Here is a 56,497-nt window from a genome sequence, read left to right as displayed (position 1 = left end):
CGCCGTCGGAGACGCTGCGCCGGATCAGGCGCGCGACCAGCGCTTTCATGCTCGAACCCGAGATGCTCGCCTCGCCCTACCTCCTCGGCGGCGTGGACGTGACCGTCGACGCGGTCGGCTCCAAGGAGTCGCTGCAGACCTGCCTGCACGCCACCCGCGCGGGTGGACGCGTGGTGCTCTCCGGGATGCCCGCCTCCGCCGATCTGTCCGCGGCCTGGTTCCGGGAGCTCGAGGTGGTCGGGACGTACGCCTCCTCGCGGGGCTCCGGCGACTTCGCCACCGCGCTGGACCTGGTCGGTCACGACGCCATGTGCCGCCTCGCGAAGACCGTCGCCCCCTACCCGCTCCACCGCTGGCGCGAGGCCCTCGACCATGCCCACTCAGCCGGTCGGCTCGGCACCGTCAAGGTGGCCTTCGACCCACGCCGAACCAGCTGAACACAGCCGTCCTGAAGAAGGAGAGACGATGACACGCCCAGGTTTCGTGCTGGAGGTCGACGACCGTACGCCGCCCCTGCTCGTCCACGAGGGGCTCGGGTTCCGGCTCGAGGAGTTCCCGCAGGGCACGCGGGTGGTCTACCCGCCTGAGTCGCTGCCGACGGTGCCGGATGTGGACGGGGCGATCCGGGAGGCGCTCGAGAACCCGGTCGACTCCGAGCCGCTGCGGGAGCTGATGTTCCCGGGGATGCGGCTGACGATCGCCTTCGACGACCTCTCGCTGCCGCTGCCGACCATGAAGGCGCCCGACATCCGGGGCCGGATCATCGAGCAGGTGCTCACGATCGCGGCCGAGAAGGGTGTCGACGACGTCGAGATCATCGCCGCGCTGGCCCTTCACCGCCGGATGACCGACGCCGAGATGAAGCACATCGTGGGGGAGCGGGTCTTCCGAAGCTTCGCGCCGCAGGGGCTGCTCTACAACCACGACGCCGAGGACCGCGCCAACCTCGAGCACATGGGCACCACCGAGAGGGGCGAGGACGTCGAGATCAACAAGCGGGCGGCCACCTCCGACCTGCTGATCTACGTCAACGTCAACCTCGTCGCGATGGACGGCGGCCACAAGTCGGTCGGCATCGGGCTGGCCTCCTACAAGTCGATCAAGCACCACCACAACGCCAAGACCATGGTGCACTCGCGCAGCTTCATGGACCACAAGCACTCCGAGATGCACTCGTCGGCCTGGCGGATGGGCCGGCTGATCGGCGAGCACGTCAAGGTCTTCCAGATCGAGACGACGCTCGACAACGAGGTGTTCGGAAAGCCGTACGACACACTGCTCAAGCGTGAGTGGGAGTGGTCGATGCGCGACCAGGCCACCGTGCTCGGCCTGCGCCGCGGGCTGGCGGTCGCGCCGCAGAAGATGCGCCACAAGATGTTCCACGACCTGCGCTCCAACTACGGGCTGACCGGGATCACCGCCGGCGCCGTCGAGCCGGTCCACGAGCTCACCGTGCAGCGGGTCCACCAGCAGCAGCGGGTCAAGGTCGAGGGCCAGTCCGACGTGATGGTGATGGGGGTGCCCTATCTCGGCCCCTACAACGTCAACTCGACCATGAACCCGATCCTGGCCGCCTGCATGGGGCTGGGCTACTACTTCAACTCCTACCTGCGGCAGCCGGTCGTGCGTGAGGGCGGCGTCGCGATCCTCTACCACCCGCTCGACGAGGGCTTCAACACCCTCACCCACCCCTCCTACGTCGACTTCTACGAGGAGGTGCTGGCCGACACCACCGACCCGGCGCTGATCGGGCCGAAGTTCGAGGAGCAGTTCGCCACCGACCCCTGGTACGTCCACCTCTACCGCACCTCGAACGCCTACCACGGCGTCCACCCGTTCTACATGTGGTACTGGATCGCGCACGCCCTCGACCACCTCGGCGACGTGATCTGGGTCGGCGGCAACCCCAAGGCCGCAGCCCGGATGGGCTTCCGGTCGGCGACCACCTTGCGTGACGCGCTGGAGATGGCCTCCTCGACGGTCGGTCCGTCCCCGTCGATCACCTACCTGCGCAACCCTCCGCACCTGCTGGCGGACGTCCGATGAGTTTCTGGAAGGACACCGCCCGCGACGTACGGCTCATGAAGCGGGGTTGGCGGTGGGGACACCGGGCGCAGGTGCCGCGGTCGGCGGAGCCGTTCGTGCCGCCGGCAGAGACGACGGTCTTCGACAACGAGTGGTCGCGCAGGCCGGCCGCGCGGGCGGTCAGGGAGGTCGCCCAGGCCGGGCTGGAGGCGGTCTTCCGGTCGCAGGTGAAGACCCAGGTCGAGGGGCTGGACGTGCTCGAGAAGCTCGACGGGCCGGTGATCTTCGTGGCCAACCACGCCTCCCACCTGGACACTCCGCTGATCCTGCTGAGCCTTCCTGACCGGTGGCGGCGGCGTACGGCGGTGGCGGCCGCCGCCGACTACTTCTTCGACACCTGGTGGCGGGCGGTGGGCTCCTCGCTCGTCTTCAACACGCTGCCGATCGACCGTCGCGGGGGAGCGCTCGCTAACGCACCCGGTGAGGTGCTCGCCGACGGCTGGTCGCTGGTCGTCTTCCCGGAAGGCACCCGGTCCAAGGACGGCACCGTCGGCCGGTTCCGGTCCGGCGCCGCCTACCTGGCCGTCGAGTACGGCGTCCCCGTGGTCCCGATCGCCCACCGCGGCACCTACGCGGCGATGCCGCGCGGGGTGAACTGGCCCGGCAAGGACAGGTCCGGGGGCCGCCGCCAGCTGACCGTACGCTTCGGGGAGCCGCTGCGCCCGGCCGAGGGCGAGTCGATGCGCGAGTTCGCGCCCCGGATCCGGACGGCGGTGGCGAGGCTGCTGGATGAGGACGCCACCGACTGGTACTCCTCGATGCGCCGCGCCGCCGAGGATCGCACCCCCGACCCGGCCGGTGAGGAGATCGCCGAGTGGCGCAAGGTCTGGGCGGCCACGGAGTCACCCGACCCCGAGCCGGACCGGATCAAGGCCTGGCGTCGCTGAGCCTGTCCCGCTGAGCCGGGTCAGGCCCAGCGCAGCAGTGCGGCCACCGGGGCGTCGCCGAGCAGGCTGGCGGGCAGCACGCACACCTCCGCGTCGGTGAGGACCGCGGCGGCGATGAGTGCCTCGTCGGCCTCGACCGGACCGGAGACCGGGGCCTCGCCGAAGGCGAGGCCGGGATGCTCCGCCGGGTCGAGCATGCGGCCGACGAGTGCTCCGGGGTCGATCAGCAGGGTCTCGACGCGGCCGGTGACGAACGCGTCGGCGACGTCGCGTACGCCGGTGGCCGCGCGCTCGCCCCTGCCCCAGGCCTCCTCGAGCCGCCCGACCAACGTCGTGCGATGGCGTACGACCCGGTCCAGCAGCGCGCTGCGGATCGCCTCGTCCCGGGCCTGGTCGCCGCCGTCCGCGGCGCGCTGCCCGCTCGCCAGCTCGACGACCTCGGCAGGAAGGCCGGCGAGGCGCTGGCGCAGCCTGCCCACCGTGGTCGGGTCGCCGCCGATGAGCACGAGGTCATGGCCGTGGTCGCGGACCAGCCTGGTCACCTCCTCGGCCACCTTGTCGGCGTTGTGGCGCCAGACGTTGTCGGTGGTCTGCTGCATGCGGAAGGCCGCCCACCCGACGTTGTCGTGGATCTTGTGGACGTGCTCGAGCTCGTCGCCCTCCACGGTGGTCGTGCTCGTGGGCTGCGGCAGTCCGGAGTCCCACAGCGAGATGTCGCCACCGGTGTGGTCGGCCAGGACCAGCACGAACGGCATCGAGGTCTCCCGCGCGGCGATCCAGGAGCCGAGGTCGGGCAGCGCGTCCCAGGTCGCGACCGGGTTCGGGACCTCGGCGACGGCGACCGCGTCGTAGGCGATTCCCTCGGGCGTCGCGACGACGACCCGCGCGAGCGGGGCCGGCTGACGTACGTTCGCCTCCAGCCGGTCGGAGACCTGCGCGACGACGCCCGGGGGAGCGCCCTGGGCGGAGAGCTCCTCGCAGGCGGCGCGCACCCGAAGCTCCTTGGCGTGGGCCGCGTTCTCCGAGTCCTGGCTGACATCGGCCAGCACGGTGGCGTACGGCCCGGGGCGGGTCAACAGGTTGGTGAATCCAGCGGTGTCCATATCGGTGTGGTACCCACCGACGGGCGCTGGCAGACGGGTCGGCTCAACCGGCCGCGCAGGTCACCTCGGTGACCCGCCACTCCTCGTCCTTGCCCTTGCCGGAGCGGTTGACGACGAGGGTGAACACGGACTGACCGCCGTCGGGGGTCAGCTCCACCGTGGCGCCGGTCTCGGTGAGGTCGGTGGAGGTGATGCGTACCTTCTCCAGGTGGCCGCGCGCGTCAGCCGTCTTCTCGGTCGGCGGGGTCTGGACCGAGGGACAGGCCAGCGCCCACTGCGCCACCAGCTCCGGCTTCGCCTCGACCGTGGTCCAGCTCGTGGTCCGCGCGAACCGGCTGGCGGCCGTCTCGGCCTGCTCGGTGGCGTGCTCGCGGAAGCGCGAGCGCGAGTATCCGTAGCCGGCCACCGAGATCAGCACCCCGACCACCAACAGCACTCCGACCTTGAGCGCGATCTCGCGCCGCTCGCTGCTTTGCACGGGACGTTCCTACCACCACCGGCCCCAGGACCCGAACCGGCTCACGGATGAGAGAGCTCTCATGGTCATCTCACGATCACCTCACCGCGGGTCGAGATGGTTCTTCCATGGCGCCGGGAACACCCGGTGCAGAACCTGAAGGGACCAATGATGAAGAAGCTTCCGATGATCCTCGGGACCGGCCTGGTCGGTGTGGTCGCGGCCGGCGTGTTCAGCTACCAGAGCGCTGCCGCTGTCGATGACGACGGCTATGCCAAGCGTGAGGAGAAGTCCAACACCCAGGTGACCACCGTCGACGACGATGACGACAACGACGCCGACGACGTCACCCGCGACGCCGCCGGCAACGACACCGCGACCAACGGCACCGGCGTGACCCGGGCGACCAAGGACAACACCCGCGACAACACCCGCGACAACACCAAGCTCACCCGCGACGACCAGACCAAGGACGACAACACCAAGGACAACACCCGCGACAACACCAAGGACAACACGCGGGACAACACGCGCGACAACACCAACGACCGGACCCAGGGCTGAGTCGAAGATGACCGACACCTGGGGCCTGGTCCAGGGTGACGCGATCACCCCCGAGCTGACCGCGATGCGGCTGCTCGGGGGCGGCTCGTCGTACGAGGCCTTCCTGGCCTTCGACGAGATCACCTACGGGCCGGTCGTCGCCAAGGTCCTGCGACCGAACCTGATCGACAGCGAGACCAGCCGCAACGCGCTGCGGCGCGAGACCGACGCACTGACCCAGCTGCGTCACCCGGTCCTCGTCCGCGGCCTGCGCGAGGACCTCGACGGCGAGCGCCCGTACGTCGTGATGGAGCACGTCGAGGGTCCCCGGCTCTCGACGCTGATCCGCCGCCACGGGCGCCTTCCGGAGCAGCAGTACCTGCCGCTGGCGCTCGACCTCGCCTCGGCGCTGCACTACCTGCGTCGCTCCGGCTGGGTGCACCTCGACCTCAAGCCGAGCAACCTGATCATGGGCTCACCGGCCCGGCTGATCGACCTCTCGGTCGCCCGGTCCACCGAGGCGGCGGCCGCGCTGCGCCACGAGATCGGCACCGACGCCTACATGGCGCCCGAGCAGTGCCTGCCCGGCGAGCGGGGCGAGGTCGGCCCCGCCAGCGACGTGTGGGCCCTGGGCGCGACCCTCTTCCACGCCGTCACCGGCGAGCGGCCGTTCCCCCATGGCGACCCGTCGGCCGCGGACCGCACCGAGCGCTACCCGCAGCTCGTCTCCGGGGTCGGCGACCTCCCCAGACGTACGCCTCCCGAGGTCGTCAAGGTGATCGAGGCGTGCCTCGCGCCGGCTGCCGGTGACCGGCCGGCCCCTGCGGAGATCGCCGAGACCGTCTCGCCCGCGCTGGAGCGGCTTCCGCGAGCCTCGCTGGGCGGCCTGCGGATCCACTGATTCCCCCGGGCCCGGGTCAGGACTGGAAGCGGTAGCCCATGCCGCGGACGGTCTCGACCCGGGCCGAGCCCAGCTTCTTGCGCAGGTAGCCGACGTAGACGTCGACGACGTTGGAGCCCGGGTCGAAGTCCATGCCCCAGGCCAGATCGAGCAGCTGCGCGCGGGAGAGCACCTGCCCCGGATGCCGCAGCAGCACCTCGGCCAGCGCGAACTCCCGCGCGGAGAGGTCGCTCTCGCGTCCGTCGACGCGCAGCCGCCGCGTACGCAGGTCCAGCGCCACCGAGCCCGAGCGGAGCTCGCCCACCTCGGCGGCGGTGTTGTCCTGCTGTCGCAGGCGTACGTTGATCCGGGCCCGCAGCTCGGCGAAGCGGAACGGCTTGGCGAGGTAGTCGTCGGCGCCGCCCTCGAGCGCGGAGACGGTGTCGTGCACCGAGTCGCGGGCGGTCAGCACGACCACCGGCATCCGGGAGCCCTGGGCGCGCAGCTGGTCGAGCACCTCGAAGCCGTCGATGGTCGGCAGGCCGATGTCGAGCACCATCAGGTCGAAGGCGCCGCTCAGCGCCTCCTCGAGTCCCTCCAGCCCGTCGGCGACGGTGCTGACCTGGTGGCCGTCGGCGCTCAGGCCCTTGGCGAGGAAGGCCGCGATGCGGTCCTCGTCCTCGACGATCAGGATGCGGGCCATGCCTCTCCTTCGGTGCGTGCGGGCAGGGTGATCGTGAAGCGGGCGCCGGGAGGCGTCGCGTCCTCGACGCCGACGGTGCCGCCGTGGGCGGTGGCGATCGCCGAGACGATGGCGAGGCCGAGCCCGAGTCCCGGCCGGTCGCCCGAGCCGGTCTCCGCACCGCGGGCGAACCGCTCGAAGATCCGGTCCCGGTCGGCGGCGGGCACCCCCGGTCCGGTGTCGCGCACCCACAGCCGCAGGGTGCCGTCGACGGTCGCCGAGCCGACCGCGATCCGGTCGCCGGGCGCGGTGTGGCCGGCGGCGTTGTCGCACAGCTGCAGCATCGCCTGGGTGACCCGCTGCGGGTCGAGGCGCCAGGTGCCGGGAGTGGCCTCGTCCAGATGCCAGTCGCGGTCGGCGAGCGCGCTGGCCTTGGCCAGGATGTCCTCGGTGAGGGTGTCGACATCGACCTCCTCCAGGGTGAGGAAGTCGGGCCGGTCGTGCTTGGCCAGCAGGATCAGGTCGCCGACCAGACGGCTCATCCGGTCGACCTCGTCGAGCGCCAGCCGCCGGGTCTGCTCGACCTCGGCCGGGTCGGACTCGTCGAGGAGCTCGAGGTGGCCGCCGATGATCGTCAGCGGCGTACGCAGCTCGTGACCGGCGTCATCGAGGAACTGGCGCTGGTCGCTGAACGCCTGTTCCAAGCGGTCCAGCATGCCGTTGAAGTTCCTGGTCAGCGCCGAGATGTCGTCGTTGCCCGACTCGGGCAGGCGGGCGGAGAGGTCGGTCGCGTCGACCGCGCCGGTCGCCTGCCGCAGCCGGGTCAGCGGTGCCAGCAGTCGCCCGGACTGCCAGGCTGCGACCACGGTGACGAGCAGAGCGAGAAGGGCGGCCACGATCGTGTAGGTGCGCATCGTGCTTCGCAGCTCGGCACGGTCCTCGTCGAGGTAGGAGACGACCAGGAGGGCACCCTCGGTGGTGCCCTGGGCGTTGTCCTGCCGCACCGGCTGGCTGGTGATGCGTACCTCGCCGTCGGCGGTGTCGAGGTAGGTCGTCCCACCGTCGCGGACCACGTCGCGTACGGCGCTGCGGAACCGTGGCGACTCGACCAGCGGGTCCTCGGGGAAGTGCGCGCGCGGCCGGCCGTCGACCCAGGCGACCAGGAGCTCGTCGTCGTCGGGCACGTTGCGGCTCAGGAACGTCCGCAGCAGCCCCTCCACGTCGTACGGCGCCCGGGTCTCGGGATCGATGCCCTCGGTGCGCAGCCGGGAGAACTCGTCGAGCTCCTGCTCCATCTCGCGCGTGGTGGCATCGTCGACCCGGTTGAGCTCGACCGCGTAGACGATGAGACCCGCGCCGGCCAGGGCGAGGGTGACCAGGAGAGCGACCGAGGCGGTGATCCGGGCGCGTACGGACACACCCCGGCGGCGTGGGTCAGTCGTCGTCATGTCGGTCGTCGCGGTCATCATCATCGTCGTCATCATCATCGTCGACGGGACCAGGAGTGACGACCGGGACACCCGAGGGATCCGTGCTCGGGGACGACCCGGTGCTCGGTGCGGACGGCGAGGTCGACTGCGAGGGCAGCACGACGGGCTCGCGGGGCGGCGGGTCGTTCTCGGAGGCTCCCGCGAAGGAGGCGGCCAGGTAGACGCCGACCGCCACCAGGACGGCCAGCGGGATGACGAGTTTCAGGGTGCGCGACATGACCCTCCGATAGTGCCTGACCACCTGTCCGATGTGGGGGTCCATGAGAGACCTCTCATCGATACAGTGATCCGGGTCACCACTTGCACCTGGAGGTAACGCCCGTGTTCGTCCCGTTCAGCGTCAACGACTTCATCGACCGTGCCGCATCCGTCTACGGCGAACGGGTGGGCATCGTCGACGAGCCCGACCAGCCGGCAGCCTCCCTGGGGGAGGTGACGTACGCCGAGATGAAGTCGCTCGCGAAGCGGATGGCGGCGAAGCTCGACGAGCTCGGCATCGGCGTGGGGGAGCGGGTCGCGATCGTGTCCCACAACTCGGCGCGGCTGCTGACCGCGTTCTACGGCGTCTCCGGCTACGGCCGCGTCCTGGTGCCCGTCAACTTCCGCCTCCGTCCCGACGAGGTCTCCTACATCGTGGAGCAGTCCGGCGCCTCGGTGCTCTGGGTCGACCCGGAGGTCGACGAGGCGTTGAAGGACGTCACCGCCAAGCACCGTTTCGTGCTCGGCGATGACGCCAACCTCTATGCCGCCGACGGCGTCGAGCCGAAGCCGTGGGCGCCGGACGAGAACGCCACCGCGGCGATCAACTACACCTCGGGCACCACCGCGCGGCCCAAGGGTGTGCAGATCACCCACCGCAACATCTGGACCAACGCGCTGACCTTCGCGCTGCACGCGGGCTGCAACGACCGCGACGTCTACCTGCACACGCTGCCGATGTTCCACGCCAACGGCTGGGGGATGCCGTTCGCGGCGACCGGCCTCGGCATCAAGCACGTGGTGCTGCGCAAGGTCGACGGGATGGAGATCCTGCGCCGCGTACGCGACCAGGGGGTCACCTACATGTGCGCCGCCCCCGCGGTGGCCGCGGCCGTGCTCGATGCGCTTCCGCAGTGGCAGGCCACCGAGGGCGAGATCCCGGGACGGGACAAGGTGCGGATCATCATGGCCGGTGCGCCGCCGCCGACGAAGACGGTCGTGCGCGTCCAGGAGGAGCTGGGCTGGGAGTTCATCCAGATCTACGGCCTCACCGAGACCTCGCCGCTGCTGACCATCAACCGCACCCGCGCCGAGTGGGACGACCTCGACCCGATGGAGCGGGCCGCGAAGCTGACCCGCGCCGGCGCGCCCGCGATCGGGGTCAGCCTCGACATCTCGCCCGACAAGGAGGTCCTGGCCCGGTCCAACGTCGTGCTCGAGGGCTACTGGGAGAAGCCGGAGGAGACCGAGAAGGCCCTGGCCGAGGGCTGGTTCCACACCGGCGACGGCGGCAGCCTCGGCGACGACGGCTACCTCACCATCTCCGACCGCATCAAGGACGTGATCATCACCGGCGGCGAGAACGTCTCGAGCGCCGAGGTCGAGGACGTCCTCTTCCTGCACCCCTCGGTCGCCGAGGTCGCCGTGATCGGCATCCCGAGCGAGAAGTGGGGCGAGACCATCCTCGCCCTCGTCGTCCTCGCCCCCGGGACCGAGGCGACCCAGGAGGAGCTGATCGCCTGGTCCAAGGAGCGCGCCGCCGGCTACAAGGCGCCGACGGTCGTCGAGTTCCGTGAGTCCCTGGCTCGCACGGCCACCGGGAAGCTGCAGAAGTTCAAGCTCCGCGAGCCCTACTGGGGCGACCGCGATCGCAAGGTCAACTGACCAGGAGCTGGTTGACCTCGGCCATGAGTCGCTCCGTCTCGTCGTCCTCGGCCGGCGGCGGGACGTGGGCGGCGAGGCGACGAGGGTCGTCTTCGGGGAGCGAGGAGATCAGGATGCGGCGGGGGTGGGCGGAGCCTCCGGTGACGAGGTACTTCTGCCCGGGACGTACCCGGCTCGCTTCTGCCTCCAGATCGGCAGCCGCCTCAGCCGTCGCCTCCGCCGGGGCCGAGGGCGTCTCGGTGAGCGCGGTGCGGACGATGCGGCGCGGGTCGTACTGGCGTACGTCCAGGGCTTCCAGCTCTTCGCGCGAGATCCCGATCTCGGTCTCCGCCCGGGCCTTGGAGGCGTCCACGAAGCTCCGGAACGAGCGGATCAGCTCGGCGAGGCGGTGGGTGTAGAGCGGGAGCCGCTGGGGGCCGATCACGAGGCCGGCGAGGATCGCGACGAGGAACAGCTTCTCAAAGCTCAGACCGAACATGGTGGTCCTTTCTGGCCAGTTGCCTGTCGTGGAGGTGGGTGATGAGGACGGCGCCGGCGAACAGGGCCGACATCGGCGCGGCGACGAGGAACATCGACAGTACGTCGGCAGCCGGTGTCACCAGCGCGCTGAACAGGACGATGACGACCACGATGGCGCGCCAGCTGCGCCGCAGGGTGCTCGAGGGGAGCAGGCCGAGCAGGTTGAGCACGACCACGAAGACCGGCAGCACGAACGCGACCCCGATGGCGAGGACCATCTTCATCACGAAGTCGACGTAGTAGCCGGCGTTGAGGATGGTGCTGTCCTCGGTGGAGGAGAAGCCGGCGAGCATCTCGACCATGTGCGGGAAGAGCAGGAAGCCGAACGCGCAGCCGGCGCCGAAGAGCGGGAGCGCCGCCGCGAGGAACCCGAAGGTGTATCTCTTCTCGCGCCGGGTCAGACCCGGGGTGACGTACGCGAAGAGCTCGGCCAGCCAGATCGGGCTGGAGAGGATCACGCCGGTGAAGAGCGCGATCTTGAGCTTGAGGTCGAAGGCACCGGTGACGGTGTCGTAGTTGAGGCTGGCGTCCTGGGACTGCGCGATCTGCTCGATCGGTGAGCGCAGGACCTCCAGGATCTGGTCGGAGAGCCAGAAGCCGACGACCACACCGACGAGGAGCGCCACCGCCGCCCGGATCCCACGCCTGCTCGCCTCGCGCAGGTGGCCGGCGACCGGCATGGTTCCCCGTGCGACGGTGGCCGTGGTCATGACGCCCTGCGGTCAGCCACGGCCTCGACCGTGGCGGCCTGCGGCTCGGCGGCGTCGTGGGTCTCGTCCTTGAGGATGCGTACGGACTGGCCGACGCTCCGGGCCAGGGCCGGCAGCTTCGCCGAGCCGAAGACGAGCAGGATGATGGCGAGGATGACGAGGGCGTGCCAGCCCGTGAGGTTCTGCAACATGGTGTTCTCCTAGGTCGGTTGTCGGGTCAGTTGTCGGGTCAGTTGTCGGGTCAGTTGGACGGCATCTCGGGCGGGGTTCCGCCTTCGCCGCCCTGGGGCGGAGCACCGCCCTCGCCGCCACCGCCGCCGGGAGCGGCACCCATGGTGGCCTCGGTGGTCGTGTCGACGGCGACCGCGAGCGAACCGGTGTAACCGGACTCCGCGTCGCCCTCGAACGTGCCCATCTCCAGCTCGTAGCCGTCGCTGAAGACGTTGTCGGTGTCGAGCGAGACCTGCGCCATGTTGTCCGCCGAGCCGTCGTAGGTGTCGAGCTCGTAGATCGGGGCCAGCATGTCCTCGGGGAACGCCACCTGAGAGGTCGCGATCGCGTTCTCGCCGGTGGTCGCCGAGTCGGCGTCGGGATAGACCTCGAAGTGCATGTGCGTCCAACGGCCGGAGTAGCAGCCGGGGACGATGGTCTTGAAGGTCACCTGACCGTTGGCGTCGGCGACCTGGACCCCGCGGAGGTACGTCTCGTCCTCGACGCCCTCGGAGTACATCGAGTACTGGCCCTGGGCGTCGCACTGCCACAGGTAGACCGCGACGCCTTCGAAGGCGGCGTTGTCGTTGGCCATGTCCGTCACGGTGAAGGTGAACTCGAGCGGCACCCCATCGACGGTCGTGCCGCCGTCCAGGCTGGAGGTGATGTCGCTGCGTACGATCCCGGACTCGGTCAGCACGTTGGTGCCGTTGGTCCCGTCGGCCGGGTAGGGGCCGTTGGTCTCCTGCGGGATCTCACCGTCGGAGGTCGTCGACGTCGTCGACCCCTCCGCGCCGGACCCCGAGGAGGTCGACCCCGAGCTCGACGAGCTCGTGGACCCACAAGCGGCCAGGGCAGCGGCCCCGACGCCGACCCCGACGAGTCCGAGGACCCTGCGCCGGGTCAGCAGCGTCGAGATGTCGAAGCCGGCACCCTGGTCGACCACCTCCTCCTCGGGGCGGGCCAGCAGGCGACCTTCATAGGCAGGGCCTTCAGGGGTGTTCTCGGGTTCGGGTACGCGGCTCATGTCATCTCCTTGACGTTGGGCTTTGCTGCGATGACCCTGACTCTGGCTTGCTGGTTGGTGAGGAGCATCTGACTCGGCTGTGAGGTTGCTTTGAGATTTCGCCGGGGGCGTGCGCGGGGTGACTGAGCGGCTTGGGTGCCTGTCTGGGTGGCGTAGGGCGGGTGGGGCCGAGTGCCTGTTCGGGTTGGGAGATTTGAAAGACCAGGGTGTTTGGGCTGGGTGCCGTTCGGGTGTCTTGCGGGCTTCCAGCAGCGGTCTTGGTTTCGTCGGGATACCTGTCCCTGCCTGGGTTTGGAGAGGTACGTCGGGGTGTTCTCAAACGGGATCGTATTGGTTCTCATAAAAAGCAGAGGATCGTGGGTTCTTGGGATTCGATCATTGCTCAGAAATGCGCTCTGAACTGCCTGAATGTGGTCTGAGTGGGCTATGCATAAGCATGCTTTGAATGGTAGGTTCAATGCATGAAATCAGTCGCTGAAACCGGGTCTTCGCCTGGATTGTTAGCCGGGGTGCGGGCGGCGCGTGTGGCTGAGGATCAGGCGGGCCGTGACACCTTGATCCTGGCTGCGAGGTACGCCGCCGCGAACGTGGTGGAGACCGTTGGCGAGGCAGCGGTGCTGGAGGTCGACACCTACGGGGATCGGGCGGTGATGCTGACCGGGTCGGGGGCGCCGATGGTCTCGGAGGCGGCGGTGATCGAGTTCGCCGCGGTGCTGGGCTACTCGACCTACTCCGGCCGGAAGTACCTCGCCGACGCGGTCGAGCTGGCCTGGCGGCTGCCCCGCACGTGGGCCCGGATCCTCGACGGCACGTTGGCCGGGTGGCGGGCCCGTCGGGTCGCCGAGATCACCCGCCACCTCGATCCGGAGGTCGCGGGCTGGGTCGACACCCAGGTCGCTGCTCATGCCCACAAGATCGGTCCGGCTCAGTTGGAACGGACCGTGAAGGAAGCCGCGGCCCTGTTCGAACCCGACCTGACCGCCGCGATCGCCGAGGAGGCCGTCGACTACCGACGCTGCGACATCGGGACCGATCCTTCGCTGTTCCTACCCTCGGTCGGTGCCGAGCAGGGCCAAGCCGCCGGCGCGACCGCGGAGGTCACCACGACGCTCGATGTGGCCGACGCGCTCGACCTCGAGGCCGCGGTCGCCTCGATCGCACACGGCCTTCTCGACCACGACGCCACCGCCGACCTGTCCCTCGATGCCCGTCGTGCTGCCGCGCTCGGGATCCTGGGCCGCGCCTACACCACCGGGGCCGGTGGCGACCTTCCCGGCAAAGGCCGGGTGGTCGACCTGAAGATCCACACCGACACCCGTGACCTGGCCACCACCGGCCTGATCCGGATCGGCAACACCCGAGGGCTGGCCACCATCGAACAGCTCGACCGCTGGGCCGGAATGCCCGGGGTGGTCGTCAGACCGGTGGTGGTGGTCGACCTGAACGAGGAGATCTCGACCGAGGCCTACACCCCGACCCGGCGACTGAGGGCCCAGGTCGAGCTCATCGACCAGACCTGCGCCTTCCCCGGCTGCAGCGTGAAGGCCGAGAGCTGCGACCTCGACCACCGCGTCCCCTATGCCGAGGGCGGGAAGACCACCACGTCGAACCTGACCTGCCTGTGCCGATGGCACCACCGCGCCAAGACCCACCTCGGCTGGACCTACGAGCGCCTCGCTCCGGGCCGTTACCGATGGCGTTCCCCGAACGGCTACCGGTTCCTCACCGGCCCCGACGGCACCACTGACGTCAGCGGAATCAGCGACGTCGCCCGCGGCGCCGCTGCTTGACCAGCGCGCGGCAGCCCTCGAGGGGCGTACCTCCGGACGTAGCTCTGAAAACCCAGACAGGGACAGGTATCCCGACGAAACCCAGACCGATGCTGGAAGTCTGCAAGACACTCGAACGGCACCCAGCCCAAGCACCCTGTTCTTTGAATCTCCCAACCCGAACAGGCACTTGGCCCCACCCGCCCTACGGCAGCCAGTCAGGCACCCAAGCCGCTCGGTCGCATTCCCGCACGAGCAGCCCGACAGCCCGGCCAGAGCTCAGCCGAGGGCGGGGCGCGGACCGGAGAGGAGCTGCTCGGCCTGCTCCTTGGACAGCTTCGAGGCGTAGCCGCAGTAGGTGCAGTCCATCCGGCGCGACTTGCTGACCGGGAAGAGCGGGATGAAGAAGAGGGTGAACTTGTTGACGACCTCGAACAGGCGATGGGCGGCCTGCTGGCGGCAGTGGGGACAGACCAGCGAGAGCGTGGCCATCAGACGCGTGTAGGCCTTGAGCCCGAAGATGATCATGCCGACGAGTCTTGCACGCGCTCAGCGGCGGTGGACCTCGCGGCCGTCCGCGTACGTGTGGGTGACCTGGGTTCGGGCGAGGACGGTGGTGTCCTCGTCGAGGATGTCGTGGTCGACGACGACCAGATCGGCTGCGTACCCGGTCTCGATCTGGCCGGTGGAGCCTTCGAGGCGGTTCAGGTGGGCGGTGCCGGTGGTGTAGCCGGCGAGGGCCTCGGCGACGGTCAGCGCCTCCTCGGGCAGCAGCGGGGCGGCGTCGGCGGGCTGGTCGGGGGAGCGGCGGTTGACGGCGACGTGCATGCCGAGCAGCGGCGCCGGGTCGGAGACCGGCCAGTCGCTGCCGCACGCGATCCGGGCACCCGTACGCAGCAGCGACCCGAACACATAGTGCTGCTCGCGCGCGGCCGGTGCCAGGAACGGCAGGGTCAGCACCTCCACCGCCTCGTCCCGGCACGCCCACAGCGGCTGGATGTTGGCGGTGACCTCGAGCGCGGCGAAGCGGGCGACATCGGGCCGGGAGACGACCTGGACGTGGGCCAGATGGTGCCGTAGCCCACTGGCCCCGTTGACCGTACGCGCGTGCTCGATCGCGTCCAGGCTGTCGCGGACCGCCCGGTCGCCGAGCGCGTGGATGTGCGCCTGGAACCCATGGGCGTCCAGGGCCGCGACGTAGGCGGCCAGGGCGTCGGCCGGGATGAAGGAGAGCCCGCGGTTGTCGGTGAGGTGACCGTGGGAGTCGAGGTAGGGATCGAGCATGGCGGCGGTGTGGGTCTCGCAGACGCCGTCCTGCATCAGCTTCACGCTGGCGGCGTCCAGCCCCGCCTGTGCGGCGAGAGCGCGGCGCGAGATCAGCTCGGGCAGCTGCTCCAGGCCGCGGTCGCGGTCCCACCACTGGGCGAGGACGACCTTCGCGGTGAGGGCGCCGGAGTCGTTGGCGGCGATGTAGGTCGGCAGCGAGTCCGGCATGCCGAGACCCTCGCCGACCAGCGCGTCCTGCCAGCCCACGATGCCGACGGAGTGGAGATGACGCTGCGCGGTGAGCAGCGCCTCGGTCAGATCGCGGGAGGTCGGCGTCGGCACCAGCGCGCCGACCAACGCCATCGCGCCCTCGTGCAGCGCGCCGGTGGGCCGGCCGGCGGCGTCGCGCTCGATGCGCCCGTCGGTGGGGTCGGGCGTGTGGGCGTCGATGCCGGCGATCTCGAGCGCGCGGCTGTTCACCCAGGCGGAGTGGTGGTCGCGGTTGGGCAGGAAGACCGGCCGGTCGGGAAGGAGCCGGTCGAGGGGCTCGGCGCTCGGCACCCCGCCCGGGAAGGAGTCCATCGACCAGCCACCGCCGGTGATCCAGGCGCGTCCCGGGTCTGCCGCGGCGTAGGACCCGATGGCGTCCAGGTAGCCCTCGAGCGTCGAGAGACCGGTCAGGTCGCACTGATTCATCTCCAGCCCGGCCTGGATCGGGTGCACGTGGGAGTCGTGGAAGGCGGGCAGGACCCACTTGCCGTCGAGCTCCTCGACCACCGTCTCCGGGCCGGCCAGGGTGTCGAGGTCCTCGCCGACGGCCGCGATCCGCCCACCCCGGACCGCGAGCGTCACCTCCGACCAGCACCCCGAGCGCAGCACTCGGCCACCGCGCAGTAGCAGGTCCGCCGGGACGACGGGACCGCCCATCAGTTGACGGCCATCAGTTGACGGCCATGGTGTCGGTGACCGAGGAGCCCGAGCGCTTGAGCACGAGCGCCACCAGGCCGAGGACCAGGAGCGTGAGGACCAGCAGGATCGTGGAGACCGCGGCGATCTCGGGCTTGAGACCGGTGCGGACCGAGGAGAGCACGTAGACGGGCCACGAGGTCGTGCCGGAGACGTTGATGAACGAGGAGATCACCGTGTTGTCGAGGCTCAGCGTGAAGGCCAGCAGCCCACCGGCCAGCACCGCCGGCCCGACCAGCGGGAGCGTGACCTTGAAGAAGGTCGTGACCGGGCGCGCGTAGAGGTCCGCCGAGGCCTCCTCCAACGACGCGTCCAGCCCGACCAGGCGGGCCCTGACGATGTAGGTGACGACCGCGGTCGCGAAGAGCGAGTGCCCGATCACGAGGCGTACGTAGCCGTTGTTGAACGGCAGCAGCGACCAGTCCTGCCCGAGCGTCACGAACCAGGGGAGCAGCGCGATGCCGTCGACGATCTCGGGCGTCACCGAGACCAGCAGCAACAGCAGCGTGAACGGGCCCGCCCAACGGCCCGGGAACCGGGCCATCGCCATCCCGGCCAGGGTGCCGAGCACGGATGCCAGGAGCGCGGCGATCACGGCGGTCTGGAGGGAGACGGCGACGGTGTGACGTACGGTCGGCCGCTCGATGATCGCCGTGAACGGCTCCAGGCTGAAGCCGTCCCAGGCGGTCAGCAGTCGGCCGCCGTTGAAGGAGTAGATGCCGATCACGATGATCGGGGCGAACAGGAAGAGGAAGACCAGCGTGGTCCACGCGCCGAGCGCGAGATTGGTGCCGGAGGGCCTGCTCATGCGATCACCACCTCCTGGGTGTGCGGCCTCGTGTCAGGAGGCGGGACGGTTCCGATGACCAGCTTGCTGCGTCTGTGCAGGAGCCATCCCACGCACCACATCAGGCCGATCGCGATGACGACGATGAGCATGGTGAGCAGGATGAGGACGACCGCCATGGCCGAGCCCAGCGCCCAGTTCTGCGCGGTCAGGAACTGGCTGGCGATCAGAGATCCGACCATCGTGCCCTTCGCGCCGCCGAGGACCGCCGGGGTGACGTAGTCGCCCATCATCGGGATGAAGACCAAGATGATGCCGGCGATGATGCCGGGCCGCGCCAACGGCAGCGTGACCTGGAAGAACGTCCGCAACCGGTCGGCACCGAGGTCCTTGGACGCCTCGCCGAGCGCGCTGTCGACGCGGTCGAAGGCGACGTACATCGGCAGGATCATCAGGGGCAGATAGTTGTAGATCAGCCCCAGCAGCACCGCGCCGCGGGTGTTGAGCAGGTCGTGCGGGTCGCCGACCAGACCGACGTCGGTCAGGAACCCGGCCAGGGCACCCTCCGAGGACAGGATCACCTTCCAGCCGATCGTCCGGATCAGGAACGAGGTCCAGTAGGGCACCATCACCAGAGCGATCAGCAGCCCGCGACGGTTCGCGGGGACCTTCGTCGCCATGAAGTACGCAGCCGGCAACGCGATCAGCAGGCAGGCGACCGTCCCCAGGACGCTCATCCACACCGTCGCCCGGAAGATCGTGAAGAAGGTCGGGCTGAACGCCTCGGTGTAGCGGTCCAGCGACATCACCGCGTTGCTGTGGGTGCCGAACATTCCGGGCTTCTCGCCGAGGCTGAACCAGGCGACCTGCAGGAACGGCACCACGAAGAAGACCGTCAGCCACAGCCACGCCGGTACGGCGAGGACGAAACCCGGAAGGCGCTTGGCCGCTCGGTCACGCACTGGCGGCGGCCTTCAGCTTGTCGTAGACCTCCGTACGCCGGTCCTGAGCCTCGTTGACGGCACCGTTCTTCATCGTGGCGAGCTGCTCGTCGGTGAAGAAGATCATCTCGGGCAGCTCGACCTTGCGCTCGGTGGCCAGCTCCTCGATGCCGAGCGCGCCGGTGTTGTAGCCGATGTAGTCCATCTCCAGGAACGAGTTCTCCGGCTCCAGCACGTAGTCGAGGAACGCGTGCGCGGCCTCCGGGTGGGGGGCGCCGGTCGGGATGCACCAGTTGTCCATCCACAGCTCGGTCGTCGGGCCGGGCAGGACCCACTTCCAGCGGTCGGGCTGCTTGTGCTCGAGGATGCCGAGACGGGAGTCGCCGTTCCAGTTCTGCATCAGCGCGAAGGTGTTCTGCTGCATCGCGCCGGTCGCCGGGTAGGAGTCGAAGCCCGCGATGTGCGGCGCCCACTTCTCGACCGCCTCGGCCTCGTAGGCGTCGTAGTCGGCCATGTCCTCGGTGTTCCAGTCGATGCCGTTGGCCCAGAAGTAGAGGCCCGCGACCCCCTGCGGGTCGTCGAGCAGCGAGGTCCTGCCCGAGGCCTCGTTCTGCATCGCGTCGATGAAGTCATCCCACGTGGTCAGGTCGCGCTTGATCAGGGTGGTGTCGTAGACGAACCCGGTGGTGCCCCAGCACTTGCACACCGAGTACTCGTTCTCCGGGTCCCAGTCCTGGCCGAGGAACTTCGGGTCCACCTTGGCCATGTTGGGGATCAGGTCCTTGTTGAGCGGGACGATGATCTGGTTCTCGATCAGCTGCGGGATGTAGACCCCGGTCGGCACGACGATGTCGTAGCCGCTGGTGCCCTCGGCCGCGACCAGCTTCGAGATCAGCTCCTCGTTGGAGCCGTAGGAGTCGAGCGTCACCTTCGGGCCGGTCTTGGCGAAGGAGTCGATCACCTCGGGGGAGTCGTAGTCGCCCCAGGTGTAGATCGACAGCGACTTCTCCACCGGTCCGCCGGTCGCGCCCGCGCCCGGCTCGACCGCGCTCGACGTCTCGCCGTCACCGGTGCCGCAGGCGCTGAGCGCGACGCCTGCCCCGGCGAGGGCCGCCAGGCTCAGGAAGTGGCGACGCGAGAGCTCCTGACGGATCGCTCGCGCGCCGGCATGGCTGGCCAGGATGCGTACGTTGCCGTTCTTGTTGACAGGCTTGTTCATTGTGGGCTCCTAGCGGACGGGGTGTCGAGGGGGAAGAGACGTACGTCCTCCGCGGCCCAGCTGCAGAGGACCTGGTCGCCGGGGGAGAGGCGGGCGGCGCCGTGGGTGGGGCGGCGGATCAGGAGGCTGGTCTGGTCGAAGCGGAGCCCGAGACGGTCGGATCTTTCGGTGACCTTGACGAGGTACTGGATGACCTCGCCCAGGGGCGAGACCTGGAGGACCTCGCCGGCGACGGTGTTGCGGCCCTCGGTCAGGTGGGTTCCGTTCCTGGCCTCGATCGAGATCAGCTCGGGGCGGACGGCGGCCTGGTGCGGCTCGCCGGGCTTCCCGTCGGGTTTCGCCGGACCCTCGATCATCACGGACGGGGTCTCGACGATGGTGCCGTCGGCGCTGACCTCGCCGTCCAGGAAGTTCTGCTGGCCGACGAAGCCGGCGACGTACGCGCTGGCGGGCTGGTTGTAGACGGTGTCGGCGTCGGCGAGCTGCTCGATCCGCCCGGCACGCATGATCGCGATCCGGTCGCTCATCGCGAGCGCCTCGCCCTGGTCGTGGGTGACGAAGACGAAGGTGATCCCGAGGCGGGACTGGAGCAGCTTGAGCTCGACCTGCATCTCCTCGCGCAGCTGGCGGTCCAGGGCGCCCAGCGGCTCGTCGAGGAGGAGGACCCCGGGGCGGTTGACCAGCGCCCGGGCGAGCGCCACCCGCTGCTGCTGGCCGCCGGAGAGCTGGCCCGGGCCGCGGTCGGCGAAGTCGAGCATCCGCACCATCCGCAGCGCCTCGACGACCCGCTCGCGGACCTCGGCCCGGGGGGTCCTGCGCTGCTGCAGCCCGTAGGCGACGTTCTCCGCGACCGACTTGTGCGGGAAGAGCGCGTACGCCTGGAAGACCGTGTTCACGTCGCGCTGGTAGGGCGCGAGCCTGATCACGTCCTTGCCGCCGATCGTGATGCTGCCGGAGTCGGGCTTCTCGAACCCGGCGATCATGCGTAGCGTCGTGGTCTTGCCGCAGCCGGAAGGCCCGAGCAGCGAGATGAACTCGCCGGCCCGGATCTCCAGATCCAGGCCGTCGACCGCCGTGGCCTGGCCATAGGTCTTGGTCAGGCCGGTGATGGTTACCGAGCCGGAGGGTGGGTCCGGGGTAGCTGTCGTGGTCATCGCTGCTCCAGTCGATTGTTCACTTAGCGCTGCATTCCACCACAGGATCCGGTGAAAAGTACGGAATCGGTTGTAAAAGTACGGTTACGAACTCGATTTCGTGTATGGCGTCGCCGGTGGGTGCGGCCCCGGTCCCGGGATCTAGGGTTGACCCCATGCCGACCCCGCCACCGCTGTCTGTCGTCACCTCGTTGCTCGACGAGTGGTACCCGCCCGCCACCGCCGACGCCTGGGATGCGGTCGGACTGGTCTGGGGCGAGCCCTCCCAGCCGGTCTCGAAGGTGCTTCTCGCTGTCGACCCGACCCTCCCGGTCGCCGAGGAGGCGGCCAAGTGGGGTGCGGACCTGGTCGTGGTCCATCATCCGCTCTTCCTCAAGGGTGTGCACGGGTTCGCCGCGACGACCCCCAAAGGGCGTACGCTCTCGACGCTCGTCTCCGCGGGGTGCGCGCTGCTCACCGCGCACACCAACGCCGACCAGGCGCTCGGCGGTGTCTCGGAGTCGCTGGCGCTCGCGCTCGGACTGAGCTCGCTGCGGCCGCTGGTGCCGGGGGAGTCCCCCGAGGTCGGGACGGGCCGTTCCGGAACCGTCGAGCCGACCACGCTGGGTGCCTTCGCCGAGTCCGTGGTGGCCGCGCTGCCCGCGACCACGGCCGGGATCCGGGTCGCCGGCGACCTCGACCGGCCGGTGTCCTCGGTGGCGCTGTGCGGCGGGGCGGGTGACTTCCTGCTCGACCAGGTGGCTGCGTACGACGTCTATGTGACCAGCGATCTGCGCCACCATCCGGCCTCGGAGTTCCTCGAGCGGGGCGGTGCGCTGATCGACATCCCGCACTGGGCGGCGGAGTGGACCTGGCTGCCTGTGCTGGCGAGGCGACTTCGAGAGGCATTCGGAGATACGGTGGAGACCCGGGTCTCGGGGATCGTCACCGACCCGTGGACGCTGCGTCTGTAAGAAATTCGTTTGTGAACAGCTGAGGAGAATCCGCTGAAAGCCGACCCGTTCGCCCAGGTGAAGCTGCTCGACGTCTGCGAGCTGGACTCGCGAGCGCTCCAGCTCCGCCACCGCCGTGCGCATCTGCCGCAGGCCGCCGTCGTGGCGGAGCTGCAGGCTTCGAAGAAGACCACCGACGATGCCGTACGCGACGCCCGGGTCACGCGCGACGACCTCGAGCGAGTGCAGAAGAAGGCCGACGCCGACGTCGAGGCGGTCAAGACCCGCCGCCGGCGCGACCAGGAGCGGATGGACTCCGGGGCGATCAGCAGCGCCAAGGACCTCGAGCGCATGCAGCACGAGCTGGCCACCCTCGACCGCCGGATCTCGGTGCTCGAGGACGAGGAGCTCGAGGTCATGGAGCAGCTCGAGGAGGCTCAGGCGAGCGTGACCCGGCTCGAGGCCGAGCTCGCCGAGATCAGCGAGAAGCTCGCGGTCGCGGTCGACTCCGTCGACGTCGAGACCTCGAAGATCGACGGTGAGCTCGCCGGGGTCGCCGAGGAGCGTACGCCGGCGCTCGAGGGCATCCCCGACGACCTGCTCGCCCTCTACACGCGACTGAGCGACAAGATGGGTGTCGGTGCCGCCGAGCTGCGTGCCCGCCGCTGTGGCGGTTGCAACCTGCAGCTCGACCCCGCCGAGATCTCCCGCATCCGCGGCCTCGCCGCCGACGAGGTCGTGCGCTGCGAGGAGTGCGCCCGCATCCTGGTCCGCACCGCCGAGTCGGGGCTATGAGCGAGCGCCAGCGAGCGAGCATCGAAGTCATCACGCTGCCGCATCCGTACTATGGCGCTTGCGCTACGGAGGCGGCAGCGTGAGCGAGAAGACCGCGCGTGGGTGGGGGGCCGGCGCGGCGGCGACGACCCTGGTCCTCGTACGCCACGGGGTCACCAAGCACACCGCCGCCAAGGCGTTCTCCGGGGGCCTCGGCGGCGACAACCCGCCGCTGACCCAGGAGGGCCGCGAGCAGGTGATGCTCACCGCGGAGTGGCTCAAGCCGCTCGCGTCGTCGGTCTCGACCGTCGTGACCTCGCCCGTCCTGCGCACCGTCGAGACCGGCGAGCTCGTCGCCGGTGCGCTCGGTGCCCGGCTGGTCGAGGAGCCTGGGTTCGCGGAGATCGAGTTCGGGGAGTGGGAGGGGCTCACCTTCGGTGAGGTCGCCCAACGGTTCCCCGACGAGATGAAGTCGTGGATGGGTGCCACCGAGGTAGCGCCTCCGGGCGGCGAGTCCTTCGACGCCGCCCAGGTCCGCGTGCTCGACGGTCTCTCGCGGGTGCTCGAGGCCCACGCCGGCGAGACCGTCGTGGTCACCTCGCACGTGTCGCCGATCAAGCTGATCGTCGCTCACGCCCTGGGCGCCCCGATCGGCGGAGTCTTCAGCATGGAGCTCTCGCCCGCCTCCGTCACGGTCATCTCCTTCTTCGCCGACGACCGCGCCTCCATGCGCCTCTTCAACGGCCTCCCCGTCTCCCGCGACCCCTTCGCCGCCGGTCTCTTCTGACCTGGTCGGGTCGCGGATCAACGCGCGATAGCGACTGTGTTGGTCTCGACACGCTCGCTGGCGCTCGCGGCTCGACCGACGGGTGGCCCGCTCGCGCTCGCGGCTCGACCGACGGGTGGCCTGCTGGTGTTCGCGCTCGACTGACGGGTGGCCCGCTGGTCGAGCCGCCGGAGCCGCTAGGCGGAGGCGTGTCGAGACCAACACGGTCGCCTATGGCGCTCGTTTGCCACGTCTGCGAGATAGGTCGTGAAGCCGTTCGAAGTCACCGGCGATCAGGGCCTCGCGCTTGGCCCGGCTCCATCCTTGGATCTGTTTCTCGCGTCGATAGGCGTCGTCGATCGTCTGGTGTTCCTCGGCGTATGCCAACGTGACCGGCAGTCGTCGGACCGTGAACTCTGCGCCGAGGCCGGCGTTGTGCTCGGCGATGCGTCTCTCCAGGTCGTAGGTGCTTCCGACGTAGAGCATGTGATCGCGGCAGCGGAGGATGTACATGTAGGGCATGGCCCGATTCTGGGCGCGACCACCGACAGTGTCGCCGACGGCGACTGTGTTGGTCTCGACACGCCTACGCCTAGCGGCTCCGGCGGCTCGACCGACGAGGTGGACGATCGACCGACGAGGCCGGTGAGCTGGGGTCAGATCTCGGTGACGATTACGTCCAGCTGGGTGCCGGTCTTCGTGGGCGCGCTCTCCTCGACGGTCCAGCCGAGGTCGCGGAAGGCGTCGGCGAGCTTGGCGGGGGTGCGGGGGTTGGCGCCGGACTCGAGGAGGGCTCGGACGAGGCGGCCCTTGGTGGCCTTGTTGAAGTGGCTGACCACCTTGCGCTGGCCGTTGTGCTCGTGGAGGACGCGGACGGTGGCGGTGCGGGCGGCGACCTCCTCGGGGCGCCAGAAGGCTGCGTACGTCCCGGACCGGAGGTCCACGAGCAGGCCGTCGCCGAGGGCCTCGGTGATGCCGGCGCCGAGGTGGGCGCGCCAGTGGGACTGGACGCCGCCGATGCCGGGGAGGGTGGTGTCGCCCGAGAGACGGTACGCGGGGATGCGGTCGGCGAGGCCGACGAGGCCGAACACGGAGCTGGTCACCATGACCCGGCTGGTGGCGCGGCGCTTGGCGGCCGGCGACAGCGTGGCGGGGGAGAGGGCGTCGTAGAGGACGCCGGTGTAGATCCGGTCGGCGCGCGCGGTGGGGGCATCGTTCAGTCCGGCGTTCAAGGTGACGAGCTCGGGCTGGGTCTTCGGGATGCCGAGGATGTCGACGGCCTCGTCGGGGCGCGTGGCGCAGAGCTCGACGAGTGCGTCGATGACTTTGGCGCGGGCCGGGTTGAGCACCGGGAGGCGGAGGTCGTCGAGCGCGAGCGGGTTGCCGCGTACGGCCGCGGTCTTGCCCTCCGAGGGCGGCAGCAGGATCAGCACGGGACTATCGTGCCGCCCGGGACCAGGATGGCCGAATCGAGGATTGGGTATCTTCCAAAGTGCCTGTGACCTGGGGGAACGCGTGAGCCTACATTCCAGGGATGATCGTTCTGGCTGCCGAACCGACGTCCTCCACAGGCGTTTCCGGCATCCTGGTCGTGATCATCGTCCTCGGCGTGATCTGGCTGATGCAGGACCTCTCGAAGAAGTCCAGGGCGCGGTCGGAACGCCTCCGGGCGAAGCGGTCGTTGACCGCCACGCAGCGCAAGCTACTGAGGAAGATCGACAGGGCGGCGAAGTCCGGTAACGGGTCCACGAAGGAACTGAACGGCCAGTTCGGCGCGTTCAAGGGAAACCCGAAGGCGTTCAGCAAGGAGGCGGCGGCGCTTCACAAGGCGTACAAGGCGTCGAAGACCTCGAAGAAGAAATAGCCATTAGCATTCCCGCCATGGGCTCCGCACGCATCATCCGGGTCGCCAGCGCCGATGACGGTGTCGCCGCCACCACGCTCCGCGACGGGATCGCCGCGCTCCAGGCCGAGCTGGGTGTGACCGCCGAGTTCCCGCCGGAGGTGGAGGAGGCGGCGGCCGCCGCCGCGGCCGACCCCAGGCTCCCGGAGCTGGACCGCACCGACCTGCCGTTCGTCACGATCGACCCCGAGACGTCGATGGACCTCGACCAGGCGCTCCACCTGGAGCGCGACGGCGACGGCTACGTGGTGCACTACGCGATCGCCGACGTGGCCGCCTTCGTGGCGCCCGGCGACCCGGTCGACATCGAGGCCAACAAGCGCGGCGAGTCGCTCTACGCCGCCGACGCGAAGATCCCGCTCCACCCCAAGGTGCTCTCCGAGGGCGCCGCCTCGCTGCTCCCGGACCAGGTACGTCCCGCCCTGCTGTGGACCCACAAGCTCGACGCGACCGGCGAGGGCACCGACACCGTCGTCGAGCGGGCGCTGGTCAGGTCGCGGGCCAAGCTCTCCTACGACGGCGTGCAGCGCATGTTCGACGGCGACGGGTTCGGCGACGCCGACTACGCCGACTCCCTCGAGCTGCTCGAGGAGATCGGCGAGAAGCGGATCGCCCTGGAGGCGGCCCGTGGCGGGGTCAACCTGCCGCTGCGCGACCAGGAGATCTCGGTCGAGGGCGATCGGTGGTCCCTGGAGTACCGCGACCTGCTGCCCGTGGAGGACTGGAACGCCCAGATCTCGCTGCTCACCGGCTTCGCCGCCGCGGACCTGATGGTCTACGCCCGGGTCGGGCTGCTGCGGACCCTGCCCGAGCCCGACCCCCGAGACGTCCAGCGGCTGCACCGCACGGCTCGCGCGCTCGGCCTGGAGTGGCCCGCGGAGATGCGCTACCCCGACTTCATCCGCTCCCTGGACGGCCGGAACGGCAAGCACGCCGCGATGGCGATCGCGTGCACCCGGCTGCTGCGCGGGAGCGGGTACGCCTCCTTCAACGGCGAGCTCCCCGAGCTGACCGAGCACTCGGCGCTGGCCAACGAGTACATGCACGTGACGGCGCCGCTGCGCCGGCTGATCGACCGCTACGCCGGCGAGGTCTGCCTGGCGCTCTGTGCCGACCAGCCGGTCCCCGACTGGGTGACCAGCGCATTCACCACCCTTCCGGAGACCATGCGCGCCTCCTCGCGCACCAGCGGTGCCTACGAGCGCGGCGTCGTCGACCTGGTCGAGGCCGGGTTGCTGTCCCAGCGGGTCGGGGAGAGGTTCGCCGCGGTGGTCGTCGAGGTCGACGACGAGGACAAGCAGAAGGGCTCGATCACCGTCGAGGAGCCCGCCATCGAGGCCCGGGTCACCGGCACGACGGCCCTCCCGCTCGGCGAGGAGGTCGAGGTGCGGCTCGAGACAGCCGACGTCGTCGCCCGGAAGGTCAGCTTCACCATCGACTGACCTCCCGGACGTACCTCGGTCAGGAGATCAGCTCGTCGAGGCGGTTGTAGACCTCGGCGGAGCCCTCGATCACCCGGCTGTGCTCACCCTCGATGGAGACGGGTACGTCACCCTGCACAGTGATCCGCCGCACCTCGCGCGGCAGCTCGTCGAAGTCGGCCACGGCATAGTGCTGGGTGGCGCGGTTGTCCCAGATCGCGACGTCGCCCCGCTGCCAGTGCCAGCGGACGGTGTTCTCCAGGGCGGTGACCCGGTCCTGGAGCAGGTTGAAGAGGATCGCGCTCTCCTTCTGGTTCAGGCCGGTGAAGTGCTTGACGAAGTGGCCCAGGACGAGCGCGCGCTCGCCGGTCTCGGGGTGGATCCGGACCGCCGGGTGCTCGGTCCGGTAGATCGTCGAGACGAACTCCTCGCGCTTGCGGGCGGCGACATCGTCGGTGGAATCGGCCTGGTCGGGGCGTACGTAGTCGTAGTCGTTGGAGTGGACCGCCCACAGGTTGTCGACCAGCGCCTTGAGCTGGGGGTGGAGCCGCTCGTAGGCGGTGACGGTGTTGGCCCACACGGTGTTGCCGCCGTACTCGGGGATCTCCGCACCGCGCAGGATCGAGAACGCCGGCGGCCGGTCGACGAAGGTGACGTCGGTGTGCCAGGAGTTGGCGGCCATGCCGCGGTTGGCCTTGAGGGTCAGGACGCGGGCGCTGCCGGTGTTCACGGTCGGGTGGGCGGTCGTCAGCGGCCCCAGGCGCTCGCCGAACGCGATCTGCGTGCGGTCGTCGAGGTGGTCCTGGCCGCGAAAGAAGACGACCTTGTTCTCCAGGACGGCGGACCGGATCTCGGCGATCGTCTCGGCGGGGAGGTCGCCGGAGAGGGTCACGCCGTCGATGCGGGCGCCGATCCGGCCACCTACCTTGTGGACGGTCAGCTCGTTGACGGGGGATGCGTCGGTGATGGTCATTCGTGGTCTCCTCTGACGGCGTCGGCTTGATCTGAATAAAGTCTAGTGAAATACATGACTTAAGACCACGGGTGTCTCACGAGACCTTTGAGCACTCCGACCGATGATCCGGATGGGAGGCGGTCGATATCGTGCGCTCATGACGCACGCCACCCCTGAGACCGTGTTCACCTATGGCTCCCCGCAGCTCAAGTTCGGCACCGGCGCATCGGCCGAGATCGGCTACGACCTCGCCTCGCTGGGCGCCCGCCGCGCCCTGGTGGTGACCGATCCCGGTATCTCCGCGACCGGACTGCCGCAGCGGGTTGCCGAGCAGATGAAGGCGTACGACGTCACGGCGGTCGTCTTCGACGGCGTCCATGTCGAGCCGACCGACGAGAGCATGCTGGCCGCGGTCGAGTTCGCCCGCGAGAACGGGCCGTTCGACGCCGTCGTGGCCGTCGGGGGAGGGTCGAGCATCGACACCGCCAAGGCGGTCAACCTGCTGACCACCAACGACGGTTCGCTGGAGGACTATCTGAACGCGCCGGTGGGCCGTGGGCTCGCGCCCGCCAAGCCGCTGCTGCCGCTGGTCGCGGTGCCGACCACGACCGGGACCGGTGCGGAGTCGACGACCGTGTGCGTGCTCGACGTGCTGTCGCTGAAGGTGAAGACCGGTATCTCGCACGCGCGCCTGCGGCCCACGCTGGCCGTCGTCGACCCGGACCTGATGATGACCCAGCCCGCCGGGGTGACCGCCGCGTCCGGGATGGACATCCTGTGCCACGCGCTGGAGAGCTACACGGCCCGCCCCTACACCTCCTACGACCGCAAGGAGCCTTCGCAGCGCGTCCCTTACTGCGGCGCGAACCCGATCTCCGACATGTGGTCGGAGAAGGGGCTCTCGCTGCTGGCCGGCTCGTTCCGGCAGGCCGTCGCGCACGGCGACGACACCGTCGCGCGCGGTGACATGGCGTTCGCGGCGACCTTCGCCGGCCTGGGCTTCGGCAACGCCGGCGTACACATCCCGCACGCGTGCGCCTACCCGATCGCCGGGCGGGTGCGGGACTTCCACCCAGCGGACTACCCCGGGGACGAGGCGATGGTGCCGCACGGGATGGCGGTCTCGCTGACCGCTCCGGAGGCCTTCCGCTACACCTTCGACGCCTCGCCCGAGCGCCACCTCCGGGCCGCCCGGCTGCTGGCGCCCGGTGTCGACGAGTCGAGGACGGACCCGCGGGACCTGCTCCCCACGGTGCTCGCCGACCTGATGCGCGACATCGGCATCCCGGCGGGCATCGGCTCGGTCGGCTATGTCGCTGCCGACATCCCCGACCTGGTCGAGGGGGCGCTCAAGCAGCAGCGGCTGCTCGCCACCGCGCCGAAGCAGCCGTCGGCGGAGGATCTGACCGGGATCTTCGAGAGGTCCATCACGCTCTGGTGAGGAATGCCCGGCGGGACGACGACGTTCGGTTGGTTGTCTTCTTCAACCAAGCTCTCCGGAGGTTCACTCGGTGACGTCAGTCCCGCCGCGGCTCTTGCTCGCCCTCGCCCTGCTCTCGGCATCCGCGCCGCTGGCGATCGACTTCTACCTACCCTCCTTCCCGCAGATCGGCACCGACCTCGGCGCCGCGGCGAGCAACGTGCAGCTGACCCTGACCGCCTTCCTGATCGGGCTCGCGCTCGGGCAGATCGCGTGGGGGCCGATCTCCGACCGCTTCGGGCGGCTCAAGCCGCTGCTGATCGGTTCGGTCGTGGCCGCGGCGGCAGGTGTGCTGGCCGCGCTGGCACCCACGGTCGAGCTGCTGATCGCGGCCCGCTTCATCCAGGCGCTCGCCGCCGCCGCGGGGATCGTGATGGCGCGGGCGATCGTGGCCGACGTACTCCACGGCTTCGCGGCCGCTCGGGCGATGTCGATCATGATGTCGATCAGCGGGATCGCGCCGATCCTGGCCCCGGTGATCGGCGGCGCGATCGCCGGGTTCGTGCCGTGGCGCGGGGTGCTCGGCATCGTCGCCGCGATCGCCGTCCTACAGGTCGTCGTCGTGCTCCTGGTCATCCGGGAGTCGCTCCCGGCCGAGCGGCGCAGCCGCCGGGTCGAGTACGCCGACCTCGGCCGTCTCCTCGCCAAGCCAGCCTTCCTCGGCTACACGCTGACGCAGTCGCTCACGTTCGCCACCCTGATGACGTACGTCTCCTCCTCGTCGTTCCTCTACCAGTCGGTGATCGGCACGTCGGCGGCCGTGTACGGCATCGGCTTCGCCGTCAACGCCGCCTTCCTCACCGTCGCCGGGCTGGTCTCGGCGCGGCTGGCCAAGCGGCAGGTGCACCCGGCACGGATCATCCGGTCGGCGCAGCCGGTGCTCGCCCTCGGTGCGCTGTTCGTGCTGGTCGTGGCGGTGCTACCGGTCCCGAAGGTTCTCATCCTGCTGCCGATCCTGGTCGTCACCACCTGCGTCGGGCTGATCATGGGCAACACCGGTGCGCTCGCCATCGAGCAGGCGCGGCCTTCTGTCGGCGCCGGATCGGCGCTGATGGGCGGGATCATGTTCCTCGGCGGTGGCCTCGCCTCGCCGCTCGGCGCCGTCGCGGGCGAGCACACCGCGGTGCCGCTGGCGATCACCATGGTCGTCACCTCGCTCCTCGGCGCCATCGCCTTCTCCCTCGCCCGGCGCTCGGTCGCGCGCAACCCGGAGTCCGAGGCGGCCTTCGCGACCGCCGCCTAGCAACCCCGCCGAGGCGTCACTCAGGTCGGCCGAACAGGCACGCCCGTGCCCACTCGGCCGACCTACCTGACGCCTCGGCCGACGCGGGTGACGCCTCGGCGCTGGCTAGGCTTCGCTGAATGAAGCTCCGTGTCCATCAGCAGCGTGCGCTCTCCGCACTGAGCGCAGCGTGGGGTGCGGGGCGTTCTCGGGCGTGGGTGGTGCTGCCGCCGGGGGCGGGGAAGACGCTGGTCGGGCTGGAGACGGCACGCGATGCGATCGCGGACGGCGCGAAGGTCGTCGTACTCAGCCCCAACACGGCCATCCAGGGACAGTGGCTTCGCCAGGCTTCGTCGCTGGGGTTCGATGCGTCCTCGTCGCGGGATCTCGACGCGCCGTTGACGTCGCTGACCTATCAGTCGGTCGCGGTCTTCGGCGATCCCGACGACGAGGCGGAGACCGGCGAGAGCCATCTGGCCAGGCTGCACGACAACGGCCGGGCGCTGGTCGCCGCGCTGCGAAGCGCCGGACCGCTGCTGCTCGTGCTGGACGAGTGCCACCACCTGCTCGAGGTCTGGGGCGAGCTGCTCGGCGAGATCCTCCTGCTGCTGCCGGACGCGAGGGTGCTGGGCCTGACCGCGACTCCACCCGAGGCGTTGACCAAGGAGGAGTCCGCGCTGGTCGGGCTGCTGTTCGGTGAGGTCGTCTTCTCGACCTCGATCCCGGCCGTGGTGCGCGAGGGCGACCTGGCGCCGTTCGCGGACCTGGTCTGGCTGACCGCGCCGACGCCGGGCGAGCGGGAGTGGCTGCGGGGGAGCGCGGAGCGGTTCGAGGAGCTGCTGACCGCGCTGACCTCCGCCGACCTGGGCAGCGTGCCGTTCCTGACCTGGCTGGACCGGCGCTTCGTGTCCCGGCCGGCGGGGGCTCCGTCCTGGGCCGAGCTCGCGAAGGCGATGCCCGATGTGGCCACGGCGGCGCTGCGGGCCCACCATCGCGGGTTGCTCGCCCTGCCCGAGGGGGCGACCCTGACCGAGGCGCACCGTCGCGATCCGTCCGCCGAGGACTGGGTGGCGCTGATCGGCGACTGGGTGCGCGGTCACCTGACTACGTCCGAGGCAGAGGCCGACCATGAGGCCCTCGCCGCGATCAGGCAGGCGCTGCCGGCCGTCGGCTACTCGCTGACCCGGCGCGGCATCCGGGCCGGCCGCTCGCCGGTCGACCGGGTGCTGGCACGCTCCGAGGCCAAGACCACGGCGACCGCCGCCATCGTCGACCACGAGCGCCTCGCGCACGGCGACTCGCTGCGGCTGCTCGTCCTCACCGACCACGAGCGGGCCTCGGCCACGCTGCCGGTGGACCTGCGCGGCGTGATCGCCGAGCAGTCCGGCTCCGCACGGGCGGTGCTCGCCACTCTCTGCGGGGAGCACGACGACGTCCTGCTGGTCACCGGCGCCACCGTCGCCGGGCCGCCGGCGACCCTGGCCGCGCTGTTGGCGCACATCACCGAGACCGACCCTGTTCTGGCCGAGGGCCTGGCGGTCGAGAAGGAGGAGGCGTACGCCACCCTCGTGGGGCGCTGGGGAAGCCGGCAGTGGGTCGGGCACGTGACCCGGTTCTTCGAGGCCGGCGGGTGCCGGATCCTGGTCGGGACGCGCGGCCTGCTCGGGGAGGGCTGGGACGCCCGGTCGGTGACCGGGATCGTCGACCTCACCGCGGCCACGACCACGACGGCGGTCGTGCAGCTGCGTGGCCGGTCGCTGCGTACGGATCCGGGGCGGCCCGACAAGGTCGCGGTCAACTGGACGGTCGTCTGCGTCGAGGAGGAGCACCCGCGCGGCGACAACGACTGGAAGCGCCTGGTCCGCAAGCACACCGGCTTCTTCGGTGCCGACGAGGACGGCTCCGTCGTCGACGGCGTCGGCCACATCGACGAGACCTTCTCCCCGTACGCCGCCCCGCCGGAGTCCGACTTCGACACGGTCAACGCCCGCATGGTCGCCCGTTCGGAGGACCGCACGGCGATCCGGGAGCGGTGGCGGATCGGGGAGCCGTACGCCGACGTCGCCGGCCGCACGGTCAGGATCCGGCTCCGCCGGGCGGGTGTGCTGCGCATGCCGTCGGGGGCCGTGCTCGCTCCCCGGCCACCTGCGTTCCGGCTGCTGGAGGGCCGGGTGTCGGAGTGGCAACTCCCGGCCAAGGCCGTCCTCGCGCCAGCGGCGCTGCTCAGCGTCGGGCTGGTCCTGGCGCTCGCCTTCGGTGCCGCCGGCGGGCTGATAGGGGCGGTCGGTGGTGTGGTTGGTGGGTTGTGGGCGCTGTGGGCCGCGTACGTCTATCGGGACGGCACCAGGATCGGCTCCCAGCTGCGCCGGTGCCCGACGGTCGGGGCGGTCGGGGCGGCGGTCGCCGACGCGCTGAACACGACCGGACAGACCTCGGTCGGCGCTGCCGGGCTCGAGATCGCGGTGGACACCGACGGCAGCTATCGGCTGCATCTGGCCGGGGTCCCCGAGGAGGAGTCGGCGCTCTTCGCCGCCTCGCTCGAGGAGGCGCTGGCGCCGATCGCCGCGCCCCGCTACCTGGTCTCGCGTCCGGTCGTCGGTGACCTGGACCTGCCCTCGACGCTACGGCTCGGGGTGTCGGGAAGGCACGCCGCGCAGGCCGAGGCCTGGCACGCGGTCCCCGCCGCCCTCGGCCGTCGCGCCGCCGACGCGAAGGCGTTCCACGCCGCCTGGCGGCACTGGGTCGGCGGCTCCGGCCTGCTCTACACCGGCTCACCCGAGGGCGCCGGCGTCCTGACCGCCCAGCGCGGCGCCGACCCCTTCGACGTCACCGCCGTCATCCGCCGCCACTGGTCCTGAAGCCGAGACGTCAGTTACGTCGGCCGAGACGTCAGTTCTGGCGATCCAGTTGTCAGTTGTGGCGAGCTGTCCGAGGGTTGAACGCATGGACCCCGACACCCGTCACCTGCACGCGTCCTCCTTCGGCACGGCCGCGACGGCGTACGCAGCCCACCGCCCCGACTACGCCCACGACGCCGTCCGATGGGCTCTCCACCCGGCCCCCGGGACGCGGGTCCTCGACCTCGGTGCCGGTACGGGCAAGCTGACCGCGACCCTGGCGGCGATGGGCGCCGCCGTCACGGCCGTCGAACCCGATCCGGAGATGCTCGGCGAGCTGCGGCGGGGACTCCCGGAGATCGCGGCGCTGCGGGGGAGTGCCGAGTCCATTCCCCTCCCGGACGCGTCGGTCGACGCGGTCGTGGCCGGCAACGCGATGCACTGGTTCGACATGGCGGTCGCCGGACCCGAGATCGCCAGGGTGCTGGTGCCCGGCGGCGTGCTCGCCGGTCTGTGGAACACGTTGGACGACGACGTGGACTGGGTGGCCGAGCTGGCCCGGGTCAGCGGCCCCGCCGCGATCGGGCCCCGGGACACACCCGCGAGCTGGCGTACCGAGACCGCGGCCCTGCATCTGCCGACGACGACCGCCCCGGCCCGGTTCGGCTCCCCGGAGCAGCGCGGGTTCCCGCACGGCCAGCGCCGCACGGCCGACTCGCTCGTGGCGACGCTCGGCACCAGGGCCGGGATGCTGGTCATGCCCGAGGCCGAGCGGACGTCCGCCCTTGCCGACATCCGGAGCTTCCTCGCCACCAGAGCAGAGACGGCGGGCGAGTTCACCCTTCCGATGGTGACCTGCGTGCTCCGCGTCCGACGACTCTGAGTGCCCGTTCCCTGACATCGCCGCGTTCTGGCCCCCGGGACGACAGGTTTCTGTCAGATCGTGGACACCGGTGCCAGAATCCGGACTGATCTCAGACGGAGCCGATCGGTTGGCTTGTCACGACAACCCACCCACTGAAGGGAAACATCGTGACCTCCACCATCACCCGCCGCATGGTCGGCGCCGTCGTGGCCACCGGCCTCGCCGCCACCGGCACATTCGCCATGTCCGGCATCGCCAACGCCGAGGTTGGCACCGGCCTCACCGCCGCCGCCTCCTCGGTCTCCGCCCAGGCGACCCAGAACTTCGGCCTCACCGCGACCGAGGCCAAGGTCATCCAGGGGAAGGTGCTGAAGAAGTACGGCTACACGAGCGCGAAGTACCCGGGCACGATCGACGGCAAGCTCGGCACCAACAGCTGGAAGGCCTTCCAGGTGTACCTGAAGAAGGACTACGGCTACGCCGGCGCGATCGACGGCGACCCGGGCGAGAACACCATCAAGGCGCTGCAGCGCCTGCTGAGGCACAAGGTCGGCGCGAAGCTCACCATCGACGGTGACGCCGGGCCGAAGACGCAGGCCGCGTTCAAGAAGTACGCGACGCGGCTCACCAAGCCCTGATCACGTACGCCTCGTGACACCCGGCCGCCGGCGAGATGCCGCGGCCGGGTCTCACATTTCCGCGGTGGGCGTCCAGGTGGGGAACTTGGCGGTGCGGCCGTCTCCGGAGGAGCGCCCGGTGAGGCGGCGGTGGATCCACGGGCCGACGAACTCGCGGTAGTAGGCCAGTCCCTTCTTGCCCGCCGCGGCCTCGAAGTCCAGGTCCCACCAGCCGTCGGGGACCTCGACGCCGAGCGAGTCCAGGACGCGGGCGGCGACGCGGTGGTGGCCGCGGGCGTTCATGTGGAGCCTGTCCTCGGACCAGAAACGACCCTCCATGAGGGTGGTGTCGGGCCAGTTGTAGGCGCGCACGATGTCGTCGCGGTCGGCGACGCGCTGCTCGACCAGGTCGCAGAGCTCGTCGCCGCGACGCTGGAAGACCTTGCCGAGCGGCAGCCGGGCCGACGGGTTGGCGCCGGAGAGCAGGATCAGCGTGATCCCGTTGGCGTCGCAGGCCTCGAGCACCGGCTGAAGGAGGTCGGCGATCGCGTTCGCGTCGGCCTTCGGGCGGAGCATGTCGTTGCCGCCGCCGTTGAAGGAGAGGTGGGTCGGCTTCAGCGCCAGCGCGGCAGGGAGCTGCTCCTCCACGATCGGGCGGATCAGGCGCCCGCGGATGGCGAGGTTGGCGTACTCGACCCGAGTGCCCGAGGCCGCCCAGCCCTGGGCGACCAGATCGGCCCAGCCGCGTACGTGACCGGTAGCGGTCTCGTCGCCGACTCCTTCCGTGAACGAGTCACCGATCGCGACGTAGCGCACTGCCTCCACGAGTCCTCCAACCCAGTCAACCGCTGCCAGATCCATTGCCAGCCTCTGGATTCTAGTCCGCCCGGGGTCTGACCGTGACATCCGTCCCTGGGCTGACGTCGCAGTCGCCTCGGCTCCTCTACGGTGGGCTGCGTGGAGGAGTTGGTGCGGCCCTGGCGGCTCGGCCCGCGGGGGCGACGGTGGTTCGACGTCCTGCTCGCCGGCACCCTGTTCCTGATCATCCCGTTCTATGCCATCCAGGCTCTGCTCAGCGGCGGCGCGGCCAAGGACGTCTCCAGCACCAACCACGTCGCCGATCTGGTGCTCGTGGTGATCCAGCTGGTGCCGCTGCTGTGGCGCCGCCGGCACCCGGTGATCGTCTACGCCATCGTGGCCGGAGCCTGCGGCCTGCAGGTGCTCCTCCTCGACTATCCGCTCGTCTCCCAGGTCTCGTTCCCGATCGCCGTCTACTCGGTGGCGCGCTACGCCCGGCCGCGCTGGGGTCTGGCCGCGCTCGCGGTGGGCCTCTTCGGCTCCTTCCTCGGCGCCTACGACTGGCTCGGCGCCGTCGATGCCGCCTCCAGCGGCACGGGCCAGGACGAGATCAACTGGAGCACGTACGTCCCGGTCGTGCTCTCGCTGGCCACCTTCCCGGTGGCCGCCTGGGCGCTCGGCGCGCTGGCCCGCACGAGGACGGCGTACGTCGACTCCCTGATCCAGCGCAACGAGCAGCTGCGCCGCGAGGCCGAGCAGCGCGCCGAGCTCGGCGCGACCCAGGAGCGGGCGCGGATCGCGCGCGAGATGCACGACGTGGTCGCCCACGGGCTGAGCGTGATCGTGGTCCAGGCCGACGGCGCGCGCTATGCCGCCGAGCAGGATCCGGCCCTCGCCCCGAAGGCACTGGAGACCGTCGCGCAGACCGCCCGGGAGGCGCTGGCCGAGATGCGGCAGCTGCTCGGCCTGCTGCGCGACGGGGACGCGCTGACCCGTCCGCAGCCCCGGCTGGGCGACATCGCGACCCTCGTCGAGGAGACCCGGGCCGGCGGCATGGAGCTGGCCGCGCACCTTCCCGAGCCGGGCCTCGCTGTGCCGGAGGGCGTCGCGCTGACCGCCTTCCGGGTGGTGCAGGAGTCGCTCAGCAACGTACGCAAGCACGCCGGTCCGGGTGCCGCGGCCAGGGTCACCGTGACGGCCGAGGACGGCAGTCTCACGATCGAGGTCACCGACGACGGCCGAGGTGCCGCCGCGAACGCGACCAGCGAGCCGAGTGGGCTCGGGCTGGTCGGCATGCGGGAGCGCATCTCCGCCCACAACGGCACGCTCGAGACCGGCCCGGCATCCGGCGGCGGCTTCCGTGTCTACGCAAGACTCCCGCTATGACGATCCGTGTCTTTCTCGTGGATGACCAGGAGCTGGTGCGAGCCGGCTTTCGGATGCTCATCGACTCCCAGCCCGACCTGAGCGTTATCGGCGAGGCCGGCGACGGCCAGGAGGCGGTCGCCGCGCTGGGCCGTACCGAGGCCGACGTGGTCCTGATGGACGTACGCATGCCGCGCATGGACGGCGTCGAGGCGACCGGTCTGATAGCCGGCCGCGAAGACGCACCGAGGGTGATCGTGCTGACCACCTTCGACCTCGACGAGTACGCCTTCGCCGCGATCCGGGCGGGCGCCGCGGCGTTCCTGCTCAAGGACGCCCGGCCCGAGGACCTGCTCACCGCGATCCGCACCGTGCACGCCGGCGACTCGGTGGTCGCGCCGAGCACCACCCGACGCCTGCTGGAGCACTTCGCCGCCGCCGCACCCGCGACCGCCGGCCCGGCGCTCGAGGGGCGGCTGGAGACGCTGACCGAGCGTGAGCGCGAGGTGCTCACCCTGGTCGGTCGTGGCCTGTCCAACACCGAGATCGCCGAGACCTTCGTGGTCGCCGAGGCGACCGTGAAGACCCACGTCGGCAGACTGCTGGCCAAGACCGGTTCTCGCGACCGCGTCCAGCTGGTGGTGCTGGCCTACGAGACCGGCCTGGTCGGCCGCTGACCCCGTCGGATCAGGTCAGCTGGTCGGCTCCGCGTGGTCGGTGGGCGTGTGGACGATGTCGAAGTAGACGGACTTGTCGTTCTCGTCGGGGAAGACCCGGTAGGTGAACTCGTCCTCGGTCAGGGTGACGATGTCCGAGTCGCGCTCGAACATGACCTCCCCGGCCTCGTCCTTGGCGACGATGTGGCGGGTCTTGCCGTCCTCGGTGACGGTCCAGTCGCCCTGCATCTTCGGGGAGTCGTCGAGGTTGTACATCGTGAACGTGCCGCCCCCGTCGAAGTAGGCCCAGCCGACGAAGGTCGACACGTTCTCGTCCTCGAGAGGTACGTCCTTCCCGTCCTGGTCCACCGCGCCGGTGGTCTCCCACGCGGTCGAGGCGAGGACGTCGGACGGGGTCGCGCTCCGGGTCGACTCAGCGGCCTGCTGGGACGATCCAGCCTGCTCGGAGCCCGAGGTGGCGCCGTCGTCGGTCGCGCCGCAGGCGGCGAGCACGGCCGCGGTGGCGAGGGCAGCGACGGAGGTCGCAAGGAGACGGACGGGGCGAGTGGTGAACGTGGAATTCTTCATGCCTCAACGATCGCCGGATCCTGGCCCACAGCCATCTGGCAACGGGCCACGATCCGATAGCCGATCGGATGATCGGCGATCATCTCGTCAGCTAGATCCCGTTTGGGCGGCGCTGGTTCAGGTACGCCGGGTGAACCGGATTCGTCCGTCCGGGAGCCGCTGATAGGTGACGTCGGGTTCGTGGATGCGGCGGTGGTCGCTGTGGCACAGCAGGACCATGTTGGCGAGGTCGCTTCTGCCGCCTTCGGACCAGGGTTTGAGGTGATGTGCTTCGGTCCAGGCTGCTGGGGCGTCGCAGTCTTCGGCTTGGCAGCCTTGATCGCCGAGTCGGAGTGCTCGGTGTTGGATCGGGTGGGCCAGGCGGGTGGTGCGGCCGAGGTCGAGGATCTCGGAGTCGGTGCCCAGCACGACGGGGACGAGGTCGGCGTTGCAGGCCATGCGGCGGGCTTCGGCGGCGGTGATCTGGTCGCCGTCGAACCCCAACGCTGCGGTACCGAGGTCCTTGTGGAGGTCCTCCAGGTTCATGGTGATGAAGACCGTGGTGGCGTGCCCGCCGTGTCTGGGGAGGAGGTCGACGTCGTAGGTCTCGACCACCCGGGCGAAGGCCTGACCCAGGAGCCGGTCATACGGAGCCTTGTGGCCCTTGTCCTCCGCGGACCACTTCCGGGGCTGGGCCAACGAGTCGAGGATGGTGCGGAGCCTCATCCCGACGGCGCGGGAGACACGGGCGTGGAGGTCGATGGTGCCGTCGCCGTTGTCGCGGGAGGAGAAGAACGTGCGTCGTTGGGCGTGCTCCTCCTCTCGCTGCAGCGCTTTGGCCTCAGCGGCTTCGAATCGTTCGGGGTCGATCTCGGCGAGGATCTTGTTCCCGACGATCCGGAGCTCGTTGGCGGTCAGGCGGGTGGCGTGGTCGACCAGCAGCTTCTCGGCCAGGGCCAGGTCTTCGCTGCTGGCGGCCGGGTCGGTCTGGTCCAACGCTTTGGTGATTACTCGGGCTTTGTCTTGGGACACCACACCCTCGGCGAGGCCAGCGGCGACGAGGTCGTACTTGGCGACCGCGGTGGCGAGTTTCACCTGGGCTCGTCCGATGGTCTTGTCGACCAGGAGTTCGGTTCGCATCCATCCGGAGGCGTCTTTGGCGCCGGTCTCCTCGGCGATGTCGCCGGCGGTGGCTAGGACCCGGAGTTTCAGCGCGGCTTGTTGGGCGTGGATCTTCTCCAACCGGGCCAGTAGGTCCTTCTTCTGGCTGGTGCGCCAGTAGACCGGGTCACTCGTGAGCAGGTCGTGGAGGGAGGATTCGATGGCGGTCAGGGCGGTGTCGATCGGGTTGTCGGGGTTGGTGCCCCAGTGGTCGACGTCGTGTTCGAGACTCATCGTGTGCCCTCCCCTCAGAGGTGTGTCGTGATGGGTCTGATTCTACGCCCTGAATGGATACCTAGCCACCTATAGGTGCAGGTCAGATGCCATTTTCGCGGTGAGTGAACGGCCTCGTCCCTGTGGATGGTAAGTGGCCCGAAGGGCCGCCCCTCCACCCCCACAAGACCCACCAGTCCCGACAAGAATTTTCCGCGCCACACCCGGGCCGCCGCCCCGATAGCCAGCCAAATCTTTTCTCGATCTGGTCCGGAGTCCAGGACCGCCGAAGGCGGCCGGCGAAGCCGGCGCCCGAAGGGCGTCCTTGACGCCGGACCAGATCGAGAACACCCTCCAAGAACGGGTCGGCGGCCCAAGCCCCCATGAAGAAACAGTCGTCAACCGATGTCCTTCATGGGGGCCAGAGGCGCAGAGCGACCGTGTTGGTCTCGACACGCTCGCTAGCGCTCGCGGCTCGACCAGCGAAGCGCACTCAGGAGAGATGATGCACAGGCGCCAAGTTGTAGACCGGCGTCTCGATCCCCTCGAACCGAGCCTTGAGCTGCAGCGCGAGATAGAGCGAGTAGTGGCGAGACTGGTGCAGGTTGCCGCCGTGGAACCATAGTGCGTCCTGCTGAGTCGGCTTCCACATGTTGCGCTGCTCACCTTCCCACGGCCCAGGATCCTTGGTGGTGTCCGAGCCGAGACCCCAGCACTTCCCGACACGGTCGGCGACATCCTGGCTGATCAGGTCGGCGGCCCAGCCGTTCATGGAGCCATAGCCGGTGGCGTACACGACCAGATCCGCCGGCAGCGAGGTCCCGTCCTCGAGGACGACGGAGGACGAGGTCAGATGGGAGACCTGGCCGTGAGCCAGCTTGACGGAGCCGTCGGCGACCAGGTCGGCCGAGCCGACGTCGATGTAGTAGCCCGAGCCGCGGCGCAGGTACTTCATGAACAGCCCGGAGCCGTCGTCGCCCCAGTCGTGCTGGAACCCGGCTTTCTCCAGCCGAGCGTAGAAGTCGGCGTCGCGCTCGGCCATCTGCTCGTACAGCGGGATCTGGAACTCGTGCATGATCCGGTAGGGGAGCGAGGCGAAGACGAGATCGGCCTTCTCCGTGGTCATCCCGGAGGCGACCGCACGCTCGGAGTAGAGGTCACCGAGGCCGATGTCCATGAGCGTGTCGCTCTTCACGATGTGGGTCGAGGAGCGCTGGACCATCGTCACGTCGGCGCCGTGCTCGTACAGCGCGCCGCAGATGTCGAAGGCGGAGTTGTTCGACCCGATCACGACACACCGCTTGCCCTCGTACGCGTCCGGGCCCGGGTGCTTGGAGGAGTGGTGCTGCTCGCCCTGGAAGTCGGACATCCCGGGCAGGTCGGGGATGTTCGGCTTCCCGGACATCCCGGTGGCCATGATGAGCTGCTTCGGGTGCAGGGTGATCTCCTCCCCGCCGCGCGAGACGTTGACCGTCCACTCACCGGCGGCCTCGTCGTAGGAGGCGCCGGTGGCCGTGGTCGAGGACCAGTAGGGCACCTCCATCACCTTGACGTAGGACTCCAGCCAGTCGCCGATCTTGTCCTTGGGCGCGAAGACCGGCCAGTTGTCGGGGAACTTCAGGTAGGGCAGGTGGTCGTACCAGACCGGGTCGTGCAGGCACAGCGACTTGTAGCGGCCGCGCCACTGGTCACCCGGCCGCTCGTAGCTGTCGATCACGAGCGAAGGCACCCCGAGCTGGCGAAGCCGCGCGCCGAGCGCGATCCCGCCCTGGCCGCCACCGACGATCACCGCGTACGGCTGCTCGGTCAGACCCAGCGTCTCGGCCTCCTCCTGCCGCTTCTCGGCCCAGGTCACCCGGTCGCGGTTGAAGCCGTGCTCGGCACCCTTCGGACGACGTACGCCGCGGGGCTCCTCGTGGCCCTTGAGCTCGTAGAGCGTGGTCAGGAACGTCCAGGCCTTCGGGATCTGCCCACCTTCTGGGCTGTCCTCGACCTTCAGACGGAGCAGCCCGCGGCCGCGACCGATCGCGGTCTCGAAGGTGAACCAGGCGGTGGTCACGCCGGCATCGGTGGCCTCCGGCTCCTCGAGCGCGAACCCGGAGGGGTCGACGCGATCCAGCGTGGCCGAGAGCAGGTCGGCGACCCCGGTCGGGTCCTCGACGGTGGTGATGTTCCAGGAGAAGGCGACCAGGTCGCGCCAGAAGCTCTTCGTGGCGAACAGGCCGGCGGCCCGGGGGATGTCGCGTGCCTTCAGGGCCGCCTCGAAGTCGGCGAGCCAGATCTGCGCCGGGCCGCTCTGCACGGCCGGGGGAGGAGAGTCGAGTGTCTGCGTCATGCCTCCAGCACACCGCCGCGCGGGCGCAGGAGAAAGGGTTGCAACGGATTGCATGTGGCGCGGGTCACAGCGAGCACCTACCCTCGGAGACGGAGGTGGACGGCAGATGACAGCGACCGGAGCAGTCCCGGCGGGAGCGGACCTGCCGCGCCTCGCTCGTGACCTCGTACGCGTCCACGACGCCGTCCTGTCCGGCAGCCGCCCGCCGAGCACACCCCGGATCCTGGTCGAGCGCTCCTGGCGCCGCGTGATGAGCATGGGTCTGGAGCCCGGCAGCAGCAACGGCAGGCGTACGCCCTCGGCCGCCGAGTGCGCGGCGCGGAGAGCCCGCTCGCCGCTGGCGACGGTGATCGGCGACCTGCGCGCGGTGCTGACCTCGGCGGCGGACGCCGCGACGTACCTCATGGTGGTCACCGACGCCGAGGGCGTGGTGCTGTGGCGCGAGGGCTCGGCGCGGGTGCTCAGGATCGCCGACCAGCTCGGCTTCGTCGAGGGTGCGCTGTGGACCGAACGCGCGGTCGGCACCAACGCGATCGGCACCGCCCTGGCCGAGGCGGCCCCGGTCGAGCTCTTCTCCGCGGAGCACTTCGAGCAGGCCCAGCATCCCTGGTACTGCACCGCCGCCCCGATCCACGACCCCCGCACCGGCGCCCTGCTCGGCGTCGTCGACGTCAGCGGACCCGCGTTGACCCTCCATCCGGCGATCGGCGCCCTGGTCGAGAGTGCGGTGCGCCTGGCCGAGATGAGCCTGTGGCGACACCACCAGGAGTGGCTGGAACGCCTGCGTCGCGAGACCGACCACGTCGTCTCCGCCGTCGAGGGTCCGCTGCTGGTCGTCGACGACGACGGCTGGGTCGCCCACCACGCCGGGATGGCCGCCCGGGACCGGATCGCGGCGCCGCGCCAGGACAAGATGCTGACCGTCCCGGGCCTGGGGCTGTGCCTGCCCGAGCGGGTCGGCGAGCGCGGCTGGCTGGTCCGGCCGACCTCCTCGGGGGCGGGCAGCCTGACCGCCCGCCTCGATCCGGACGGCACCCTCGAGGTCGTCTCGGGGTCGGGCAGCTGGCGCACCACCCTGACCCGCCGCCACGTCGAGATCCTCACCCTCGTCGACGCCGCCGGTCCCGCCGGCCTCACCGCGCGCGGGCTCAGCGAAGCCGTCTTCGGCGACGCCGAGCACGTCGTCACGGTGCGCGCCGAGGTCTCCCGCCTCCGCCGCTCGATCGGCGCCCTGGTCTCGACCAACCCCTACCGCCTGGCCGACGGGGTCACGCTCACCCGGGGTTGAGCTCGACGATCGTCGAGATCGTCGCCCTGGTCCCGTAGTTCGCGATTCGGCGATCACCGGCGCCGAGCGCCGCTATGTTGGTGCGGTCGATAGCCGGTCCGGCGCTCGGGACGATGCCTGAGGAGCGCCGCGATCGCAGTCTTGGGAGGCGTTCGTTGATCGGTCGTTGGGACTCGTTTCCCGTTGTCGTCGCCGGGGTGGAGCTCGAGGTCGAAGTGGCTCGGCCGGCCGGCTCGGAGGACACCGGGGTCGGGGAGAGGGCACGCGAAGCCCTGTCCGGAGCGTTCGAGCATGCCCAGGAAGCGATCGTCGCGGTGGCCACCTCGACCGTCGACACCATCGAGCAGCTGGGTAGCCGGACACGTCCGCCGGACGAGGTGCAGGTGAAGTTCGGGTTGAAGTTCTCGGCCAAGGGCAACGTGATCGTCGCCGGAGCCTCGAGCGAGGCGACACTGGAAGTGGCGCTGACCTACCGAGCCGCCGCCGAGCACCGCATCGATGACGTCTGACGATCGCGTTCCGGGATATCTCGGAAGGGTTCTCGACGCGGAGAGTCGTCCTGTCGGCACCTGCTTTCAGGTGGTGCCCGGTGTCCTCGTCACCGCGTGGCACGTGCTGCGGGATGCAGATGTGGGGGACCTCGGCGACGAGGTCAGGATCGAGCCGCTCGGCGGAGGAGAAGGCTTCGTCGCGCGGGTCGAGAATGCCGACCAGCTGCGTGATCTCAGCGTGCTGCGTGCGGAGAGCGGCCTGGCCGAGGTCGTGCCGGGCATCGCCCCCGCCGACCGAACCCCGCTGCGGACGGACGTACTGGTCACCGGATGCGCGGATCTGCGTGACTCGCACCAGTACCAGTTCCTGGACGCTCCGGGGCAGTGGGCGGGTGGCACGACTCGGGATGACGGCGTTCGGCTGGGTCGGCTCACCGCCAGCGGTGTCATGAGGGGGATGTCGGGTGCCCCGGTCCTGGCCGACGGCGCCGTGGTCGGAGTCGTGCGAGCCAGATACAACACCGACGACGGCTGGGGACGTGACACGGTCTGGGTCGCACGGACCGAAGACCTCGAACCCCTACTGCAAGACATCGGTGTCGAGGTCCCGGCGCGAGGGAGGGCCGAGCGTGCCGAACCGCCCGCCGCGGGTGGCGTCTGTCCCTACCCGGGCCTCGCGGCGTTCGACAGCGGCCAGTCAGCCTGGTTCTTCGGCCGTACCGACTTGACCGCGAGACTCCTGGATCGGCTGACGGTCGCTGAGGAGCGCGGGCTGCCGCTGCTCGTGGTCGGCGTGTCCGGGTCGGGGAAGTCGTCGCTCCTGCACGCCGGCCTCCAACCCGCTCTGCTGCGAGGAGAGCTGTCGATCCCCGGTTCCGCGGCCTGGCCACAGATCAGATTGACGCCCGGCTCCCGGCCGCTGACCGAGCTGGTCAGTCACGCCGCCGCACTGGCAGGTGTCCCGGTCGGGACGTCGGTGGGTGACGTACGCGAGACCCCGGCGAGCTTCGCCGGCCTGGTGCGTCAGGCCGCGATCGCGCACGCACGGCAGAGCGGACAGGACGTTCCCGGCCGGGTGGTGCTGATCATCGACCAGCTCGAAGAGGTCTTCACCTTGTGCGAGGACGCTGCGGAGAGGGCAGCGTTCGTCGCCGCGCTGCGTGCGGCTGCCCACGGCATCGCCGGCGACGAGACCACTCCGAGCGCGCTGGTGATCGCCAGCCTGCGTACCGACTTCTTCTCCGCCTGCGCCGAAGAACCGGGTCTGGCCGAGATCCTGCAGGACAACCAGTTCCTGGTCGGGAGGATGAGTCCGGCCGAGCTTCGGAGCGTGGTGGAGGGCCCTGCCGAGGTCGTAGGTCTTCACCTCGAACCGGGCTTCGTCGATCGGGTGATCGAGGACGTCGTCGACGCCTCCGGACATCAACCAGGCACCTTGCCGCTGCTCGCCTACGCGCTGGAGGCCACCTGGGGCAAGCGACGTGGCAACACCATGACCCTGGCCAGCTATCAGGAGACCGGGGGCGTACGAGGCGCGATCAGCACGGCTGCGGAGAACCTGTTCCGCTCGATGGACGACGAGCAACGACGGATCCTGCGACGGTCGCTGTTGGCGTTGATCGCGGTCGGCGACGGTTCCGACGACACCCGTCGCCGGGTGTCGAAGTCAGAGCTGACCGGTGGCGATGAGCAGACCGAGACCGTGCTCAACCGGCTGGTCGCCACCCGCTTGGTCACGGTCGACAGGAACACCGACGGAGACGGCACGGTCGAGATCGCCCATGAGGCTCTGCTCCGTGCCTGGCTCCGGTTGACCACCTGGCTCCGCGAGGACCGGGCCAGCCTCGTCGTCCACCGCAGACTCACGGACGCGACGAGCACCTGGGTGCGCCTCGAGCGCGACGAGGGGAGCCTGTACCGAGGTGCACAGCTCGCCGACATCCGGGCATGGCTGGACGAACGGGACGACCGGAGGGCGAGCCTCACCGACCTGGAGCTGGAGTTCGTCACAGCGAGCGAGGTCGCCGAGGATGCCACGCGCGAAGCCATCCGGCGCAACAACCTGCGGCTGCGCCGCGGGGTGGTCGCGCTGGCCGTTCTGCTGGTCGTCGCGCTGGTTGCGGGTGGACTCGCGATCTGGCAGCAGCGGGTCGCAGACGCAGAGCGAGCCACGGCGGAACGACAGCGTGCGGCTGCGGTGTCGCGGTTGTACGCGCAGGAGTCGCTTGCCGCCCGTGACACCGATCCGCGTCGATCGCTGCTCCTGGCGATGGCCTCGTGGCAGCTGGCGCCGACGGTCGAAGCACGCGGGGCCCTCCTGGGCACGCAGTTCGTCCCCTACCGGGGAGCACTCGAGCCCGGGACAGCCCGACTGATCGACACGGATCTGAGCCCGGACGGCAAGACGGCCGCGCTGACGACGACCACCGGTTCCGTCACGTTGTGGGACACCCGAAGTCACCAGCAGGTCGCTGAGCTGACCGGCACGGATGACGAGTTCCCCACCGTGGAGTTCAGCCCGGACGGGAAGATCCTCGGCACCACCCACATCAGCGATCGACCGGATCACCGGCTGCGGTTGTGGGACCCGCGCACAGGCAGTCTGGTACGAAGCCTTCCGCTCCCCGAGAACGCCGTCGGTATGGCCTTCAGCGAGGACGGCAACCGCCTCGCGACCGTCTCGGGCGAGAACCCGACGATCATGGTGTGGGACGTGAACACCGGCCGACGCCTCAGGACCTTGGACAAGGGCGGCGCCGGCTCCGGGGTCGCCTTCAACCACGATGGCTCGCTGCTCGCGGCCGGTGCGGGCGACAACAGCGTGCGGGTGTGGAGGGCCGACACCGGCCGGCAGGTGGCCGTCTTCGCCGGCCACGAGAAGCTCGTGACCAGCGTGGACTTCAGCCCGAACGGACGGCTGCTCTCCAGCAGCAGCGCCGACGGGACCGTTCGGCTCTGGGACGTCCGAGACGGTGAGGGACCGAGCATCCAGGTGCTGCGTCCGACAGAAGAGGACGAGTTCATCGCGGACGCGGAGTTCAGTCCGGACGGTCTGCAGGTGGTCGCGGGCACGAACAAGGGCAAGGGCGTCCAACGGTGGCGCGTCGCCGACGGCGAACCCCTGCCCGCCTTCTTCGGACACACCAACGGCGTCGGCTCGGTGGACTACCGTCGCGACGGGCGCACCGTGCTCAGCGGAAGCGTCGACGGATCGGCGATCCTGTGGCAGGCCCAGACGAACGTGATCTACCAGTCGCACGCCCCGGTGGCCGCGGCATTCAGCCAGGACCGGCGACTCCTGGCCTTCACCAGGGACGACACGGTCACGCTGTGGGATGCGGCCAGGCGGTCGTTCGTCCGGGAGCTGAAGACCGGCCTCGTCCATTCGCTGTCGTTCAGCCCGGACGGGACCCAGCTGGCCACGGCAGGCGCCGACGGATCGGTACGGCTGTGGAGCACCACCTCCGGACGCTCGGGACGCCCCGGCACCATCGGGGACGACATGGTGGCGTACTCGGTCAGGTTCAGCCCGGACGGAAAGATCCTGACTGCGCACGGTGGCCCGTCCTATGACGACATGCGATCGCGCACCGCGCGTATGCCCGCGCGCTACGTCCTGCTTCACTGGGACCTCGCCGAACCCATCGCTGATCCCGTGCGGACCACCTACGAGGTCAGCGACGTCTCGACCGACCCGTACCCGACCGGTGACACGGCCTACTCGCCCGATGGGAAGCTGTTCGCGGTCCCGTTGAGCACCGATGCGGTCGAGGTACGTCGAACCGGAGACGCCGAGCTGGTCGACACCATCAGAACCGGTCACGGAAGTGTCACCTCGGTGGTGTTCAGCAACGACGGCACCGTGCTGGCCACCGGTGGGGCCGACCGAGATCTGCGACTGTGGAAGGTCTCCTCGAGAAAGCAGATCGGTCCCACGTTGAGCGGACACGGCGGGACCGTCAGCCGGATGGCCTTCCTGCCGGACGGCGACACGCTCGTCTCCGTCAGCCAGTCCGACGATTCGGTACGACTGTGGAGCGTCTCCGCGCACCGATCTCTGGCGGCGGTGCGAACCCTGGGCAACCTGAACGACCTCGCTGTGCAGTCCGAGACCGGCCTCGTCGCCGTCACGGGTGTCTACTCCCAGGTCGACATCTTCGAACCCGACCCGGATCGGGTGCTCGCTGACCTCTGCTCAGTCTTCCGCGGCACGTCGCTCGCCAAGGAATGGAAGTCCACCGGAAAGGACCCGGACCAAGCTCCTCGCTGTTGAGAGGCTGCGGGGATCAGGGATGACCCTGGGGCGACCCTTGCCGATCAACCCCAGGTCGTACGTCCGGATCAGCCCCCAGCCCGATGTGCGCCGACGCCTTCAGACGAGAGGGTCGGTGGCATGACACAGACCTCTGTTCCCACGATGACAGCCGCCGCGCGGGCGGTGGGCCTGACCAAGACCTACGGCAAGGGCGCGACCGAGGTGCACGCACTACGTGGCGTCGATCTGGAGATCCGCAGCGGCGCCTTCACCGCGATCATGGGCCCCAGCGGCTCGGGCAAGTCGACACTGATGCACTGCCTGGCCGGCCTCGACCGTCCCACCAGCGGTGAGGTGACGGTCGCGGGCCAACCGCTGCAGAACCTCAACGACGACCAGCTGACCATCTTCCGGCGCGAGAACATCGGCTTCGTCTTCCAGGCGTTCAACCTGCTGCCGATGCTCACCGCCGGGCAGAACATCCAGCTGCCGCTGGAGCTCGCCGGCAGGCGGGTGACCGACGAGACCCGCGCCCGGGCGCAGATGATCGCCGACACCCTCGGCATCGGCCAGCGCCTGGGACACAAGCCCTCCGAGCTCTCCGGCGGCCAGCAGCAGCGTGTGGCCATCGCCCGTGCGCTGGTCACCCAGCCCGCGATCCTCTTCGCCGACGAGCCCACCGGAAACCTCGACTCCGAGACGTCGGCCGAGGTCCTCGACCACCTGCGCCGCAGCGTCCGCGAGCTCGGTCAGACCGTGGTCATGGTGACCCACGAGGCCTCCGCCGCGGCGTACGCCGACGAGATCGTCACCGTGAAGGACGGACACATCGAAGGGGTGACGCGCTGATGCGGACGGTGCTGTTCGCATCCCTGCGGACCTACGCCCGCCGGTACGCCGCGGCAGTCGTGGCGGTCATCGCCGCGGTCGCGCTGATCGTGGTGACCAACGCGCTCACCTCGGCGACGAAGTCGGGCCTGTTCGCGGGCATCGACGCGCCGTTCCGCAACGCGGTGGGCGCGGTCGACCTCCCCTCGGACGAGGTCACCGACAAGTACGTCGAGAAGGGCGGCTGGGCGCTGGCTCTCTCGATGCAGCCGGTCCGCACCGACGAGACCATGCTCGGCCAGGACATCATGGTCGGCGCGGTCTCCACCGAGAAGCGCTGGCAGTGGCAGGACCTCGAGGAGGGCCGGTTCCCGACCCGCGCCGGCGAGGCCGTGGTCGATGCCAACGCCGCCAAGACCAACAAGGTCGCCATCGGCGACACGCTGAAGGTCGGTAGCGGCACGACCGCGATCAAGACGACAGTCGTCGGCCTGGTGGACGCCCCGTCGATGTGGTCCTCGCCGATCTACGTCACCTGGCCCGAGATGCAGGGCTGGGAGGACCAGTACGTCCAAGCCGTCATGACCGCGGGACCCGGCGCCGAGGCCGACCGCTGGCTGAACACCGACGACTACCTCACCGAGCTGCAGACCCAGCTCAACAAGGAGGTCAACGTCGTGGCGTACATGGTCCTGATCTTCGCCTTCATCGCGCTGTTCGTCTCCGTGCTGGTCATCACCAACACCTTCTCGATCCTGTTCGCCCAGCGGATGCGCGACTTCGCGCTGCTGCGCGCGATGGGCGCGACGAAGCGTCAGGTCCTGAGATCGGTACGCCGCGAGGCGCTCGCTCTCGGGGTGATCGCCTCGTTGCTCGGCCTGGCGGTCGGCGTCCTGCTCGGCTGGGGGATCGTCGCGCTGGTGCGGCAGCTCGCCGAGACCGCGCCGCTGGGTGATGTGGCCTTCGAGTGGCCCTGGCTCGTGGGTGCGTTCGTCCTCGGCGTGCTCACCACGCTGGTCGCCTCGTGGCTGCCCACCCGCCGGCTGATGCGGCTGAGCCCGCTGGCCGCGCTGCGGCCGCAGGAGGGCTTCGACGTACGCGGCGCCGGGATGTTCCGGATCGGTCTCGGCCTGGTCGTGGCCCTGGTCGGCATCGCGACCATCTTCGTGGCCGTGGGATGGGACGACGCCCAGACCGGGATGCTGATCGTGCTGCTCGGCTGCGGGGTCACCTTCATCGGCGTGATGCTCCTCGGGCCCGCGCTGGTGCCGGGCCTGGTGCGGCTGGCCGGCTCGGCGCTGGCCCTGGTCGCCGGCTCCCCGGCGAAGCTCGCCGCGGCCAACGCCGGACGCAACCCGAAGCGCACCGCCGCCACCGCGGCCTCGCTGCTCGTCGGCGTCACCCTCACCACCGGTGTGCTCACCGGGATGGCGACCATCCGCGGCGCCACCCTGGACGAGATGGCGAAGCAGCACCCGATCGACATCGCGCTCCAGGCCGAGTCGAAGCCGCTGCCGGACTCGGTGGCCGGGGACGCGAAGGCGGTCCCGGGCGTCGCGGACGCGGTCGCCGTACCGGGAGCCATGGCGTCGGTGCGGACCGACGGTAAGCCCGTTCCGCTGCCCGTCGTCGCCCCGCCGGGCGGAGACATCGCCCTCGAGGACCTGAGCGTGAAGCCCGGCACCATGGTGATCTCCCCGGCGGCCGCCTCGGCCTTCGTGGAGGACGGGTTCGAGGCGACCGGCGAGAAGGTCGAGCTGGTCGTCGGTGACCGGACCGCGACGGTGACCCTGGACGTACGCGAGATCGACGGAGCGCCGCAGATCTCCGCGGCCACGCTGCGGACGCTGACCGAGGACCCGCAGACGTACGCCGTCTGGGTCCGTGCCGACGCGGGCGCCGACCCGGAGGACCTGGCGGGCGCGCTCGGAGTTCTCGCCCCCGACGCCGAGCTCACCAACGGCAAGGGTCAGCGTGCCTGGGTCGAGCTGCAGCTGGACGTGTTCACCTGGGCGGTGGTCGGGCTGCTGGCGATCTCGGTGCTGATCGCGCTGGCCGGCATCGCGAACACGCTGGGCCTCTCGGTGCTCGAGCGTGGTCGCGAGCACGCGCTGCTGCGGGCGCTGGGCCTGACCCGGCGCCAGCTGCGGCGGACGCTGGCCGCCGAGGCGGTGCTGCTCTCGGCGGTGGCGGCCCTCGTCGGCACCGCGCTGGGCGTCTTCTTCGCCTGGGGCGGCAGCGAGATCCTGGTCGGCGACATGCTGCCCGACGCCACCTTCGAGCTGCCGGTGCTGCAGCTGGTGGCGGTGATCGTGGCCGCGGGCCTGGCCGGCCTTGTCTCCTGCGTTGCGCCGTCCAAGAGGGCCACCAAGGTCAGCCCGGCGGAGGGACTCGCGCTGGACTGACGCGGCAGCATCGACGTGTGGGTCTCGACACGCCTTCGCCTAGCGGCTCCGGCGGCTCGACCGACGGTGGCCCCCGTCGGTCGAGCCGGGCTCGCGAGGAACGAGCGAGTCCGTGTCGAGACCAACACGGTCGCTTACGCGTTCGTCTCCTCCAGGGCCTCGGTCTCTTCCCGGGCCTGCTTGCGCGCGGAGGCGATCAGGCTGGTGGTCACGGTGACGGCGAGGATGCCGATGATGACCACGAGCGAGAGCCAGGTCGGGATGACCGGGACGCTGTCCCAGCGACCGTGGGCCCAGTGCAGGCCGAGCTTGACGCCGATGAAGGCGAGGATCGCGGCCAGACCGTAGGAGAGGTGGACCAGCTTGGACAGGGCACCCTCCAGAACGAAGTAGAGGGCCCGCAGGCCGAGCAGGGCGAACGCGTTGGTGGCGAAGACGAGGTAGGGGTCGCCGGTGATGCCGTAGACGGCCGGCACCGAATCGACGGCGAAGATGATGTCGGTGGCGAAGATGGCGAGCACCACGATGGCCATCGGCTTCAGGCCGATCTTGCGGCCGAGACGTACGGCGAGCATCTCCTCGGGGTCGACCTTCTGGTCGTGTCCCTGGAGCGCCTCGACGAAGAGCTTCACAGCGGTGACCAGCAGGATCGCACCGAAGATCAGGAAGACGATGTCCCACTGGGACAGCGCCGCGGCGCCCAGGGCGATGAAGATTCCGCGCAGCACGAGCGCGCCGACGATGCCGAAGAGCAGCACCTTCTGCTGCAGGTGGCGTGGCACCGCGAAGGCGGCGAGCAGCAGCATGAACACGAACAGGTTGTCGACGCTGAGCGACTTCTCGACGATGTAGCCGGTGTAGTACTCGAAGCCGGTCTGGCTACCGTGGGCGTTCCAGACCCAGACGCCGAAGGCGAGCGGAAGCGCGATGTAGAAGGCCGACCAGCCCAGCGCCTCCTTCATGGAGACGTCGTGGGGCTTGCGGGTCAGGACGAAGTCGAGGGCGATCAGCGCCACGACGGCGCCGATGGTGACGGCCCAGAGCGTGGGCGTACCGATGGTATCGAGCATGAAGGTTCCTCAGGCGTGTCGATGAACGTCTGAGGTCTCCCTCACCCCGGATCGGGGTGTCATTCCGGGACGGTGTCGGCACCGACGTACTGACCGGAATGAGCTTGGTGAGGTACTCCCCTCGAGGTAAAGCGTATCGGTAACGTCGAAGGGGTTGGCAATCGGCCACCATAGGAGTCGGCCAGGCGAGAGGATGTCGGGATGACGACGGAGTCCATGCTTTCCCTGATCGATGACCTCGCCGCCGGTGTCTCGGAGGTGGTGACCGATGAGCTCTCGCGGTTGGCGGCCTCGACCGACCGGTCCGGATCGGTCGCCGCCGGCCTGCCGCTGGCGGTGGTGAGGGCCCGCAGCGTCGCGGACGTCCAGGCGGCGATGCGGGTCGCCTCGGCGCACCGGGTGCCGGTGGTCCCGCGCGGTGCGGGCACCGGGCTGGCCGGGGGAGCGGTGGCCGGCACCGGCCACCTCGTCGTCGACCTCTCCGCGATGGACCGGATCCTCGAGCTCGACGCGGTCGACGAGATCGCGGTCGTCGAGGCAGGCGTCCTCACCGCACACCTGGACGCGGCGGCCGCAGAGGTGGGGCTGCGCTACGCACCCGACCCCGCCTCGGCGGCGATCTGCTCGATCGGCGGCAACGTGGCCACCAATGCCGGCGGGCTGCGCTGCGTGAAGTACGGGGTCACCCGGGAGGCGGTCCTCGGCCTCGACGTCGTCCTCGCCGACGGCACCCTGATCCACACCGGCCGCCGCACCATGAAGGGCGTCGCGGGTCTGGACCTCACCGCGCTCTTCGTCGGCTCCGAGGGCACCCTGGGCGTCGTCGTCGGCGCGACCCTGCGGCTCAAGCCACGGCCGGTCTCCACGTTGACGGCGTCGGCCGCGTACGCCTCGGTGGCGGCGGCCGCCCGCGCCTGTGCCGCGATCGCGGCCGCCCGGCGGGTGCCGTCGATGCTGGAGCTCGTCGACCGGCGCTGCCTGGAGGCGATCGACCGGTTCGCGGGCACGTCCTACGCCGCGCGGGGCGACGCCCTGGTGATCGCCCAGGCCGACGGGCCGGCGGCGGAGAGCGAGATCGAGGCGATCGCGGCCGTCCTCGGCAAGGAGGCGACCTGGGTCGAGCAGGGCGTCGACGAGGCCTCCTCCGACCGCCTTGTCGCGACCCGTCGCCAGGTCTTGCCGGCCATCGAGGCCGAGGGCGCCTTCTTCATCGAGGACATCTGCGTGCCCCGCTCCCGGCTCGCGGAGGCGGTCGAGCGGGTCTCCGAGATCGCGGACCGGCACGGCGTACGCATCTACACCATCGCACACGCCGGCGACGGCAACCTCCACCCGGTCATCGGCTGGGACCCGTCGCCCGACGATGTCCCGGGGGTGATGCCGCCTGCAGAGACCGCCGCGGGAGACGAGATCTTCGCCCTCGCCATCGAGCTCGGTGGCACCACCACCGGCGAGCACGGAGTCGGCCGGCTCAAGCAGAAGTGGCTCGAGTCAGAGATCGGCGCCGACTCCATCGACGTGCAGCACCGGATCAAGGCGGCGCTGGACCCGCTGGGGATTCTCAATCCGGGTGTCGGGTTCTGACCAGGGCCATGACACCCTTGCTCCGTGCGTGTCGGAATTGCTGCTGTCGTCCTGACCCTCGGCCTCGCGATCACGCTGATCGCCTGCGGCGGCGAACCGGAGGCCGCCGACCCGACCTCGCCCAGCGGCTCAGCCAACGTGGCAACGGTCGTGACCGCCATCAAGGGCGCCGACGGCACCTCTGCGACCGCGGGCGGCTACACGCTCGGTGACGTCAGCCTGCCCGCCGAGGCGGGCACCCCGGGGAAGGTGAGCTTCACCATCACCAAGGGAGGCGAACCGGTCACCGACTACATCGAGGAGCAGACCAAGGACCTCCACCTCTACGTCGTACGCGACGACCTGGAGGTCTTCCGTCACCTGCACCCGACACAAGGCGAGGCCGGGGAATGGTCCGGCGACCTGACGCTGCCCGCGGGCGGCACCTACCGGGTGGTCGTCGAGTTCGCGGCCCGCACCCCCGACGACAAGGGGGAGCAGGCGATGCTCGGCGCGACGGCGAAGGTCGCGGGGGCGGCGGAGGTGGACGTACCCGGCTCCGACGACGGCACGGTGATCGCCGCGCTGGAGGAGACCCCGAAGCCCGGGATCGACCAGGAGATCGGCGTCCTGATCTCCGACCCGGCGGGCAAGCCGGTCAACCTCGGCACCTACCTCGGGGTCTACGCGCACGTGACCGCGTTCAGCCGGGAGACGGGCGAGGTGATCCACCTGCACCCCCTCGGCGGCCCTGAGAACGGCGAGGACGGCACCCGCCTCGGCATCCACGTGAAGCCGCCGAAGGCGGGTGACTACGTCTTCTTCGTGCAGGTACGCGTCGACGGGATGATCCACACGCTCCGGCTCCCGGTCACGGTCTGAGGGTCACCGTCTGAGGTCACCGTCTGAGGCTCACTGCCCGACGGTGAACTTCACCAGCGCCAGCGGGCTCTCGAACTCGCCCAGCCGCAGCCCGACGGTCGCCTCCCACACGCCGCCCTTGGGCAGCACGACGTCCGCCTCCCAGGTGCCGGCGGCGACCGTCTTCAGGGCCAGGCTGCCCAGGTCGACATCGCCCGACCTCAGCTTGGCGGTCGGGACCGCCGCCGCCTCGACCGGCTCGCCGGCCGCGTCCTGGATCTGCAGCCGGAGGACGTTCGGGCCCGGGCCTGACGGGGTCAGCGTCGCGTAGACCCGGTGGTCCTTGCCCAGCTCCGCGGCCTGGGTGTTGGTCTGCGCGACCGTGGCCGATCCGGTCCCGGCCGACCCGGCACCCGCCTGCGGCGGCTGGTCGACCAGGAAGCCGGTGACGCCGAGGACGACGACGAGCACGCCCGCCTCCATCAGCACCGCTCGGCGCAGCATCGAGCCGGCCTCGACGGTGTCGTCGTGGCCGGCCGCCTGACGGACGCGGGGGAGGACCAGCAGCCGGTTGCCTGCCGCCATCACGGCGACCGCGACGACCAGGGCGATCTTGGTCATCAGCAGCGTGCCGTACGTGCTGTTGAGCAGGTTGTCCCAGGAGCCGAGGATCCGCCAGCCCATCAGCACACCCGAGACCGCGAGGGCGGCCAGGGAGGCGGCGGCGAGGGTGGAGAACCGGGTGACGATCTCGGCCGCGACCGCGCCCCGGCGGGTGATCAGCGGCAGGGTCAGCGCGAGACCGACGAGGCCACCGAGCCAGAGCGCGCCGGCGACGAGGTGGATGACGTCGGTGGCGGTGACCAGCCAGGCGGGTACGACCGCTCGGGAGTGCCCCACCAGCGCCGGGGAGCAGATTGCGACCAGTCCCGCGACCGCGGCCAGGCGGGGCCGCTCGCGCAGGGCGAGCGCGGCCGCGATGCCGAGGATCCCCACCAGCGCGCTGAGCCACTCCTTGCCGACCGAGGCCGGCGACCAGGCGTCGAAGGTGAGCATCGCGCCCGGTCCGCTCTCGCTCTGCAGCGCGCCGCTGGCCGGGGCGAGCGCGACCAGCGCGACCACGGCGACCATGCCGGCGAGGATCTGCAGGCGCTGGACCCGCGCGATCGCGCGGTCGGGGACGCGGTGCTCGCCCACGATCACGGCGCGGAACCAGACCAGGCCCACGACCAGCAGCAGTGCCGCGTACTGGACGAACTGGAGTGCCCCGTGGATCACTGCCGTCGCCCGGGACGGCTCCGTGGACGGAGGTGGTGCGACGCTGAGGCTCGGGGCGCCGACCGCGAAGGTCAGCGAGCCCGAGATCGGGTGGCCGTCGGCCGACACCGCGCGCCAGGCGACGACGTAGGTGCCGTCGCCCAGGCTGCTCGCCTCCGCGAGCGCGACCTGCATCTCGGTGCCGCTCGCGGTCGCCTCGGAGGTGACCTCCTGGCCCTTCGCGTCGTAGACGGTCACGCCCGCCGGGGGCAGCGTCACCGCCTCGTCGAAGGTGAAGGTGATCGTCTCCGGCGCTTGCTCCAGGACCGCCCCCTCCTCGGGGTCGGTGCCGATGAGCGTCGCGTGCGCCTGGGCGGGCGAGGTGCTGAGCAGGACGGCGTACGCAGCGGCAGCAAGCGCCACCAGCAGCCGCCCCAGGGCGCGCCGGCCCGGCCGGTCGAGGCCGGGCCGGCGCGTCAGGGGAGCACTCACGCCTTACGACGCCCCAGCGCGAGGGCGGTCGTGCCCGCGATCAGGCCGAGGATGCCGGCGCCGGCACCGATGGCACCCCACAGGTTGCTGTTGTCGTCCTCGGCGTCGTCGGTCTCCGCGGCGGCCGGCTCGGCCTTCTCCGCGGACTCCTCTGCACCGTGGCCGTGACCGTCCTCGGACTCGGCCGCGGTGACCTCGAAGGCCGGGGCCGGGCTCTCGGGCTCCTCGGTGGCGCCCTCCGGAGTCTCCTCGACCCAGGCGGTCTCGCCCTTCTCGCAGGTCTGGACCGTCGGGAAGGCGAGGGTGCCCTCCTCCTCCGGCAGCTGCAGGGAGACCTCGAAGGCGTCGCGCTGGCCGTCGGGCAGCGGGGTCTTGGCGGTGTAGACGATGGTCGCGTCGCGCTCGGTCAGCTCGTTGCCGTGGGCGTCCTTGACCGGCTCGGCGAGCTTCTCGGTGGTGACCTTCACGTCGTAGTACGGCTGACGCGTCGGGGTGACCGTGTTGATCCCCTCCGGCACCTGGATGGTGATCTTGTTGGTCGGGGAGCCTTCGCAGCCGTGGC

General features: G+C 70.2%; 51 protein-coding genes (2 of these 51 cut by a window edge). 26 read left to right on the top strand and 25 right to left on the bottom strand.

The window, feature by feature from the left end; translation table 11 throughout:
- The 3 genes in view from ACIRON_RS24190 to ACIRON_RS24180 are tightly spaced (at most 28 nt apart) and all read left to right on the top strand, a layout consistent with a single transcriptional unit that may run on beyond the window.
- Positions 1 to 437, top strand: partial view of a zinc-binding dehydrogenase gene (locus ACIRON_RS24190; RefSeq protein WP_402996247.1) — the end only. The gene continues 754 nt to the left of window position 1, outside the view; the window shows 437 of its 1,191 coding nt (coding positions 755–1,191); its start codon lies beyond the left edge, outside the window; the stop codon is at positions 435 to 437.
- Between the two features lie 28 nt (positions 438 to 465).
- On the top strand, positions 466 to 2,046 hold the full coding sequence (locus ACIRON_RS24185) for a lactate racemase domain-containing protein (RefSeq protein ID WP_402996245.1): 1,581 nt from the start codon (positions 466 to 468) through the stop codon (positions 2,044 to 2,046).
- On the top strand, positions 2,043 to 2,972 hold the full coding sequence (locus ACIRON_RS24180; protein ID WP_402996243.1) for a lysophospholipid acyltransferase family protein: 930 nt from the start codon (positions 2,043 to 2,045) through the stop codon (positions 2,970 to 2,972). The genes ACIRON_RS24185 and ACIRON_RS24180 overlap by 4 nt, the downstream gene beginning before the upstream one ends.
- A gap of 20 nt (positions 2,973 to 2,992) precedes the next feature.
- On the opposite strand, the gene ACIRON_RS24175 is transcribed toward ACIRON_RS24180, so the two are convergent.
- Positions 2,993 to 4,075 carry a Vms1/Ankzf1 family peptidyl-tRNA hydrolase gene (locus tag ACIRON_RS24175; RefSeq protein WP_402996241.1) on the bottom strand — a complete coding sequence of 361 codons (1,083 nt, stop codon included), beginning with the start codon at positions 4,073 to 4,075 and terminating at the stop codon, positions 2,993 to 2,995.
- A 43-nt stretch (positions 4,076 to 4,118) separates the two neighbouring features.
- A complete protein-coding gene (locus ACIRON_RS24170; RefSeq protein ID WP_402996239.1) occupies positions 4,119 to 4,553 on the bottom strand; it encodes a hypothetical protein in 435 nt (144 codons plus the stop codon).
- A gap of 150 nt (positions 4,554 to 4,703) precedes the next feature.
- Between ACIRON_RS24170 and ACIRON_RS24165 the strand changes: the two genes are divergently transcribed.
- Both ACIRON_RS24165 and ACIRON_RS24160 read left to right on the top strand, forming a co-directional pair.
- Positions 4,704 to 5,096 (top strand): hypothetical protein, encoded by a 393-nt coding sequence (locus tag ACIRON_RS24165; protein WP_402996237.1) that lies wholly within the window; start codon positions 4,704 to 4,706, stop codon positions 5,094 to 5,096.
- A 7-nt stretch (positions 5,097 to 5,103) separates the two neighbouring features.
- Positions 5,104 to 5,976 (top strand): serine/threonine-protein kinase, encoded by an 873-nt coding sequence (locus tag ACIRON_RS24160; RefSeq protein ID WP_402996235.1) that lies wholly within the window; start codon positions 5,104 to 5,106, stop codon positions 5,974 to 5,976.
- 16 nt (positions 5,977 to 5,992) lie between these two features.
- On the opposite strand, the gene ACIRON_RS24155 is transcribed toward ACIRON_RS24160, so the two are convergent.
- From ACIRON_RS24155 to ACIRON_RS24145, 3 genes are read right to left on the bottom strand one after another with little or no spacing between them, the layout of a single operon-like run.
- Positions 5,993 to 6,658, bottom strand: a complete 666-nt coding sequence (locus tag ACIRON_RS24155) for a response regulator transcription factor (protein ID WP_091052121.1) — start codon at positions 6,656 to 6,658, stop codon at positions 5,993 to 5,995.
- Positions 6,643 to 8,085 (bottom strand): sensor histidine kinase, encoded by a 1,443-nt coding sequence (locus ACIRON_RS24150; RefSeq protein WP_402996233.1) that lies wholly within the window; start codon positions 8,083 to 8,085, stop codon positions 6,643 to 6,645. The genes ACIRON_RS24155 and ACIRON_RS24150 overlap by 16 nt, the downstream gene beginning before the upstream one ends.
- Complete coding sequence (locus ACIRON_RS24145) at positions 8,072 to 8,344, bottom strand: hypothetical protein (protein ID WP_402996231.1); 273 nt, start codon at positions 8,342 to 8,344, stop codon at positions 8,072 to 8,074. The genes ACIRON_RS24150 and ACIRON_RS24145 overlap by 14 nt, the downstream gene beginning before the upstream one ends.
- Positions 8,345 to 8,448: 104 nt before the next feature.
- On the opposite strand from ACIRON_RS24145, the gene ACIRON_RS24140 reads away from it, so the two are divergent.
- Positions 8,449 to 9,990 (top strand): AMP-binding protein, encoded by a 1,542-nt coding sequence (locus ACIRON_RS24140; protein ID WP_402996229.1) that lies wholly within the window; start codon positions 8,449 to 8,451, stop codon positions 9,988 to 9,990.
- Here ACIRON_RS24140 and ACIRON_RS24135 read toward each other — a convergent pair.
- From ACIRON_RS24135 to ACIRON_RS24120, 4 genes are read right to left on the bottom strand one after another with little or no spacing between them, the layout of a single operon-like run.
- Positions 9,983 to 10,468, bottom strand: coding sequence for a twin-arginine translocase TatA/TatE family subunit (locus tag ACIRON_RS24135; RefSeq protein ID WP_402996227.1), 486 nt, complete (start codon positions 10,466 to 10,468; stop codon positions 9,983 to 9,985). The two genes, ACIRON_RS24140 and ACIRON_RS24135, sit on opposite strands and share 8 nt — an antisense overlap.
- On the bottom strand, positions 10,449 to 11,219 hold the full coding sequence (gene tatC, locus ACIRON_RS24130; protein ID WP_402996225.1) for a twin-arginine translocase subunit TatC: 771 nt from the start codon (positions 11,217 to 11,219) through the stop codon (positions 10,449 to 10,451). The genes ACIRON_RS24135 and tatC overlap by 20 nt, the downstream gene beginning before the upstream one ends.
- Positions 11,216 to 11,410, bottom strand: coding sequence for a twin-arginine translocase TatA/TatE family subunit (locus ACIRON_RS24125; RefSeq protein WP_091052126.1), 195 nt, complete (start codon positions 11,408 to 11,410; stop codon positions 11,216 to 11,218). Before ACIRON_RS24125 ends, tatC begins: the two co-directional genes overlap by 4 nt.
- Before the next feature lie 50 nt (positions 11,411 to 11,460).
- Positions 11,461 to 12,456 carry an intradiol ring-cleavage dioxygenase gene (locus ACIRON_RS24120; RefSeq protein ID WP_402996222.1) on the bottom strand — a complete coding sequence of 332 codons (996 nt, stop codon included), beginning with the start codon at positions 12,454 to 12,456 and terminating at the stop codon, positions 11,461 to 11,463.
- Positions 12,457 to 12,980: 524 nt separating this feature from the next.
- Between ACIRON_RS24120 and ACIRON_RS24115 the strand changes: the two genes are divergently transcribed.
- The gene (locus ACIRON_RS24115) at positions 12,981 to 14,246 is read left to right on the top strand and encodes an HNH endonuclease (RefSeq protein WP_402996220.1); all 1,266 of its coding nucleotides are present in this window, start codon (positions 12,981 to 12,983) and stop codon (positions 14,244 to 14,246) included.
- A gap of 258 nt (positions 14,247 to 14,504) precedes the next feature.
- On the opposite strand, the gene ACIRON_RS24110 is transcribed toward ACIRON_RS24115, so the two are convergent.
- The 6 genes from ACIRON_RS24110 to ACIRON_RS24085 are packed head-to-tail and all read right to left on the bottom strand — an operon-like array spanning position 14,505 to position 20,558.
- Positions 14,505 to 14,753, bottom strand: a complete 249-nt coding sequence (locus ACIRON_RS24110) for a zinc-ribbon domain-containing protein (protein ID WP_402996218.1) — start codon at positions 14,751 to 14,753, stop codon at positions 14,505 to 14,507.
- A 21-nt stretch (positions 14,754 to 14,774) separates the two neighbouring features.
- Positions 14,775 to 16,418: an amidohydrolase gene (locus ACIRON_RS24105; RefSeq protein ID WP_402996216.1), complete on the bottom strand. Its 1,644-nt coding sequence runs from the start codon at positions 16,416 to 16,418 to the stop codon at positions 14,775 to 14,777.
- Positions 16,419 to 16,431: 13 nt separating this feature from the next.
- Positions 16,432 to 17,265, bottom strand: a complete 834-nt coding sequence (locus tag ACIRON_RS24100) for an ABC transporter permease (protein WP_402996214.1) — start codon at positions 17,263 to 17,265, stop codon at positions 16,432 to 16,434.
- Complete coding sequence (locus ACIRON_RS24095) at positions 17,262 to 18,206, bottom strand: ABC transporter permease (protein WP_402996212.1); 945 nt, start codon at positions 18,204 to 18,206, stop codon at positions 17,262 to 17,264. Before ACIRON_RS24095 ends, ACIRON_RS24100 begins: the two co-directional genes overlap by 4 nt.
- Positions 18,199 to 19,404, bottom strand: a complete 1,206-nt coding sequence (locus ACIRON_RS24090) for a spermidine/putrescine ABC transporter substrate-binding protein (RefSeq protein WP_402996210.1) — start codon at positions 19,402 to 19,404, stop codon at positions 18,199 to 18,201. Before ACIRON_RS24090 ends, ACIRON_RS24095 begins: the two co-directional genes overlap by 8 nt.
- Complete coding sequence (locus tag ACIRON_RS24085) at positions 19,401 to 20,558, bottom strand: ABC transporter ATP-binding protein (protein WP_402996208.1); 1,158 nt, start codon at positions 20,556 to 20,558, stop codon at positions 19,401 to 19,403. The genes ACIRON_RS24090 and ACIRON_RS24085 overlap by 4 nt, the downstream gene beginning before the upstream one ends.
- Positions 20,559 to 20,713: 155 nt before the next feature.
- Between ACIRON_RS24085 and ACIRON_RS24080 the strand changes: the two genes are divergently transcribed.
- The 3 genes from ACIRON_RS24080 (at position 20,714) to ACIRON_RS24070 (ending at position 23,051) form a co-directional block, all read left to right on the top strand.
- On the top strand, positions 20,714 to 21,511 hold the full coding sequence (locus ACIRON_RS24080) for a Nif3-like dinuclear metal center hexameric protein (protein WP_402996206.1): 798 nt from the start codon (positions 20,714 to 20,716) through the stop codon (positions 21,509 to 21,511).
- Positions 21,512 to 21,568: 57 nt separating this feature from the next.
- Positions 21,569 to 22,285, top strand: a complete 717-nt coding sequence (locus ACIRON_RS24075) for a zinc ribbon domain-containing protein (RefSeq protein ID WP_402996204.1) — start codon at positions 21,569 to 21,571, stop codon at positions 22,283 to 22,285.
- A gap of 79 nt (positions 22,286 to 22,364) precedes the next feature.
- Positions 22,365 to 23,051: a histidine phosphatase family protein gene (locus ACIRON_RS24070; RefSeq protein WP_402996202.1), complete on the top strand. Its 687-nt coding sequence runs from the start codon at positions 22,365 to 22,367 to the stop codon at positions 23,049 to 23,051.
- Positions 23,052 to 23,261: 210 nt separating this feature from the next.
- On the opposite strand, the gene ACIRON_RS24065 is transcribed toward ACIRON_RS24070, so the two are convergent.
- Positions 23,262 to 23,552, bottom strand: a complete 291-nt coding sequence (locus tag ACIRON_RS24065; RefSeq protein WP_402996200.1) for a GIY-YIG nuclease family protein — start codon at positions 23,550 to 23,552, stop codon at positions 23,262 to 23,264.
- Positions 23,553 to 23,686: 134 nt separating this feature from the next.
- Entirely contained in the window at positions 23,687 to 24,463 is a 777-nt protein-coding gene (gene yaaA / locus ACIRON_RS24060) for a peroxide stress protein YaaA (RefSeq protein ID WP_402996198.1), read from the bottom strand.
- Positions 24,464 to 24,564: 101 nt separating this feature from the next.
- On the opposite strand from yaaA, the gene ACIRON_RS24055 reads away from it, so the two are divergent.
- Positions 24,565 to 24,894 (top strand): hypothetical protein, encoded by a 330-nt coding sequence (locus ACIRON_RS24055; RefSeq protein ID WP_402996196.1) that lies wholly within the window; start codon positions 24,565 to 24,567, stop codon positions 24,892 to 24,894.
- 17 nt (positions 24,895 to 24,911) lie between these two features.
- Positions 24,912 to 26,375, top strand: a complete 1,464-nt coding sequence (locus ACIRON_RS24050) for an RNB domain-containing ribonuclease (protein ID WP_402996194.1) — start codon at positions 24,912 to 24,914, stop codon at positions 26,373 to 26,375.
- A gap of 19 nt (positions 26,376 to 26,394) precedes the next feature.
- Here the strand turns inward: ACIRON_RS24050 and ACIRON_RS24045 are convergent, their stop codons facing one another.
- A complete protein-coding gene (locus ACIRON_RS24045) occupies positions 26,395 to 27,327 on the bottom strand; it encodes a TauD/TfdA dioxygenase family protein (RefSeq protein WP_402996192.1) in 933 nt (310 codons plus the stop codon).
- Between the two features lie 139 nt (positions 27,328 to 27,466).
- On the opposite strand from ACIRON_RS24045, the gene ACIRON_RS24040 reads away from it, so the two are divergent.
- The 5 genes from ACIRON_RS24040 (at position 27,467) to ACIRON_RS24020 (ending at position 34,351) form a co-directional block, all read left to right on the top strand.
- Positions 27,467 to 28,750, top strand: coding sequence for a hydroxyacid-oxoacid transhydrogenase (locus ACIRON_RS24040; RefSeq protein WP_402996190.1), 1,284 nt, complete (start codon positions 27,467 to 27,469; stop codon positions 28,748 to 28,750).
- Positions 28,751 to 28,820: 70 nt separating this feature from the next.
- On the top strand, positions 28,821 to 30,032 hold the full coding sequence (locus ACIRON_RS24035) for a multidrug effflux MFS transporter (protein WP_402996188.1): 1,212 nt from the start codon (positions 28,821 to 28,823) through the stop codon (positions 30,030 to 30,032).
- A 119-nt stretch (positions 30,033 to 30,151) separates the two neighbouring features.
- Positions 30,152 to 32,869: a DEAD/DEAH box helicase gene (locus tag ACIRON_RS24030; protein ID WP_402996186.1), complete on the top strand. Its 2,718-nt coding sequence runs from the start codon at positions 30,152 to 30,154 to the stop codon at positions 32,867 to 32,869.
- An 85-nt stretch (positions 32,870 to 32,954) separates the two neighbouring features.
- Positions 32,955 to 33,731 (top strand): class I SAM-dependent methyltransferase, encoded by a 777-nt coding sequence (locus ACIRON_RS24025; RefSeq protein ID WP_402996184.1) that lies wholly within the window; start codon positions 32,955 to 32,957, stop codon positions 33,729 to 33,731.
- Positions 33,732 to 33,880: 149 nt separating this feature from the next.
- Positions 33,881 to 34,351, top strand: coding sequence for a hypothetical protein (locus ACIRON_RS24020; protein WP_402996182.1), 471 nt, complete (start codon positions 33,881 to 33,883; stop codon positions 34,349 to 34,351).
- Positions 34,352 to 34,402: 51 nt separating this feature from the next.
- On the opposite strand, the gene ACIRON_RS24015 is transcribed toward ACIRON_RS24020, so the two are convergent.
- Positions 34,403 to 35,155 carry an SGNH/GDSL hydrolase family protein gene (locus ACIRON_RS24015; RefSeq protein ID WP_402996180.1) on the bottom strand — a complete coding sequence of 251 codons (753 nt, stop codon included), beginning with the start codon at positions 35,153 to 35,155 and terminating at the stop codon, positions 34,403 to 34,405.
- A gap of 132 nt (positions 35,156 to 35,287) precedes the next feature.
- Here ACIRON_RS24015 and ACIRON_RS24010 point away from each other — a divergent pair, with 132 nt between their 5' ends.
- Positions 35,288 to 36,514, top strand: a complete 1,227-nt coding sequence (locus ACIRON_RS24010) for a sensor histidine kinase (protein ID WP_402996178.1) — start codon at positions 35,288 to 35,290, stop codon at positions 36,512 to 36,514.
- Positions 36,511 to 37,170 (top strand): response regulator, encoded by a 660-nt coding sequence (locus ACIRON_RS24005; protein WP_402996176.1) that lies wholly within the window; start codon positions 36,511 to 36,513, stop codon positions 37,168 to 37,170. Before ACIRON_RS24010 ends, ACIRON_RS24005 begins: the two co-directional genes overlap by 4 nt.
- Before the next feature lie 15 nt (positions 37,171 to 37,185).
- Here ACIRON_RS24005 and ACIRON_RS24000 read toward each other — a convergent pair whose 3' ends face one another.
- From ACIRON_RS24000 to ACIRON_RS23990, 3 genes are all read right to left on the bottom strand, one after another.
- On the bottom strand, positions 37,186 to 37,737 hold the full coding sequence (locus ACIRON_RS24000; RefSeq protein ID WP_402996174.1) for a DUF4822 domain-containing protein: 552 nt from the start codon (positions 37,735 to 37,737) through the stop codon (positions 37,186 to 37,188).
- Positions 37,738 to 37,854: 117 nt separating this feature from the next.
- On the bottom strand, positions 37,855 to 39,111 hold the full coding sequence (locus ACIRON_RS23995; RefSeq protein ID WP_402996172.1) for a DUF222 domain-containing protein: 1,257 nt from the start codon (positions 39,109 to 39,111) through the stop codon (positions 37,855 to 37,857).
- Positions 39,112 to 39,583: 472 nt separating this feature from the next.
- Positions 39,584 to 41,425, bottom strand: a complete 1,842-nt coding sequence (locus tag ACIRON_RS23990; RefSeq protein ID WP_402996170.1) for a flavin-containing monooxygenase — start codon at positions 41,423 to 41,425, stop codon at positions 39,584 to 39,586.
- A 106-nt stretch (positions 41,426 to 41,531) separates the two neighbouring features.
- On the opposite strand from ACIRON_RS23990, the gene ACIRON_RS23985 reads away from it, so the two are divergent.
- The 5 genes from ACIRON_RS23985 to ACIRON_RS23965 all read left to right on the top strand — a co-directional run bounded on the left by ACIRON_RS23985 (position 41,532) and on the right by ACIRON_RS23965 (position 50,692).
- Positions 41,532 to 42,713, top strand: coding sequence for a GAF domain-containing protein (locus ACIRON_RS23985; protein WP_402996168.1), 1,182 nt, complete (start codon positions 41,532 to 41,534; stop codon positions 42,711 to 42,713).
- 197 nt (positions 42,714 to 42,910) lie between these two features.
- Positions 42,911 to 43,222: a CU044_2847 family protein gene (locus tag ACIRON_RS23980; protein WP_402996166.1), complete on the top strand. Its 312-nt coding sequence runs from the start codon at positions 42,911 to 42,913 to the stop codon at positions 43,220 to 43,222.
- Positions 43,212 to 47,477 (top strand): hypothetical protein, encoded by a 4,266-nt coding sequence (locus ACIRON_RS23975; protein ID WP_402996164.1) that lies wholly within the window; start codon positions 43,212 to 43,214, stop codon positions 47,475 to 47,477. Before ACIRON_RS23980 ends, ACIRON_RS23975 begins: the two co-directional genes overlap by 11 nt.
- A gap of 120 nt (positions 47,478 to 47,597) precedes the next feature.
- Positions 47,598 to 48,308, top strand: coding sequence for an ABC transporter ATP-binding protein (locus ACIRON_RS23970; RefSeq protein WP_378836216.1), 711 nt, complete (start codon positions 47,598 to 47,600; stop codon positions 48,306 to 48,308).
- The gene (locus tag ACIRON_RS23965) at positions 48,308 to 50,692 is read left to right on the top strand and encodes an ABC transporter permease (RefSeq protein WP_402996161.1); all 2,385 of its coding nucleotides are present in this window, start codon (positions 48,308 to 48,310) and stop codon (positions 50,690 to 50,692) included. Before ACIRON_RS23970 ends, ACIRON_RS23965 begins: the two co-directional genes overlap by 1 nt.
- Before the next feature lie 134 nt (positions 50,693 to 50,826).
- Here the strand turns inward: ACIRON_RS23965 and ACIRON_RS23960 are convergent, their stop codons facing one another.
- Entirely contained in the window at positions 50,827 to 51,762 is a 936-nt protein-coding gene (locus ACIRON_RS23960; RefSeq protein ID WP_402996159.1) for a TerC family protein, read from the bottom strand.
- 201 nt (positions 51,763 to 51,963) lie between these two features.
- Here ACIRON_RS23960 and ACIRON_RS23955 point away from each other — a divergent pair, with 201 nt between their 5' ends.
- Both ACIRON_RS23955 and ACIRON_RS23950 read left to right on the top strand, forming a co-directional pair.
- Positions 51,964 to 53,346, top strand: a complete 1,383-nt coding sequence (locus tag ACIRON_RS23955) for an FAD-binding oxidoreductase (protein ID WP_402996157.1) — start codon at positions 51,964 to 51,966, stop codon at positions 53,344 to 53,346.
- Between the two features lie 24 nt (positions 53,347 to 53,370).
- Entirely contained in the window at positions 53,371 to 54,207 is an 837-nt protein-coding gene (locus tag ACIRON_RS23950) for a hypothetical protein (protein WP_402996155.1), read from the top strand.
- Between the two features lie 30 nt (positions 54,208 to 54,237).
- Here ACIRON_RS23950 and ACIRON_RS23945 read toward each other — a convergent pair whose 3' ends face one another.
- Both ACIRON_RS23945 and ACIRON_RS23940 read right to left on the bottom strand, forming a co-directional pair.
- Entirely contained in the window at positions 54,238 to 55,935 is a 1,698-nt protein-coding gene (locus ACIRON_RS23945; RefSeq protein ID WP_402996153.1) for a copper resistance CopC/CopD family protein, read from the bottom strand.
- Positions 55,932 to 56,497, bottom strand: the 3' portion of a protein-coding gene (locus ACIRON_RS23940; protein ID WP_402996151.1) for a YcnI family protein. It continues 151 nt past the right edge of the window; only the last 566 of its 717 coding nucleotides appear in the window; its start codon lies off the right edge, out of view; it ends in the stop codon at positions 55,932 to 55,934. The genes ACIRON_RS23945 and ACIRON_RS23940 overlap by 4 nt, the downstream gene beginning before the upstream one ends.

Source organism: Nocardioides sp. NPDC101246, assembly GCF_044767415.1.
Classification (GTDB): domain Bacteria; phylum Actinomycetota; class Actinomycetes; order Propionibacteriales; family Nocardioidaceae; genus Nocardioides.
Note: the sequence above shows the minus strand (reverse complement) of the source record. Positions and strands in the feature narration are given on the sequence as shown.

Coding starts and splice junctions, on each gene's coding strand:
- ACIRON_RS24185 (WP_402996245.1), top strand. CDS start 466: ATGACACGCCCAGGTTTCGTGCTGGAGGTCGACGACCGTACGCCGCCC.
- ACIRON_RS24180 (WP_402996243.1), top strand. CDS start 2,043: ATGAGTTTCTGGAAGGACACCGCCCGCGACGTACGGCTCATGAAGCGG.
- ACIRON_RS24175 (WP_402996241.1), bottom strand. CDS start 4,075: ATGGACACCGCTGGATTCACCAACCTGTTGACCCGCCCCGGGCCGTAC.
- ACIRON_RS24165 (WP_402996237.1), top strand. CDS start 4,704: ATGAAGAAGCTTCCGATGATCCTCGGGACCGGCCTGGTCGGTGTGGTC.
- ACIRON_RS24160 (WP_402996235.1), top strand. CDS start 5,104: ATGACCGACACCTGGGGCCTGGTCCAGGGTGACGCGATCACCCCCGAG.
- ACIRON_RS24155 (WP_091052121.1), bottom strand. CDS start 6,658: ATGGCCCGCATCCTGATCGTCGAGGACGAGGACCGCATCGCGGCCTTC.
- ACIRON_RS24150 (WP_402996233.1), bottom strand. CDS start 8,085: ATGACGACGACTGACCCACGCCGCCGGGGTGTGTCCGTACGCGCCCGG.
- ACIRON_RS24145 (WP_402996231.1), bottom strand. CDS start 8,344: ATGTCGCGCACCCTGAAACTCGTCATCCCGCTGGCCGTCCTGGTGGCG.
- ACIRON_RS24135 (WP_402996227.1), bottom strand. CDS start 10,468: ATGTTCGGTCTGAGCTTTGAGAAGCTGTTCCTCGTCGCGATCCTCGCC.
- tatC (WP_402996225.1), bottom strand. CDS start 11,219: ATGACCACGGCCACCGTCGCACGGGGAACCATGCCGGTCGCCGGCCAC.
- ACIRON_RS24125 (WP_091052126.1), bottom strand. CDS start 11,410: ATGTTGCAGAACCTCACGGGCTGGCACGCCCTCGTCATCCTCGCCATC.
- ACIRON_RS24120 (WP_402996222.1), bottom strand. CDS start 12,456: ATGAGCCGCGTACCCGAACCCGAGAACACCCCTGAAGGCCCTGCCTAT.
- ACIRON_RS24110 (WP_402996218.1), bottom strand. CDS start 14,753: ATGATCATCTTCGGGCTCAAGGCCTACACGCGTCTGATGGCCACGCTC.
- ACIRON_RS24105 (WP_402996216.1), bottom strand. CDS start 16,418: ATGGGCGGTCCCGTCGTCCCGGCGGACCTGCTACTGCGCGGTGGCCGA.
- ACIRON_RS24100 (WP_402996214.1), bottom strand. CDS start 17,265: ATGAGCAGGCCCTCCGGCACCAATCTCGCGCTCGGCGCGTGGACCACG.
- ACIRON_RS24090 (WP_402996210.1), bottom strand. CDS start 19,404: ATGAACAAGCCTGTCAACAAGAACGGCAACGTACGCATCCTGGCCAGC.
- ACIRON_RS24085 (WP_402996208.1), bottom strand. CDS start 20,558: ATGACCACGACAGCTACCCCGGACCCACCCTCCGGCTCGGTAACCATC.
- ACIRON_RS24080 (WP_402996206.1), top strand. CDS start 20,714: ATGCCGACCCCGCCACCGCTGTCTGTCGTCACCTCGTTGCTCGACGAG.
- ACIRON_RS24065 (WP_402996200.1), bottom strand. CDS start 23,552: ATGCCCTACATGTACATCCTCCGCTGCCGCGATCACATGCTCTACGTC.
- ACIRON_RS24055 (WP_402996196.1), top strand. CDS start 24,565: ATGATCGTTCTGGCTGCCGAACCGACGTCCTCCACAGGCGTTTCCGGC.
- ACIRON_RS24050 (WP_402996194.1), top strand. CDS start 24,912: ATGGGCTCCGCACGCATCATCCGGGTCGCCAGCGCCGATGACGGTGTC.
- ACIRON_RS24045 (WP_402996192.1), bottom strand. CDS start 27,327: ATGACCATCACCGACGCATCCCCCGTCAACGAGCTGACCGTCCACAAG.
- ACIRON_RS24040 (WP_402996190.1), top strand. CDS start 27,467: ATGACGCACGCCACCCCTGAGACCGTGTTCACCTATGGCTCCCCGCAG.
- ACIRON_RS24030 (WP_402996186.1), top strand. CDS start 30,152: ATGAAGCTCCGTGTCCATCAGCAGCGTGCGCTCTCCGCACTGAGCGCA.
- ACIRON_RS24025 (WP_402996184.1), top strand. CDS start 32,955: ATGGACCCCGACACCCGTCACCTGCACGCGTCCTCCTTCGGCACGGCC.
- ACIRON_RS24005 (WP_402996176.1), top strand. CDS start 36,511: ATGACGATCCGTGTCTTTCTCGTGGATGACCAGGAGCTGGTGCGAGCC.
- ACIRON_RS24000 (WP_402996174.1), bottom strand. CDS start 37,737: ATGAAGAATTCCACGTTCACCACTCGCCCCGTCCGTCTCCTTGCGACC.
- ACIRON_RS23995 (WP_402996172.1), bottom strand. CDS start 39,111: ATGAGTCTCGAACACGACGTCGACCACTGGGGCACCAACCCCGACAAC.
- ACIRON_RS23990 (WP_402996170.1), bottom strand. CDS start 41,425: ATGACGCAGACACTCGACTCTCCTCCCCCGGCCGTGCAGAGCGGCCCG.
- ACIRON_RS23985 (WP_402996168.1), top strand. CDS start 41,532: ATGACAGCGACCGGAGCAGTCCCGGCGGGAGCGGACCTGCCGCGCCTC.
- ACIRON_RS23975 (WP_402996164.1), top strand. CDS start 43,212: ATGACGTCTGACGATCGCGTTCCGGGATATCTCGGAAGGGTTCTCGAC.
- ACIRON_RS23970 (WP_378836216.1), top strand. CDS start 47,598: ATGACACAGACCTCTGTTCCCACGATGACAGCCGCCGCGCGGGCGGTG.
- ACIRON_RS23965 (WP_402996161.1), top strand. CDS start 48,308: ATGCGGACGGTGCTGTTCGCATCCCTGCGGACCTACGCCCGCCGGTAC.
- ACIRON_RS23960 (WP_402996159.1), bottom strand. CDS start 51,762: ATGCTCGATACCATCGGTACGCCCACGCTCTGGGCCGTCACCATCGGC.
- ACIRON_RS23955 (WP_402996157.1), top strand. CDS start 51,964: ATGACGACGGAGTCCATGCTTTCCCTGATCGATGACCTCGCCGCCGGT.